Source organism: Rothia sp. BD8 (genome assembly GCF_044878465.1).
GTDB classification, from domain to species: Bacteria; Actinomycetota; Actinomycetes; order Actinomycetales; family Micrococcaceae; genus Rothia; species Rothia kristinae.
The window spans coordinates 285,193-342,863 of record NZ_JANJES010000001.1; the positions used below are offsets into that span (position 1 = coordinate 285,193).

Annotated in this window: 43 protein-coding genes and 1 tRNA gene (2 of these 44 only partly in view); 26 read left to right on the forward strand and 18 right to left on the reverse strand. The window is 72.7% G+C overall.

Annotation, left to right across the window (positions count from 1 at the left end):
- A protein-coding gene (locus NQ707_RS01310; RefSeq protein WP_064725210.1) for a type ISP restriction/modification enzyme crosses the window boundary here: on the forward strand, positions 1-1,892 show its 3' portion. Its footprint begins 1,420 nt before the window's first position; the window shows 1,892 of its 3,312 coding nt (coding positions 1,421-3,312); the start codon falls outside the window, past its left edge; the stop codon is at positions 1,890-1,892.
- Between the two features lie 3 nt (positions 1,893-1,895).
- Here NQ707_RS01310 and NQ707_RS01315 read toward each other — a convergent pair whose 3' ends face one another.
- From NQ707_RS01315 to NQ707_RS01330, 4 genes are all read right to left on the reverse strand, one after another.
- Complete coding sequence (locus NQ707_RS01315; protein ID WP_404434293.1) at positions 1,896-2,207, reverse strand: hypothetical protein; 312 nt, start codon at positions 2,205-2,207, stop codon at positions 1,896-1,898.
- 140 nt (positions 2,208-2,347) lie between these two features.
- On the reverse strand, positions 2,348-2,788 hold the full coding sequence (locus tag NQ707_RS01320; RefSeq protein ID WP_404434295.1) for a HEPN domain-containing protein: 441 nt from the start codon (positions 2,786-2,788) through the stop codon (positions 2,348-2,350).
- Positions 2,778-3,362: a hypothetical protein gene (locus NQ707_RS01325; RefSeq protein WP_404434297.1), complete on the reverse strand. Its 585-nt coding sequence runs from the start codon at positions 3,360-3,362 to the stop codon at positions 2,778-2,780. Before NQ707_RS01325 ends, NQ707_RS01320 begins: the two co-directional genes overlap by 11 nt.
- A gap of 67 nt (positions 3,363-3,429) precedes the next feature.
- Positions 3,430-4,152, reverse strand: coding sequence for a 3'-5' exonuclease (locus tag NQ707_RS01330; RefSeq protein WP_064725183.1), 723 nt, complete (start codon positions 4,150-4,152; stop codon positions 3,430-3,432).
- 141 nt (positions 4,153-4,293) lie between these two features.
- On the opposite strand from NQ707_RS01330, the gene NQ707_RS01335 reads away from it, so the two are divergent.
- A complete protein-coding gene (locus NQ707_RS01335) occupies positions 4,294-7,746 on the forward strand; it encodes an ATP-dependent helicase (RefSeq protein WP_404434303.1) in 3,453 nt (1,150 codons plus the stop codon).
- Positions 7,743-11,384 (forward strand): ATP-dependent helicase, encoded by a 3,642-nt coding sequence (locus NQ707_RS01340; RefSeq protein WP_404434307.1) that lies wholly within the window; start codon positions 7,743-7,745, stop codon positions 11,382-11,384. The genes NQ707_RS01335 and NQ707_RS01340 overlap by 4 nt, the downstream gene beginning before the upstream one ends.
- Before the next feature lie 114 nt (positions 11,385-11,498).
- Here NQ707_RS01340 and NQ707_RS01345 read toward each other — a convergent pair whose 3' ends face one another.
- Positions 11,499-12,446: a phosphotransferase gene (locus NQ707_RS01345; RefSeq protein ID WP_058731687.1), complete on the reverse strand. Its 948-nt coding sequence runs from the start codon at positions 12,444-12,446 to the stop codon at positions 11,499-11,501.
- Between the two features lie 71 nt (positions 12,447-12,517).
- Here NQ707_RS01345 and nudC point away from each other — a divergent pair, with 71 nt between their 5' ends.
- Together nudC and NQ707_RS01355 are read left to right on the forward strand one after the other, a co-directional pair.
- Entirely contained in the window at positions 12,518-13,639 is a 1,122-nt protein-coding gene (gene nudC, locus NQ707_RS01350) for an NAD(+) diphosphatase (RefSeq protein ID WP_404434310.1), read from the forward strand.
- Positions 13,636-15,444 (forward strand): ATP-dependent helicase, encoded by a 1,809-nt coding sequence (locus tag NQ707_RS01355; RefSeq protein ID WP_081275438.1) that lies wholly within the window; start codon positions 13,636-13,638, stop codon positions 15,442-15,444. The genes nudC and NQ707_RS01355 overlap by 4 nt, the downstream gene beginning before the upstream one ends.
- A gap of 117 nt (positions 15,445-15,561) precedes the next feature.
- Here the strand turns inward: NQ707_RS01355 and NQ707_RS01360 are convergent, their stop codons facing one another.
- Entirely contained in the window at positions 15,562-16,323 is a 762-nt protein-coding gene (locus NQ707_RS01360; RefSeq protein WP_058731686.1) for a hypothetical protein, read from the reverse strand.
- 174 nt (positions 16,324-16,497) lie between these two features.
- Here NQ707_RS01360 and NQ707_RS01365 point away from each other — a divergent pair, with 174 nt between their 5' ends.
- Entirely contained in the window at positions 16,498-17,169 is a 672-nt protein-coding gene (locus NQ707_RS01365; protein ID WP_081046319.1) for a M48 family metallopeptidase, read from the forward strand.
- Here the strand turns inward: NQ707_RS01365 and NQ707_RS01370 are convergent.
- Positions 17,076-18,497, reverse strand: a complete 1,422-nt coding sequence (locus NQ707_RS01370; protein ID WP_064725187.1) for a zinc-dependent metalloprotease — start codon at positions 18,495-18,497, stop codon at positions 17,076-17,078. The genes NQ707_RS01365 and NQ707_RS01370 overlap by 94 nt on opposite strands.
- 269 nt (positions 18,498-18,766) lie before the next feature.
- Here NQ707_RS01370 and NQ707_RS01375 point away from each other — a divergent pair, with 269 nt between their 5' ends.
- From NQ707_RS01375 to NQ707_RS01385, 3 genes are all read left to right on the forward strand, one after another.
- A complete protein-coding gene (locus NQ707_RS01375; RefSeq protein ID WP_064725188.1) occupies positions 18,767-19,909 on the forward strand; it encodes a PDZ domain-containing protein in 1,143 nt (380 codons plus the stop codon).
- Between the two features lie 230 nt (positions 19,910-20,139).
- Positions 20,140-23,226 (forward strand): UPF0182 family protein, encoded by a 3,087-nt coding sequence (locus NQ707_RS01380; protein ID WP_404434317.1) that lies wholly within the window; start codon positions 20,140-20,142, stop codon positions 23,224-23,226.
- Positions 23,227-23,388: 162 nt separating this feature from the next.
- Positions 23,389-23,462: transfer RNA gene (locus tag NQ707_RS01385), tRNA-Met, on the forward strand.
- Positions 23,463-23,651: 189 nt separating this feature from the next.
- On the opposite strand, the gene NQ707_RS01390 is transcribed toward NQ707_RS01385, so the two are convergent.
- From NQ707_RS01390 to NQ707_RS01410, 5 genes are all read right to left on the reverse strand, one after another.
- A complete protein-coding gene (locus NQ707_RS01390) occupies positions 23,652-24,563 on the reverse strand; it encodes an ABC transporter permease (RefSeq protein ID WP_081046320.1) in 912 nt (303 codons plus the stop codon).
- Positions 24,560-25,447 (reverse strand): ABC transporter permease, encoded by an 888-nt coding sequence (locus NQ707_RS01395; RefSeq protein ID WP_058731569.1) that lies wholly within the window; start codon positions 25,445-25,447, stop codon positions 24,560-24,562. The genes NQ707_RS01390 and NQ707_RS01395 overlap by 4 nt, the downstream gene beginning before the upstream one ends.
- Positions 25,444-26,391, reverse strand: a complete 948-nt coding sequence (locus tag NQ707_RS01400; protein WP_129357601.1) for an ABC transporter ATP-binding protein — start codon at positions 26,389-26,391, stop codon at positions 25,444-25,446. Before NQ707_RS01400 ends, NQ707_RS01395 begins: the two co-directional genes overlap by 4 nt.
- Positions 26,392-26,470: 79 nt before the next feature.
- Positions 26,471-27,187 carry a PspA/IM30 family protein gene (locus NQ707_RS01405; RefSeq protein ID WP_058731570.1) on the reverse strand — a complete coding sequence of 239 codons (717 nt, stop codon included), beginning with the start codon at positions 27,185-27,187 and terminating at the stop codon, positions 26,471-26,473.
- Positions 27,188-27,320: 133 nt separating this feature from the next.
- Positions 27,321-29,393: a TPM domain-containing protein gene (locus NQ707_RS01410; protein WP_404434323.1), complete on the reverse strand. Its 2,073-nt coding sequence runs from the start codon at positions 29,391-29,393 to the stop codon at positions 27,321-27,323.
- A gap of 219 nt (positions 29,394-29,612) precedes the next feature.
- Between NQ707_RS01410 and NQ707_RS01415 the strand changes: the two genes are divergently transcribed.
- Positions 29,613-31,271, forward strand: coding sequence for a S1C family serine protease (locus NQ707_RS01415; RefSeq protein ID WP_404434327.1), 1,659 nt, complete (start codon positions 29,613-29,615; stop codon positions 31,269-31,271).
- Between the two features lie 144 nt (positions 31,272-31,415).
- Here the strand turns inward: NQ707_RS01415 and NQ707_RS01420 are convergent, their stop codons facing one another.
- Positions 31,416-31,880: a tRNA (cytidine(34)-2'-O)-methyltransferase gene (locus NQ707_RS01420; RefSeq protein WP_404434332.1), complete on the reverse strand. Its 465-nt coding sequence runs from the start codon at positions 31,878-31,880 to the stop codon at positions 31,416-31,418.
- Between the two features lie 184 nt (positions 31,881-32,064).
- On the opposite strand from NQ707_RS01420, the gene NQ707_RS01425 reads away from it, so the two are divergent.
- The 10 genes from NQ707_RS01425 to secA all read left to right on the forward strand — a co-directional run bounded on the left by NQ707_RS01425 (position 32,065) and on the right by secA (position 45,173).
- Positions 32,065-33,270 carry a cysteine desulfurase family protein gene (locus NQ707_RS01425; RefSeq protein ID WP_404434336.1) on the forward strand — a complete coding sequence of 402 codons (1,206 nt, stop codon included), beginning with the start codon at positions 32,065-32,067 and terminating at the stop codon, positions 33,268-33,270.
- 58 nt (positions 33,271-33,328) lie between these two features.
- The gene (gene mnmA, locus NQ707_RS01430) at positions 33,329-34,516 is read left to right on the forward strand and encodes a tRNA 2-thiouridine(34) synthase MnmA (RefSeq protein ID WP_404434341.1); all 1,188 of its coding nucleotides are present in this window, start codon (positions 33,329-33,331) and stop codon (positions 34,514-34,516) included.
- A 10-nt stretch (positions 34,517-34,526) separates the two neighbouring features.
- Entirely contained in the window at positions 34,527-34,919 is a 393-nt protein-coding gene (locus tag NQ707_RS01435) for a chorismate mutase (RefSeq protein WP_058731379.1), read from the forward strand.
- Positions 34,912-35,982: a hypothetical protein gene (locus tag NQ707_RS01440; protein ID WP_404434343.1), complete on the forward strand. Its 1,071-nt coding sequence runs from the start codon at positions 34,912-34,914 to the stop codon at positions 35,980-35,982. Before NQ707_RS01435 ends, NQ707_RS01440 begins: the two co-directional genes overlap by 8 nt.
- 196 nt (positions 35,983-36,178) lie before the next feature.
- Positions 36,179-36,868 (forward strand): MtrAB system response regulator MtrA, encoded by a 690-nt coding sequence (gene mtrA, locus NQ707_RS01445; RefSeq protein WP_064725193.1) that lies wholly within the window; start codon positions 36,179-36,181, stop codon positions 36,866-36,868.
- Positions 36,869-36,882: 14 nt separating this feature from the next.
- Complete coding sequence (mtrB, locus tag NQ707_RS01450; protein WP_404434346.1) at positions 36,883-38,616, forward strand: MtrAB system histidine kinase MtrB; 1,734 nt, start codon at positions 36,883-36,885, stop codon at positions 38,614-38,616.
- Positions 38,613-40,319 carry an LpqB family beta-propeller domain-containing protein gene (locus NQ707_RS01455; protein WP_404434348.1) on the forward strand — a complete coding sequence of 569 codons (1,707 nt, stop codon included), beginning with the start codon at positions 38,613-38,615 and terminating at the stop codon, positions 40,317-40,319. The genes mtrB and NQ707_RS01455 overlap by 4 nt, the downstream gene beginning before the upstream one ends.
- Before the next feature lie 88 nt (positions 40,320-40,407).
- Positions 40,408-41,232, forward strand: a complete 825-nt coding sequence (locus NQ707_RS01460; protein WP_058731374.1) for a ComF family protein — start codon at positions 40,408-40,410, stop codon at positions 41,230-41,232.
- A 187-nt stretch (positions 41,233-41,419) separates the two neighbouring features.
- On the forward strand, positions 41,420-42,115 hold the full coding sequence (hpf, locus tag NQ707_RS01465; protein ID WP_404434350.1) for an HPF/RaiA family ribosome-associated protein: 696 nt from the start codon (positions 41,420-41,422) through the stop codon (positions 42,113-42,115).
- 259 nt (positions 42,116-42,374) lie between these two features.
- Positions 42,375-45,173, forward strand: a complete 2,799-nt coding sequence (gene secA, locus NQ707_RS01470; protein ID WP_404434352.1) for a preprotein translocase subunit SecA — start codon at positions 42,375-42,377, stop codon at positions 45,171-45,173.
- A 19-nt stretch (positions 45,174-45,192) separates the two neighbouring features.
- Here secA and NQ707_RS01475 read toward each other — a convergent pair whose 3' ends face one another.
- Together NQ707_RS01475 and NQ707_RS01480 are read right to left on the reverse strand one after the other, a co-directional pair.
- The gene (locus NQ707_RS01475; protein WP_058743630.1) at positions 45,193-45,747 is read right to left on the reverse strand and encodes an Rv3235 family protein; all 555 of its coding nucleotides are present in this window, start codon (positions 45,745-45,747) and stop codon (positions 45,193-45,195) included.
- A gap of 122 nt (positions 45,748-45,869) precedes the next feature.
- Positions 45,870-46,916, reverse strand: coding sequence for a hypothetical protein (locus NQ707_RS01480; protein WP_404434357.1), 1,047 nt, complete (start codon positions 46,914-46,916; stop codon positions 45,870-45,872).
- Between the two features lie 140 nt (positions 46,917-47,056).
- Between NQ707_RS01480 and NQ707_RS01485 the strand changes: the two genes are divergently transcribed.
- The gene (locus NQ707_RS01485; RefSeq protein WP_058731262.1) at positions 47,057-47,626 is read left to right on the forward strand and encodes a hypothetical protein; all 570 of its coding nucleotides are present in this window, start codon (positions 47,057-47,059) and stop codon (positions 47,624-47,626) included.
- 43 nt (positions 47,627-47,669) lie between these two features.
- On the opposite strand, the gene NQ707_RS01490 is transcribed toward NQ707_RS01485, so the two are convergent.
- Positions 47,670-47,891, reverse strand: coding sequence for a helix-turn-helix domain-containing protein (locus tag NQ707_RS01490; protein WP_058731263.1), 222 nt, complete (start codon positions 47,889-47,891; stop codon positions 47,670-47,672).
- Positions 47,892-48,170: 279 nt separating this feature from the next.
- On the opposite strand from NQ707_RS01490, the gene NQ707_RS01495 reads away from it, so the two are divergent.
- The 3 genes from NQ707_RS01495 (at position 48,171) to NQ707_RS01505 (ending at position 51,859) form a co-directional block, all read left to right on the forward strand.
- Positions 48,171-48,824, forward strand: coding sequence for an SAF domain-containing protein (locus NQ707_RS01495; RefSeq protein ID WP_058731264.1), 654 nt, complete (start codon positions 48,171-48,173; stop codon positions 48,822-48,824).
- Positions 48,821-50,215 carry a chromosome partitioning protein gene (locus NQ707_RS01500; RefSeq protein WP_363834337.1) on the forward strand — a complete coding sequence of 465 codons (1,395 nt, stop codon included), beginning with the start codon at positions 48,821-48,823 and terminating at the stop codon, positions 50,213-50,215. The genes NQ707_RS01495 and NQ707_RS01500 overlap by 4 nt, the downstream gene beginning before the upstream one ends.
- A 69-nt stretch (positions 50,216-50,284) precedes the next feature.
- Entirely contained in the window at positions 50,285-51,859 is a 1,575-nt protein-coding gene (locus NQ707_RS01505; RefSeq protein WP_058731266.1) for a sensor histidine kinase, read from the forward strand.
- Positions 51,860-51,954: 95 nt separating this feature from the next.
- Here the strand turns inward: NQ707_RS01505 and NQ707_RS01510 are convergent, their stop codons facing one another.
- Positions 51,955-52,203 (reverse strand): WhiB family transcriptional regulator, encoded by a 249-nt coding sequence (locus NQ707_RS01510; RefSeq protein ID WP_058731267.1) that lies wholly within the window; start codon positions 52,201-52,203, stop codon positions 51,955-51,957.
- A gap of 280 nt (positions 52,204-52,483) precedes the next feature.
- Here NQ707_RS01510 and NQ707_RS01515 point away from each other — a divergent pair, with 280 nt between their 5' ends.
- Positions 52,484-52,936 (forward strand): hypothetical protein, encoded by a 453-nt coding sequence (locus tag NQ707_RS01515; RefSeq protein WP_404434371.1) that lies wholly within the window; start codon positions 52,484-52,486, stop codon positions 52,934-52,936.
- Here NQ707_RS01515 and NQ707_RS01520 read toward each other — a convergent pair.
- A complete protein-coding gene (locus tag NQ707_RS01520; RefSeq protein WP_404434374.1) occupies positions 52,874-56,824 on the reverse strand; it encodes an FtsK/SpoIIIE domain-containing protein in 3,951 nt (1,316 codons plus the stop codon). The two genes, NQ707_RS01515 and NQ707_RS01520, sit on opposite strands and share 63 nt — an antisense overlap.
- A gap of 328 nt (positions 56,825-57,152) precedes the next feature.
- On the opposite strand from NQ707_RS01520, the gene glf reads away from it, so the two are divergent.
- Positions 57,153-57,671, forward strand: partial view of a UDP-galactopyranose mutase gene (gene glf / locus NQ707_RS01525; RefSeq protein WP_404434376.1) — the 5' end (the start) only. The gene runs 669 nt beyond the window's last position; 519 of the gene's 1,188 nt are visible here — the first part of the coding sequence; the start codon lies at positions 57,153-57,155; its stop codon lies beyond the right edge, outside the window.

Genomic DNA, 57,671 nt, shown 5'->3' on the forward strand with positions numbered 1-57,671 from the left:
GTCTGATCGCCCAGCAGCGGGTGGAAGCGAACCGGGTCAAGCGGGACGAGAACATTCAGGTCGTCATCGGCAATCCCCCCTATAAAGAACGTTCCAAAGGACTAGGGGGGTGGATCGAGAACGGAGTAGACCCGGCCACGGGCCGGGCGCCGCTGGACGAGTTCAGAGCACCCGGTGATGGAGCCCACGCCAAACACCTCAAGAACCTGTACGCCTACTTCTGGCGGTGGGCGACGTGGAAGGCGTTTGAGTCCACCGCGCACCGTGAGCTGGAGGGCACGGATCAGGGGGTGGTGTGTTTCGTGACGGCCACCGGGTATCTCACCGGTCCCGGGTTCGCGGGGATGCGCGAGTACCTGCGCCGGCAGTGCTCCGCCGGGTGGATCATCAACATCGCCCCGGAAGGAATCAACCCGCCCCCGGGTCATGGGGTGTTCGCTATCCAGACCCCGGTGGCCGTGGGCGTGTTCGTCCGCGGGCCGCACACCGACACGGACACTCCGGCGCCGATCTACTACCGGAACGTGTCCGGCACGAAGGCCCGGAAGTTCGAGCAGTTCCCCGACATTCACCTGGCCGGGGACGGGTGGCAGGAAGCCCCCACCGCGTGGCAGGCGCCGTTCACCCCGCGCTCGGGGGCCGCCTGGTCCTCGTTCCCGTCGGTGCGTGACCTGTACCCGTGGTACTCCCCGGGACTCAAGCCCAACCGCACCTGGGTGTACTCCCCGTCCCCGGACACGTTGCAGTACCGGTTGAACACCGTGGTTGCTGAGACCGACCCGGCGGAGAAGTCCGCGCTGTTCAAGGAGACCCGGGACGCGAACCTGCGCAAGACCAAGGCACCCTTTCCACCCTCGCGTTCCCGCGCGGGAGAGCCGGACACCTACCAGAACACCAGGGTGCCCTTCGAGACGGAGATGTTCATCCCGCACGCCTCCCTGGTGAGGGTTGGGTACCGGTCCTTCGACCGGCAGTGGGTGATCGCAGACTCGCGGCTCATCAACGACTGCCGGCCACCTCTGTGGGAAGGTCGCATCCCCGGGCAGGTGTACGTCACGGAGCAGCACTCATTCCACCCGAAACAAGGCCCCGGCCTGTCGTTCTCCGGGTTGCTGCCGGACATGCATCACTTCAACAACCGCGGCGGTCGCGTACTGCCGATGCTGAACCCGGACGGCACGGCGAATCTCCCCATCGGGCTGCTCGATACGCTCACAGGTCGCCTCGGAACCGAGGTCACCGGACCTGATGTGACGGCCTACGTCGCCGGCATCACCGGGCATCCCGGATACGTGGAGACCTTCGACGATGAGCTGCGCACCCCCGGTATCCGGGTGCCCATCACCGCAGACAGGAGGCTCTGGGACCGTGCGGTGGAGCTGGGTCGCAAGGTGCTGTGGTGCCACACCTACGCTCTGGCCGGTGATTGGGAAGGGCTGGGATCTGTCACCTCGCCGGTTTCTGGGCTGAAGTTGCCCCGGTACGAGAAGAGCATGGGGTCTACCCTGCCCTCGGCGGTGGACTACGACGAAGCCGCCTATCTCCTGCGCCTGGGCGCCGGGGTGTGGAGCCACGTCGCTCCGCAGGTGCGCGGGTACATGGTCGGCGGCACCAACGTGATCGACGCGTGGGCCGATAAGCGTTCGATCAGACCCGATGGGAAGAAGACCTCTCCGTTGGATCACATCGTCCCCGAGGAATGGGAGACGGGCTGGTCCATGGAGTTCACGGAGCTGCTGTGTGCCCTCACCCGCCTCGTGTCCTTGGAAGCTGAGCAGGAGGATCTGCTGGCTGCGGTGCTCGAGGGGCCGTTGCTCTCCAGGGACAATCTGTCGGGAGGCGGTGTCGCATGGCCGCCTCCGAACAGGTCCGTCAAGCCGTCTGGGGCGTGAGGATTATGTGCGCGGTTCCATCCGCGGCGCTTCCGCGCCATCGGTCGGTGGCTCCGTCGGGTCCTCATCGAGGATCAGGCTGATCTCCGGGCCCGAAGGGTGCTCCTGCGTGATGGAGGATGAAGTGCTCGGTGGCAATCCGTAGAGGGTGGACTGGGCGGTTGCCGCGTCGAAGACCGCCCGGAGCGGGGATTCCTCCGTGCTGCCCGCCCGCGAGAGTCTGCGTCGCCGCCAGGTGATCAGGGCCCGGAAGCACGCGATGGCGACCAGGGCGGGGATCAGCAGGCCCGCTGCCGTGTAGATCCAGTGCATCATCGTCATCACCTCGTGAGAGCTGCGTCCCACCAGCGTAGGCGGCGCCCCGTAGAGGGAGCCAGACTGTGTCCTCCGCGAGGGGTGCCCGGTGTGACTCCTCGTGAACCGATTCCGCTCTGGAAGGTGAGCAGGCCACGGACTCACCGTGTGCTGAGATACGTGCGGCACGCTGCGACGATGTCGGAAGCTGCTTCGATGGAGTCCTTCACGTCCTGCCGGGTCGCCGTCGGCCTGCCCTCATCGGGATATTCCGTCGCGTTGCGGACCTGGCGCATCCACTCGAACTCGCCCAGCGCGTCATCATCGACGAAGAGCGCTGCCGCGATGCCTGTGTTGCGGTGGGCACCGCCGACGGGACGGACCCGCAGGCCCTCGGTAGCGAGAACGCCGGCCAGGGCCTTCCGTGTGGCGTCGTAGGCGGCAGTGAATGCCATGGCATGATCATCGGTCTGGGCCAGTAACCGGGCCGTCTGAAGGTGCCGTGAAGCGGTCTCCAAGACGTTCGCCGCATGGCCGGGATTCGGGGAGACCCGCTCCAGCTGACGCTGGCGGATCATCTGCTCTATCCGCTCATCCACCATGGACCTCCTCCGAGATCTCCACGAGCGGCCGAGACCGGATGGTCTCGATGAACGGGGAGGGCGTCGGCGCCTCCCAGTCCTCCCGGGGGACCCGGGTGACGTTCACCGGCAGGCCCAGACGCTCCCCGGCCTGCTCAGCCCTGCGAGCCAGCTCCCGACGGGAGGCGTCCCCGATGACGAGCACGTCGATGTCCCGCGGGAAGGAGCCGGACTCTCCCGCGCGCCGGGCGGCCCAGGAACCGTAGATCATCAGCTTCTCCGCACCCTGGACGTCGCTGAACAGCTCACGGACCACGGGCATCGGGCCGTAGCTCGTCTCGATCACCTGCCGCATCGGCTCGAACAGAGCATGATCCGGATTCGCCCGCACCAGACGGTTGCGGCCCTGCCTCCGGTCCAGCAGCACCTCGGCATCCACCAGCCGGTCCACCTCACGGTGCACCGATGGTGTGCTCTGCCCGGTCAGCCGCCCCAGCTCCGTCAGAGAGAACTCCTCCTCCGGGTGGCCGTAGACCTCAGCCAGCAGCGCCCCCAGCGTATCCGAGCGGAGGAAGGGGGTCAGCGGTGAAGCCAACGTTTTCATCAACAGAAACATATGTTTCTGTCATGGGAAACGTCAAGGGGTGCGGCGGCGCCGTCGGCTACTGCTCCGCCCGTCCCGGGCGCACCGGCCACTCGCCGTTGACCGTGGTCTTCTTGCCGATCCGGTCGAAGTACGCCTGCAGATCCGCGGCCTGCTCCTTCGCCCACTGCACCTGCTGCTCATGCAGCTGCCCGGCCGGCATCGCCAGCTGCGGGAACTTCCGCGCCATCGCCGCTCCCAGCCGCTCGGTGGCCAGGCAGTCCGCGGCGGAGGTGTGCGCGTCCTTCAGCTCCACGCCGTACTCCTCGGTGAGCACGCCCAGGGTCCGCTTGCCCTTGTGGTACTTATCCGCCTGCTTGTTCAGCACCAGCGGATCCACCACCGGGAACGGCTCCAGCGGCGGCAGCTCGTGGCGCTCCAGCTCCCGGTCCAGCACCGTGAAGTCATAGGAGGCATTGAAGGCGAACACCGGCACCCCGTCGGCGAACAGCCCGCCCAGGGCCGAGGCCAGCTCGTAGGTCACCTGCCGCACCGGGGCGCCGTGCTCCCGGGCGTGCTCCGTGGTGATGCCGTGCACCGCCGCGGCCTCCTCCGGGATCGGCACCCCCGGATCCGCCAGCCACTCCCCGTGGCGCAGCACCTCGCCGTCCGGGGCCACCAGGATCAGCGAGGCGGTCACGATCCGCGCGGTCATGGGGTTGGGGCCGGTGGTCTCCAGGTCGAAGGTGGCCCGGGGTAGCTCGGTCCAGGGTCGCTGATCGGTCGCGCCGTCGGTGCTCATGGGAATCACCGTACCCGGTCAGCGCCACCGGGCCCGACGTCGCGGGGGTGCTTCGATCTGTCAGTCGCCCGTGGTCTCATGGAGAGCGGACAGACACCCCGACGACGGCGCCGGAGTGAGAGGCGAGACGAGGAGGAGCACATGGCGGGCACCGGAACCCTGCTGCTGGGGGCCCCCGGGACGGGGCGCTCCACCGCCCTGATCCGCCGCGCCCTGGACTTCGTGCGCGCCGGGAACGACGCCGCCTCGGTGCTCCTGCTGGCCCCCGGGCGCCTGGCCGCGGACCGGCTGCGCCAGGAGTTCTCCGAGCGCATCGGGGCCACCGTCTCCTCCCCGCCGGCCCGCGCTTGGCACTCCTACGCCTTCGACCTGCTGCGCCGGGCCCACGCGGCCGGGCAGCTGCCCGGGGTGGCCTTCGAACCGCGCCTGCTCTCCGGGCCGGAGCAGGACGTGCTCATCGGCCAGATGATCGAGACCCACCGGCGCGGCATCGGCCACCCGCCCGCCTGGCCGACGGATCTGGGTGAGGCCCTGCGCACCCGAGGCTTCCGCCGGGAGATCCGCGAGTTCCTGGACCGCTGCGCGGAGTTCGATCTCAGCCCCGATCAGGTGCGCGAGCTCGGCCGGTCCATGGCCCACCCCGAGTGGGTGGCCGCCGCGGACTTCCGGGTGGAGTACGAGCAGCTGCGCCGCCTGAGCATGCCCCACGCCTACGATCCCTCCGCCCTGATCCACGAGGCCGCGGCCTTCCTGGAAACCCACCCGGAGTTCGTGGAGCAGGAGCACAACCGCCTGCGCCTGATCCTCGCCGATGACCTGCAGGAGGCCAGCCCCGCCGTCGTGCGGCTGCTCGGCGCCCTGTATCCCGCGGGGCTGGCGGATCCGGCCGAGCTGGTGCTCACCGCGTGTCCGGACACCGTGGTGCAGGGCTTCCGCGGCGCCCGACCCGAGCTGCTCACCGGCCTGGAGCGCCGACTGCCCGCCCTGAGCGGCCTGCGCAGCGTCAGCCTCGCCACCAGCCACCGGATGCCCGCGGGCCTGGTCCCGGCCTTCGAGCGGATCGCCCATCGGATCCCCGTGGTCGCCGGGGCCCTGACCCAGCGCACTCCCGCGCAGCCCACCCAGCCCACCGAGGAGCAGACCGATGACGTGGCTCCGGCGGGTCCCGCGGCAGATCAGGGCGACGGCGCCCCCGAGGTGCTGCTCGTGGGCTCCGAGCAGGAGGAGCTGCGGCTGCTGTCCCAGCTGATCCTGGAGGAGCACGTGCTGGGCGGCCGGGGTCTGGAGGAGATGGCCGTGATCGTGCGCAACGGCTCCTCCCTGGCGCGGATCCAGCGGCACCTGGACGCCGACGGCATCGCCGCGACCGTGCCGGTGGCGGAGACCCCGCTGCGCGAGGAACCGGCCGTGCGGCCCTTCCTGGACGCCCTGTGGATCCTCACCGACCGGGAGGAGGAGGCCGGGGCGCGCGCCCTGGACCTGCTCACCTCCCGACTGGGCGGCACCAGCCCCTCCGGGCTGCGTCGGCTGCGTCAGACCCTGCGCGCCCGCGAGCTGCGGGCCGGGGGACGGCGCTCCGGGGACGAGCTGCTGCTGGCCGCCCTGCGCCAGATCGACGGGACTGAGGCCTCCGCCGACGGGGAGCAGGGACCCGATCTGGCCGGCAGCGGCCCCGGCACCGCCGGGCTGCGCAGGGTCGGCGCGGTGCTGGCCGCGGGCCGGGCCGCGATGGCCGAGCCGGACGTTTCGGCGGAGAACGTGCTGTGGGCCCTGTGGGAGGCCAGCGGCCTGGCGAAGACCTGGGAGGAGGCCTCCCGCGGCAGCGGCCCGGCGGCCCAGCGGGCTCACCGGGACCTGGACGCGATGGTCGAGCTGTTCAAATCCGCGGAGCGCTTCGCCGAGCAGCAGACCGGGGCCGGCGTCGAGCAGTTCCTGGACTACCTGGACAGCCAGGACCTGCCCATGGACACCCTCGCGCCGGTCGGCGGCCCCAGTGCGGCCGTGAGCCTGCTGACCCCGGCCTCCGCGGCCGGACGCGAATGGCCCGTCGTGATCGTTTCCGGCGTGCAGGACGGCGTCTGGCCCAACCTCACCGTGCGCGGCGGGCTGCTGGCCGCCCCGCAGCTGGCCGACGCCGTGTTCCTCGGTCCCGAGCAGGCCGCGCGCGTCACCCACGGGATGCGGGTGCGCGAGACCCGGGTGGATGAGCTGCGGATGTTCGCCGCCGCGATCTCCCGGGCCTCCCAGCGCCTGGTGGTCACCGCCGTCGCCGACGCCGAGACCGAGCCCAGCGAGCTGCTGGCCATGCTCGCCCCGGACCAGATGCAGCAGCCCGCTCTGACCCCCGTGCGCCGGCCGATGACCCTGCGCGGGCTGGTCGCCGAGCTGCGCCGGGCCGCCCAGGACCCGCAGGATCCGGAGCGGGCCCTGCGCGCCGCGGACTGCCTGGCCCGCCTCGCCCTGGACGACGGCGCCCCGGATGCTGACGCCCCGGGTGAGGGCGGTCCGGTCGACGACGTCGCGGGGACCGCCGCGGAGGGCGGCGCGCCGCGGGCCCCGCTGCCGCCGGTGCCCGGAGCTCACCCGGAGGACTGGTGGGGTCTGGCCCCGCTGTCCAGCACCGAGCCCGCCCTGCCGGCCGAGAAGCCCGTGCCGGTGACCCCCTCCCGGATGGAGGGGATCGTGCGCTCGCCGCTGGACTGGTTCGTCGCCGTCTCCGGCGGGCAGGCCGGCACGGACCTGTCCCGCTCCCTCGGCACCCTCATCCACGAGGTGGCCCAGGACCTGCCCGAAGCCGCCGGGCACGAGCTCGTCGGGGAGCTGCGCCGCCGCTTCGAGGCCCTGCGCCTGCCCGAGACCTGGGAGACCGAGCAGACCTGGCAGCGCGCGGAGACCATGATCCGCAAATTCGCCCAGTACGCCGTGGACTCCCGGCTGAAGGAGGGACGCCGGCTGGCCGGCATCGAAGGCTCCTTCCAGGTGCTGGTGCCCGGTCCCGCCCGCGACGCGCTGCTGACCGGCCGAGTGGATCGCCTCGAGGTGGACCAGCTCGGCCGGTACGTGGTGATCGACCTGAAGACGGGGCGCCACGCGCCCACCAAAGCCCAGATGGCCCACCACCCCCAGCTGGCCGGGTACCAGGTGGCCTTGGCCGCCGGGGCCGGTCAGGCCATGGCCGCCCAGGCTGCGCGGGACGGGGCGGAAGCCCGAGACGGGGCGGATGCCGGACCGTCGGACGCCGCCGACCCGGGGGACTCGCCCGATGCCGCCGCCTCGCAGCAGGCCTCCGGGCGGCGAGACGGCGACCCCGAGGTCCTCGAGCTGCGCGGAGCCCGCCTGACCGAGCTCTCCGGCGGGGCGGCCCTCGTGCAGCTGGGCACCGGCACCGCCTCCTACGGGAACCAGCAGCAGGAGGCCCTGGGCCCGGAGGATCAGTGGGCGGTGGAGCTCGTGCAGCGCTGCGCCGAGCTGATCGCCCACGAGCGCTTCCAAGCCCGGCACACCGAGCAGAACACCGGCGCCCACGGACTCGGCTGCGCCCTGCCCGAGATCTGTCCCCTGTGCGCCTCCGGAAGGCAGGTCACCCAACCATGAGCACCCCCCTCGCCGCCCAGGCGCGCCACACCCCGGAGGAGATCGCCCGCATCCTCGGGCGTCCCGCCCCCACCGCGGAGCAGTCGCGCATCATCAGCGCCGACCTCGCCCCGCGCCTGGTCGTGGCCGGGGCCGGGTCCGGGAAGACCGCGACCATGGTGGACCGGGTCGTGTGGCTCGTCGTCAACGGCTTCGCCCGCCCCGAGGAGATCCTCGGTGTCACCTTCACCACCAAGGCCGCCGCGGAGCTGCGCCAGCGCATGGTCTCCCGGCTCGCGACCCTGGCCGAGCACGGCCTGCGCCCCCCGGGAGAGGACCCGCAGGCCCCGGAGCTGGACCCGACCGTGTCCACCTACCACTCCTACGCCAAGGCGCTGGTCAGCGAGTACGGGCTGCGCATCGGCGTCGAGCGCGACGCCGCCCAGTTGGGCGCGGCCCAGAGCCACCAGCTGGCCGCTCAGCTCGTGGCCCACTGGGAGGGGCCTCTGCCCGAGCAGGTGCCGGCCGCCTCCACCCTGGTCACCGCCGTGCTGCAGCTCAGCGGGGAGTGCGCCGAGCACCTCGTGGACCCCGCCGATGTCGCGGCGACCTGCGAGACCGAGCTGGCGCGCCTGCGGGCCCTGCCCAACGACCACCCCCAGCAGCTGAAGAAGGCCGAAGCCGCCCGTAACGCCGCCGTGACCAAGCTGGAGCAGAAGCTGCTGGTCGCCCGCCTGGCGGTGCGCTACCAGCGGCTGAAGCAGACCATGCAGGTCATGGACTTCGGGGACCTCCTGCTCGATGCCGCCCGCCTGGCCCGCGAGGTGCCCGCCGTCGCCCGGGAGCAGCGGGAGCTGTACAAGGTGGTGCTGCTGGACGAGTTCCAGGACACCTCCCACGCCCAGATGGTGCTGTTCTCCACGCTGTTCGGGGACGGCCACAGCGTCATGGCGGTGGGGGATCCCAAGCAGTCCATCTACGGCTTCCGGGGCGCCTCCGAGGGTCAGCTGTTCGACTTCCCCGCCTACTTCCCGGCCGAGGACGCCGCACCGTCCTACCTGACCGCGGCCTGGCGCAACGGCACCCGCATCCTCGACGCCGCCAACGCCGTCGCCGCCCCCCTGGGACGGCCGGCACCCTGGGCGCCGGGGGAGCGGCGCTTCCCCGTCCCGGACCTCGTGCCCCGTCCCGAGCCCACCGCGGGCCAGGTGCTCACCGGCACCTGGGTCAGCGAGGAGGAGGAAGCCGCAGACCTGGTGCGCGGCATCCGGGAGCGGGCCGAGCAGGCGCGGGCCGAGGGCCGGGAGCCGGCCACCGCCGCGGTGCTGTGCCGGGCCCGGGCCCAGCTGGAGACCGTGCGGGCCGAATGCGAGCGGCAGGGGGTGCCCGCCGAGGTCCTGGGTCTGGGCGGGCTGCTGCAGACCCCGGAGGTCGTGGACATGGTCGCGACCCTGCGCGTGCTCTCCGACCCCTCCCGCGCCGATGCCCTGATGCGGCTGCTGGCCGGGGCCCGCTGGCGGATCGGCGCCCGGGACCTGATGGCCCTGAACGACTGGGCTCGCTTCCTCGCCCGACGCCGCCGCCGGGCGGTGGAGCGCGGGATCGCCGAGGACCTCACCACCCCCGAAGGTCAGGTTCCCGGAGAGGAGGGGCTGCGCGCCGGGCGGGGCGAGGCCCCGGATCCGGAGCAGGCCGAGGCCCAGGCCCGGGAAGCCGTGCAGGAGCTGCTGCGCACCGGCGGCGGGGACGAGACGGACGGGGCCAGCCTCATCGAGGGCATCGAGACCCTGCCCGGACCGGCCTGGACCTCCGCGACCGGGCGCGCCCTGAGTCCGGAGGCCCGGCAGCGGCTGGAACGGTGCGCGCGGGAGCTGGAGGAGCTGCGCGGCTACCTCGGCGAGGACCTCACCACGCTGCTGCACCACATCGAGCGGCTGAGCCTGCTGGACATCGAGCTGGCCTCCCACCCAGGGCGCTCCGCGCACGAGGCGCGGATGCACCTGGACGCCTTCCACCAGGCCGCCGCCCAGTACTGCGCCACCGCCCCGCGCATGGCGGCGACCCTGGACGCCGGGACCCACCCGGAGCTGTTCGCCCCGGCGGGCGCCGACTCGGACGCGGCGGAGCAGGCCACCCCGCAGGAGCACCGCTACACCGTGACGTCCTCCGCCGCCGGGGTCACCGCCTTCCTCGCCTGGCTGGAGACCGCCGCCCGGGAGGAGAGCGGCCTGCCGCTGCCCGCCGGACCCGCCGTCCCGGGGGCCGTGCAGCTGCTGACCGTGCACGGGTCCAAGGGGCTGGAATGGGATGAGGTGCACCTGTTCGGCATGGCCGAGGGGATCTTCCCCACGGATCAGCGCGAGCACTGGCTCAACAGCCTCGGCGCCCTGCCCTGGCCGTTGCGCGGGGACCGCGGGCACCTGCCCCAGTGGGACACGGACCAGACCGGCACCACGGGGCTGCAGGAGAGCTGGACGGCCTTCCTGGAGGACAACGACGAGCGGGTGGTCGCCGAGGAGCGGCGCCTGGCGTACGTGGCCATCACCCGCGCCCGGGAGCTGGTGAGCATCGGATCCAGCCGTTGGACCGGCACCCGCGCCAAGCCCCGGGTGCCCTCCCGGTTCCTGGCGGACCTGCCCGAGGAGTCGGTGCGGATCGTGCACGAGGCCGCGCCGCTGGAGGCCGGGGAACAGAACCCCCAGCGCAGCAGCGTCCTGGTGGCCCTGTGGCCCTTTGATCCCCTGACCCAGCCGGCGGTGACCCGATGGGAGGATCTCGAGACCCTGGACGGGCTCACCGGGACCGCGCAGGCCGACGCCGCGCTGGACCCCGGTCCGGTGCGCAGCCGCCGGGCCGAGGTGGAGCGGGCGGCCGCCCTGGTGCGCCAGCGGATCGCTCAGCGCACCGGCGGGCCTGCCGCCGACGCCGCAGCCCGAGCGGGTGAGGCGCCGGGGGAGAGCACTCCCGAGACCCTGGCCTGGGAGGAGGAGACCGAGCTGCTGCTGGCCCTGCGTCGGACCCGGGCCCGCGCCGCCCAGCGCACCGAGATCCCCCGCCACGTCAGCGCCTCCCTGGTGGTGGGCCTGGCCGAGGACCCGGAGGCGGTGCTGCGCGCCGTCCGTCGCCCCATGCCGCGGCGGCCCTCGGCCCAGGCGCGGGCCGGGACCCGCTTCCACGAGTGGCTCGAGCACCGCTACGGGGCCCCGGCCATGCTGGATCTGGGCGAGCGGCTGGCGGACCCAGAGGAGGAGACCCCGCAGGAGCTGAGCACCCTGCAGGAGAAGTTCCTGGCCTCCCGGTGGGCGGATCGTCAGCCGTGGGCCGTGGAGCTGCCCCTGGAGACCAGCCTCGGCGGGATCACGGTGCGCGGGCGGATCGACGCCGTGTTCCGCACCCCGGACCCGGCCCCGGGGGAACCGGAATGGGAGCTGGTGGACTGGAAGACCGGCCGGGTGCCCACCGGGAGGGAGCTGGCGGACCGGTCCGTGCAGCTGGCCGTGTACCGGCTGGCCTTCGCCCGCCTGCGGGATCTGGACCCGGCGACGGTGCGCGCCAGCTTCCACTACATCGCCCAGAACCGGGAGATCACCCCGGAGCACCTGCCGGGGGAGGAGGAGCTGAGCGCGCTGCTGGCCCGGCTGGGACACGCCCCGCGGTGAGCACAGGGCGCCCGGGGGTTGACGGCGGATCGGTCGGTTCGGCGCGCCCGAGGCGGACCGACCGAGTGGAGCTCGCCCGTCGTCGGGAGCGCGGTTCAGTCGAGGGAGCGGGCGTCAGTCGGCGGGTGCGTCGGCATCCCGGGGCTCGTCGAGGGCGCCGGATTCGCGCAGGTCCCGCTCCAGGGTGCGCAGCATCGCCTGGGCCTCGCTGACCGTGGCCTCGTCGCCCTGCTCGGTGCCGCGCACCAGCCACTGGGCCAGCGCGAACTCGGCGTGCAGGTAGGCCCGGCGCAGCAGGTGGGGATCCGGGGTGTGCGGCAGCTGCACCGTGTAGACCTCCACGATCGCGTCCGCGAAGTCCTGGTCCGGGCAGCTCATCAGCCACGCGAAATCCGCCGCGGGATCCGCGACCTGCATGTCGTGCCAGCCGCGCACCGCGGCCAGGCGGGTGCCGTCCAGCACCAGGTTCTCCTCGGAGAGGTCCCCGTGGATCACGGTCGGGCGGAAGCGCCACAGCCGGGGGTCCTCCAGGCGGGATTCCCACCGGCGCAGCAGCGGCGCCGGGACCTTGCCGGTCCCTGCCGCCCGGTCCAGCTCCGCCAGCATCCGGTCCCGGCAGCGCTGGGCCGTGTAGGTCGGCAGATCCCCTTCCCGCACGATCTCGATCGGCAGGGTGTGGATCGTGGCCAGGGCCTTGCCCAGCTGGGTGCTCAGCGGCTCCCGCTCCGGGGAGACCACGTGGGAGCGGCGCACCAGCTCCTCGATGTCCACCACCTCACCCGGGATCTCCGGGTACACGAACGTCCGCAGCCCGTCCCGGTCCGCCGAGCCGACGACGGTGGGCAGCTGGAAGGGCAGGCGAGCCCGCAGCCCCGGGGTGAAGGAATGCAGGATGACGTGCTCGGATTCCAGCCGGACGCTGGCCTCCTGGGTGCGCGGGCAGCGCACGATCCACCGCTGGCGCGCGGAGTCGAGGACCACCGCGCCGACGTACTCGGGGTTCTCGACTTCATACGCGTCGACGGCCACGGGGAAGAGCCCGGGCACCCCGGCCGAGGCCATAGCGGCTAACGTTAGCGGTGTGGAAGTCACCCCCACAGACTACAAGAGACCCCCGGGAGCACGCTGAGCGCATGAGCACCGCCGAGAACCCCGGGATCCTCCCGCCCCTGGGGGCGCTGCTGCTGGGGACCCACCCGCTGCGCCGCAACGACCTGGAAGCCGACACCTCCGCGCTGCTGCCCGCCGCGCTCCGGGACCCGCGCACCCGCGTGCTTACTCTGGACGCCGAGGGTCGGGCGCCCATCCGGTGCCTGCCGGATCCCGCCGACGCTGCGACGGCCGACGCCGCCCCCGCTCGCGACGCCGCCCCAGCGACCACCCGGGGTGGCGCCCGCGCCGAGATCGCCTGGGCCGGGACCGCACCGGTCGCAGGCCCCCTGGCCCACCTGGGGCTCGCCGCCGACGGCGCCCCCGTCCTGCTGGCCCTGCCCACCGCACAGACACCCGGCGAGGCCTCCACCGCCACCACGTCCGGAACCGCGGCCGGGGCACCATCGCGGCGGCTCGGGTTGCGCGAGGCCGCGGAGATGCTGGACCCGGAGCAGACCGGGTGGTTCACCGCCGGGCTGGCCCTGTACCGCTGGCACGAGCAGGCCCGGCACTGTCCCCGCTGCGGGGCCCCCACCGAACCCGCCCGGGCCGGCTGGGCCCGCACCTGCGCCGCCGAGGGCACCGAGCTGTTCCCCCGCACCGATCCGGCGATCATCGCCGCCGTCGTGCACACCGACGAGCACGGGGAGGAGCGGATCCTGTTGGGCCGCTCCGCCCGGTGGCCCGCGGATCGCTACTCCGCCTTCGCCGGCTTCGTGGAGGCCGGGGAGAGTCTGGAGGCCGCCGTCGCCCGGGAGGTCGGCGAGGAGGCGGGGGTCCGCGTGGTGCGCGCCGAATACCGCGGCTCCCAGCCCTGGCCCTTCCCGCGCTCGCTGATGCTCGGCTTCCGCGCCGTCGTCGCCGAACCGGGCGCGGCCCGCCCGGACGGCACGGAGATCGCCCGGGTCCGCTGGTTCACCCGCAGGGAGCTGGCGGGGGAGGTCCGCGCCGGACGGGTGCGCCTGCCCGGACCGGTCTCGATCGCCCACCACCTGATCGCCGACTGGTACGGTGGCACCCTGCCCGAGAAGGCGCCCCAGAACCCGCCCGAGAAGGCACCCGAGACCCTGCCCCAGAACCCGGAGGACGAGAGCACACGATGACCCCCGCCCGGAGCGGATCCGCCGCCGAAGCAGCGCGCCCGCAGGAGCCCGCCCCGAGCCCGGACCGGATCCTGGAGGGCCTGGACCCCGAGCAGCGGGAGGTCGCCACGAGCCTGACAGGGCCCGTGTGCGTGCTGGCCGGGGCGGGGACGGGCAAGACCCGCGCGATCACCCACCGCATCGCCTACGGCATCGCCGCGGGGGTCTACGTGCCCCAGCAGGTGCTGGCCCTGACCTTCACCGCGCGCGCGGCCAACGAGATGCGCGCCCGCCTGCACGGGCTCGGCGCGGCCGGGGTGCAGACCCGCACCTTCCACGCCGCGGCCCTGCGCCAGCTGCAGTACTTCTGGCCCCAGGCCGTCGGCGGGACCCCGCCGCAGCTGCTGTCGGGGAAGGCCCAGTACCTCGCCGAGGCCGCCTCCCGGCTGCGCTTCACCACGGACCGGGCGATCCTGCGGGACCTGGCCGCGATCATCGAGTGGTCCAAGGTCTCCATGCTCACCCCGGACACCCTCGAGGAGAACCTGGGGAACAAGGAGCTGCCCACCGGATTCACTCCCCAGGGCTTAGCGCGGGTGGCCCGGGCCTACGAGGACCTGAAGACCGAGCGCAACGCCATCGACTTCGAGGACGTGCTGCTGGCCACCGTCGCCATCCTGGAGGAGGACGACGCCGTCGCCGCGGCCGTGCGCCAGCAGTACCGGCACTTCGTGGTGGACGAGTACCAGGACGTCTCCCCGTTGCAGCAGCGCCTCCTGGACAACTGGCTGGGTGGACGCGAGGAGCTGTGCGTGGTGGGCGACGCCTCCCAGACCATCTACTCCTTCACCGGGGCGACCTCCCGGCACCTGCTGGAGTTCCCCTCCCGTCACCCGCAGGGCAAGGTCGTGCGGCTGGTGCGCGACTACCGCTCCACCCCGCAGGTGGTGGCCCTGGCCAACCGCCTGCTGGCCGCCCGCCGCCCCGCCAAGGACTCCACCCCCGGGGCCTGGGCCACACCCCTGGAGCTGCGCGCCCAGCGACCCAAGGGACCCGAGCCGGAGTGGTTCGAGTACGCCGATGACGAGCAGGAGGCCGCCGGCATCGCCGAGGACATCCGGGACCTGATCGACAAGGACGGGATGGACCCCGCGCAGATCGCCGTGCTGTTCCGCACCAACGGACAGTCCCAGGTCATCGAGCAGGCGCTGGCCGATGCCGGGATCGGGTACCGGCTGCGCGGGACGGAGCAGTTCTTCAACCGCCCCGAGGTCAAGAACGCCATCGCCCAGATCCGCGCGGCCGCCCGCGCCGACGCCGAGACCCCGGCCCCGCGCCTGGTGCGGGACCTGCTCTCCTCCCTCGGCTACCGTGACCGGCCCCCGGCCTCCACCGGGGCGGTGCGCGCGACGTGGGAGTCCCTGGCGGCCCTGGTCTCGCTCACGGATCGGCTGGCCGCGGCGCGGACCGAGGAGCAGGGGGAGCTGACCCTGCCGGATCTGGTGGAGGAGCTGGCCCGCCGGGTCGCCCATCAGGACGCGCCGGTCATGTCCGGGGTCACCCTGGCCTCGCTGCACTCGGCGAAGGGCCTGGAATGGGACGCGGTGTTCCTGTGCGGATTGTCCGAGGGGCTGATGCCCATCGGCTTCGCCGAGACCGGGGATGAGCTGGACGAGGAGCGGCGCCTGTTGTACGTGGGGATCACCCGGGCCCGGCAGCGGCTGTTCCTGTCCTGGTCCCTGGCCCGCACCCCGGGCGGGCGGGCCCACCGGCGCCGCTCCCGCTTCCTCGAGGGGCTCGCCCCGCGCTCGGCGCACCTGGGCTGAGCCCTGAGCCGAGCCCCCGACGTCGCCACCGCCCGGCCCCGCGGAACTCGCCGTCCCCGCGGGCGTGGAGCGTCCTGAGGGTCCCGCAGCTCGGGCTTGCGCCCGCCGCGTCCGGTCTCAGCCGGCGCGGATCTCGCGGATCTCCGGGTGCAGGGCGAGGCGGCACAGGCAGTCCGGGTCAGCCTCGACGCGGATCGCCGCCAGCTGGCAGTCCCGGCACCGCCGCGCCCACCACGGCACGGTCCTCTCCGCCCCCTCCACCGCGCGCAGGTCCCCGGCGACATCCAGGACCAGCTGCAGCACCGGGGTCCCGGGGGCCAGCGGAGGCTCCCAGTGCTCCTCCTCGTGTGCGTCCACGGTCTGCACCACCCGGTCGAAGCGGGCCACGAGGCCGGAAAGCCACCCGGGGTCCCGGGCGGTGCGCCGCGGGGCGCCCGGCGTCGTCGTCGGGTCCAGCTCCGCCGGAACCTGACCGGGCCAGAACGGCTGCCCGTCCCGGCCGAGCAGCTCGGTGATCACCTGCTCCCGGCGCCGCCGCTCACGGCACACCCGGTGCACCAGCTCCGACTCCGGGTGGCTGCCCTGCCCCAGCGGCAGCGCGCGCCCGGTGCGTCGGGCGATGTCCGCGCACAGGGCCCGATCCCGGGCCAGGCCGACGTCCTGCTTCCGGTACCCCCGCTGCTCGACATCCCGGGAGGTCACCGGGTGCCGGTCCAGCAGCCACGGCAGCTCGTCCCCGGTCCGCTCGGTCAGCCCGCGGCAGATCAGGGCGGCGGGACCGGCCAGCCCCAGGCACAGCACCCGGGCGCCGCGGGGGATGCCGGCGAGCACGTGCTCGACGGAGACGATGGGCGGGGCGACGGCGGAGGAGTGGTCCATGCCACCCACCCTGGCAGATGCGTGGGCGCGGATCCCCGCTCATCCACAGGCCCCTCGTCCCGGACGGTGCAGGCAGGTCCTCGACGCGAGCGACGGCGGGGAGGATCGTGCGGCGCGCTGGTTCGTGCGGCGGGCAGGCGCCCCGGCGCGGCGTCGTCGGGCTAGGATCCTCTCATGCCCCGTCCCGGCCCCGCCCCGTCCTTCCCCGATGAGCATCTGCGCGTCGAGGGGGATCGGCCCGCGCTGGTGATCCGCCGCTCGGCGCGTCGCCGCAAGACCGTCTCCGCCCGCTGGGACGGGGACCGGGTGCTGCTGCAGATCCCGGCGAGCATGGGCACGGATCGGGCGCTGCGCCACGCCGAGGAGCTCCTGCCGCGCCTGCTGCGGGCCCGGGCCCGCCAGGGGGCGGGGGAGGGGGACCCGACCTCCCGGCGCCGCTCGGATGGGTTCCTCGCCGAGCGGGCCCGACGCCTGGCCCGGGAGCTGCTGGGGGACCGGGTGCGGCCCGTCTCGATCCGCTGGGTCACCAACCAGCGCACCCGCTGGGGATCCACCACCCCCGCCCGCGGCAGCGTGCGGATCTCACACCAGCTGTGGGAGGTGCCGGACTACGTGCTGGACTACGTGATCCATCACGAGCTGTGCCACCTCATCGAGGCCTCCCACGGCCCCCGCTTCCGGCGCCTGGAGGCCCGCTACCCCCACGCCGAGACGGCCCGGGCGTACCTGGCCGGGTACGCCCACGGCAGGGGTCAGGACCCGGAGGAGCCGTTCGAGGACTCCCCGGAGGAATCCTCCCCGTCCTCCCCGGAGGACGGATCCTCCGAGTCCGCCCCGTCCTCGTAGCCGCCGGAGAGCAGCTTCTCCAGGGCGGCGTCCATCTCCTCATCCGTGGCGTGGAGCAGGTCGTGGGTGGACTCGAACTGCTCCGGGTGATCCAGGTCCTCGTCCGTGGGCAGGTTCTCCGGGGCCTCCCACAGGGCGTCCCTGGCCTCGGCCCCGTGCTGCTCGCCGTAGGCGCGCCAGAACTCGGAGGCCTCGCGCAGGCGCCGCGGCCGCAGCTCCAGGCCGATCAGCGACCCGAAGGTCTTCTCCGCAGGTCCGCCCGCGGCGCGACGACGCCGCAGGGTCTCGGTCAGCGCGGGTGCGGAAGGCAGGTTGCCGGCGGCCCGTGCGCAGACGTCGTCCACCCAGCCCTCCACCAGGGCCAGCAGGGTCTCCAGGCGCCGCAGGGTGACCTCCTGGTCCTCCGTCAGCTGCGGGGTGAACAGATCCCCGGACAGAATGGTGCGCATCGACTCGGGGTCGGTGGGATCCAGGCTGCGGGTGGCCTCCTCGATCCGGTCCATGTCCACGTGGATGCCGCGGGAGTAGCGGCGGATCAGCTCCAGGATGTCCTGACGCAGCCACGGGGTGGCGTGGAACAGCCGCTGGTGGGCGGCCTCGCGCAGGGCCAGGAACAGCATGATCTCCTGCTCCGGCAGGTCCAGGCCCTCACCGAAGGCGGCGATGTTGGTGGGTACCAGGGCGCAGCGCTCCGGGGCCAGGGGGATGCCGATGTCCGTGGAGGAGACGGCCTCGCGGGACAGCTGCCCGACGGCCTGACCCAGCTGCATCGCGAACATCATCCCGCTGATCCCGCTGAGCATGGACGCGCCCTGCCCCAGGATGGCCTGCAGCTCCTGCGGGATCTGCTGGGTCATCGCCTGGCCCATGGCCTCCGAGACCGACGCCGCCACGGGCTCGGCGATCTGGCGGAACGTGTCGAAGCAGTGGTCCACCCACTCCACGCGCACCCAGGCATCCTCCGGCACGGCCGGACGGGAGAACTGGGTCTGCGCGTCCAGCCACAGCCCGGCCAGCTGCATCGCATCGCGCACGGCGGCCTTGCGGCTGCCGGTCAGGGAGGGGTCGGATTCGGCGGCGGCCAGCTGGCGGGCGTGATCCCGGGCCGCCTCCCAGTTCACGGAGCCGTCCCGGCTCATCCCGGACATCATGGCCTGGATCTGGGAGAACAGCCCGGACATCATCGCCGGGTCCATGGGCACGGACATCCCCCGCAGGTCCTCGGGGTTCAGCCCCTGCCCGGAGGACAGGCGGCGGAACAGCTCCTCGAAGGGGTTGCCGTCCCCCTCGCCGTGGGACTCGCGGTCGTCGGGGTTCTGGGAGTTCATGGCACCTCGAAGGGTCGGTCGGAGGCGACGGTGCGATCCGCCGCGCGGGCTCAGCCCCCATTAAAGGCCAGCCCAGGCCCGCCCGTCAGCCCGTGTCCGCTCCTGGCACAGTCCCACCCGCCGGGCCGACGCCGGACCGACGCCGGATCCGCCCAGGCCGCTGTGGGCTAGGATGGGCCACGCCCGTGAGCCGTCCCGGCCCGGCTGCCCCCGCCCCCGCGCGTCGCCAGCAGCCCCGCGCGGGCCACGCCCGAGCAGGAAGCCCCAGGATGCCCGAGACCCCGCAGCAGCACGACCCCGACTCCGCGGGGCAGACCGGGTCCGCCCCGCGCACCCTCACGCTGCGGCCTCGCCGCGCCCAGCGGCGTCGGGCCCGCCTGACCGGCCTGTGCGGTGCGGCCACCGTCGGGATCCTGGCCGCCGGGGCGCTGCTGGCCCCGCCGTTCGTCACCGAGGCGCCCGGCCCCACCTTCAACACGATCGGCGAGTGGAACGGGCACCAGCTGATCCGCATCGACGGCGCGAAGACCTATCCCGTCAGCGGCAGCCTGGACATGACCACCGTCTCCGTCGCAGGCGGACCCAACTCCCAGACCAACCCGCTGGCCGTGCTCGGCGCGTTCCTGGACCCCGGGCGCACGGCGCTGCCCGCGGACGCCCTCTACGCCCCCGGCACCAGCTCGGCGCAGGTCGCCGCGCGCAACAGCGCGGACATGACCGACTCCCAGTCCGCCGCCCAGGCCGCGGCCGCCGAGCACCTGGGCATCGACTACTCCGTGACCCTGCGGGTCGCCGGGCGGGCCCCGCAGAGCGCGGCCGGTCCCCTGGCGGAGGGCGACGTGCTGGTGGCCGTGGGCGGCACCCGGCTGAAGACCTACCAGGACCTCACCGACGCCCTGCAGCGCACCGAGGGCAAGGCCGTCGACGTCGTCTACCGCCCCGGGGGCAAGGACGAGCAGCGCACCGTGCGGCTGACCCCGCGGCGCGACGACGCCTCGGGTCGGTGGGTGCTGGGGCTGTACCTGAAGCCGGACTACCACTTCCCGTTCACCGTGGACTACGGGCTGCAGGACGTCGGCGGGCCGAGCGCGGGCACGATGTTCGCCCTGGGGATCATCGACGAGCTGACCCCCGGCTCCCTGACCGGCGGCAGGCACGTGGCCGGCACCGGCACGATCGACGCCCAGGGGAAGGTCGGGGCCATCGGCGGGATCCGGCAGAAGATGATCGGGGCCCGGCAGGCCGGGGCCACCCTCTTCCTGGCCCCGGCGGACAACTGCGACGAGGTCACCGGGCACATCCCTGACGGGCTGTCGGTGGTCAAGGTCTCCACGCTGGACGAGGCCGTGGAGGCCGTGCGCGGTGTCGGCGAGGGCAAGGACCCCGCCTCCTACCCGCAGTGCGGCTCCTGAGGTCTCCGGGTCCGGGGGCCTCAGGCGCTTCGCATCCCTGACCGGAATGGTCCGCGGCACCCCTTTCCGGGCACAATGGGAGGCACGACGCCGGGCCGGGCTTGCTCGCGCGGCGTCCACGGCCCCTGACCCGCACCGGGAGCACCCGCGCAGCCGCCTCGGCAGCGCGGGCGAGCGACCCCGGGGCGGCGCGGGGCCCGCATCCACCGCCTGCGACCTCGAGGACATCCGTGAGCCAAGGACCCCACCAGCCCGATGCGGGAGGATCCTCCCGCCCCGACCGTGCCGCGCGCGGCCCCGCCTCCTCGCGGCGTCGTCCCCTGATCATCACCGCGATCATCGTCATCGCCCTGATCATCGCCTTCGTGGCCGCGACCCAGGTGTACACCGAGGTGCTCTGGTACGACCAGGTCGGCTACCTCACCGTGTTCCTGCGGGAGAACGGCATCAAGGTCGGGGTCTTCCTCGCCGCCGCGGTGCTCATGGCCTTCGTCGTGTGGCTGAGCATGCGCCTGGCCTGGCGCCACCGTCCCGCGCGTCCGGCCGCCGGGCGCTCGCGGGCCGGGCGCGACCCCGCCCGGGAGCAGGCCCGCCGGGAGGGGGCCGGACAGGATCCGATGGCGGATCTGCGCGCGGCCTTCGAACAGAACATGGCCCGCTACCAGCAGGCCCTGGAGCCGATGCGCCGGGTGCTGCTGATCGCGGTGCCCCTGGTCATCGGGCTGTTCGGCGCGGCCACGTTCCTCACCCGCTGGGACACCGTCGTGCTGTTCTTCGCCCAGGAGCCCGCCGGGCGCACCGATCCGCAGTTCGGCCTGGATCTGTCCTTCTTCATGTTCACCCTGCCGTTCCTGCGCCTGGTCACCGGCTTCGTGCTGACCACCCTGATCTTCGCGGGCCTGGCCGCGCTGGTCGTGCACTACCTGTACGGCGGGATCTCGGTGGGGGAGCGGGGCCTGCGGGTCTCGCGCGCCTTCACCGTGCAGATGGGCATCACAGCCGCCGCGATCCTCCTGGTCGTGGGCGCGAACTTCTGGCTGGGCCGCTACGCGACGCTGCAGAACGACTCCGGGGACTGGACCGGAGCGATGTACACCGACGTCAACGCCGTGATCCCCACCAAGGCGATCCTGGCCATCGCGGCCGTGCTGGTCGCGGTGATGTGCATCGTAGGCGCGGTGGTGGGCCGGTGGCGCCTGCCGATGATCGGCACCGCGATGCTGCTGGTGGTCTCCCTCGTGGCCGGCGGGCTGTACCCGTGGATCGTGCAGCGGTTCCAGGTCCAGCCCACCGAGCAGTCCATGGAGAACCCGTACATCCAGCGCAACATCGACATGACCCGGGACGCCTACGGGCTCTCGGACCTGGAATCCACCAACTACGACGCCACGGTGGACTCCGCGAAGGGCGCGCTGCGCAACGACTCGCAGTCCATCTCCAACATCCGCCTGCTGGACCCGAACGTGGTCTCCTCCGCCTTCGCCCAGCTGCAGCAGTTCCGTCCCTACTACCAGTTCGGCAAGACCCTGTCCGTGGACCGCTACGACATCGACGGCACCACCCAGGACACCGTGATCTCCGCGCGCGAGCTGAACCCGGGGCAGAACCAGGACCAGGGCTGGTACAACCAGCACGTGGTCTACACCCACGGCTACGGCGTCGTCGCCGCCTACGGCAACCAGGTGGAGGCCGACGGCAAGCCCAAGTTCATGCAGTCCGGCATCAACGCCACCGGCGAGATCTCGGAGAACTACGAGCCGCGGATCTACTTCGGCCAGTCCTCCCCCGAGTACTCGATCGTCGGCGGCTCGGAAGGCGACGAGCACCTGGAGCTGGACCGCCCGCAGACCACGGACGACTCCGACTCCAACGACGCCAAGACCACCTTCAGCGGGAACGGCGGGCCCAACGTCGGCAACTGGTTCAACCGCCTGGCCTACTCCATCAAGTACCAGTCCTCCGACCTGCTGCTCTCCGACGGGGTGCGCCCGGAGTCCCAGATCCTCTACGACCGGGACCCGGCCGAGCGGGTGCGCAAGGTCGCCCCGTACCTGACGGTGGACGGCAACCCGTACCCGGCGATCATCGACGGCAAGGTGCAGTGGATCGTGGACGCGTACACGACGTCGTCCTCCTACCCGTACTCCGCGCCCACCTCCCTGGGCAGCGCCACGCAGGACTCGCGCACCCAGAACGGGCAGGCCCAGGCCCTGCCGGATGAGAAGGTCAACTACATCCGCAACTCGGTCAAGGCCACCGTGAACGCCTACGACGGCTCGGTGCAGCTGTACGCGTGGGACGAGGACGACCCGGTGCTGAAGTCCTGGCAGAAGGTCTTCCCGAACACCGTGAAGTCCTACAAGGACATGTCCGCGGCCCTGATGGCGCACGTGCGCTACCCGGAGGACCTGTTCAAGGTGCAGCGGGAGCTGCTGAACCGCTACCACGTGACGGATGCCAACAGCTTCTACGCCGGGGACGACGTCTGGAAGGTCCCGAACGACCCCACGACGGATTCGGACACGGAGCTGCCCCCGTACTACCTCTCCCTGCAGATGCCGGGGGAGGACAAGGCCTCCTTCTCCCTGACCAGCTCCTTCATCCCGCAGCAGTCGGACAGCTCGACCCGCAACGTGATGTACGGGTATCTGGCGGCCAACGGGGATGCCGGCACCGGCAAGGACGGGGAGCGCTCTCCGGACTACGGGAAGCTGCGGCTGCTGGAGCTGCCGCGCTCCTCCGTGGTGCCCGGTCCCGGTCAGGCGCAGAACAACTTCAACTCGGACACCGAGGTCTCCTCCGAGCTGAACCTGCTCAGCCAGGGCGGCTCCCGGGTGGTCAAGGGCAACCTGCTGACCCTGCCCGTCGGTGACGGCATCCTCTACGTCCAGCCCGTCTACGTGCAGTCCAGCGGGGATTCCGCCTACCCGACCCTGCGCCGCGTGCTCGTGGGCTTCGGCGAGAAGGTCGGCTACGCCCCGACCCTCGACGAGGCGCTGAACCAGGTGTTCGGCGGCGATTCCGGAGCGCAGACCACCCAGGACGCCGGGGTGGACGCCCAGGAGGCCGACGCCCAGGACGGCGAGAGCGGCCAGCAGGGCTCCGGGAGCAGCGCCTCCGGGGATCTGGGCTCCGCGCTGGAGAAGGCCAGCCAGGCCATGAAGGACGCCGACCAGGCCCGCAAGGACGGCGACTGGGCCAAGTACGGCGAGGCCCAGGACCGCCTGCAGAAGGCCCTGGACGAGGCCATGGAAGCCGAGGGCGCGACGGCTTTGGCCAGCCCGTCGCCGTCCGCCAGCGCCTCGGCGGACCGGTGAGCCGGCCAGGGCGCTGATCGTCCGGGCCGCGTGATTGGCCGACGCCGCGGACGCACCCTCCCTCGCGGAGGGGCGGCCGCGGCGTCATTCTATGTTCTGCGCCACAGATGCCCGATCGGAGTTGCGCAGGGTGGGGCGGGTCCGTATAGTTGAACAGGTCGCCGCGGGGTGGAGCAGTTCGGTAGCTCGCCGGGCTCATAACCCGGAGGTCGCAAGTTCAAATCTTGCCCCCGCAACGAGAAGCACGAGGCCCGGTTCCTGGATCACCAGGAACCGGGCCTCGTCGCATGTGCGGCCTCGCCCCGCCCCCCGGCCGGTTTGGGAGGGGTTTCGGCGTTTGGGAGCCCCGAAGACACACCCACACACCGAAACCCCTCCCAAAGCCGGCCGTGCCGCGGCTGGCCGCGGCCGAGGGACGGGCCGGGTCAGCGCAGGAACAGGGCACTCAGCCGCCGGGTCACCAGCACGATGCCGACGCCGGCCAGCACCGCGAAGTAGCCGACGTGCACCGCGAAGACCGGGGTGAGCAGCCCGGTGCTGAGCATCCGCACCATCTCCACCGCATGCCACAGCGGGAACGCCATGATGACCCACTGCAGGGCCGGCGGGTACACCGTGATCGGGAAGAAGGTCGCGGAAAGCAGGAACATCGGCAGCAGCACCACCATGATCCAGTCCATGTGCACGAAGGTGCGACAGTACGAGGTCACGGCCATGCCCAGGGCCGCAAAGCCGAAGGCGATCAGCAGGCACGCCGGGATCGCCAGCACCGCCGTCCAGGCCAGGCTGTAGCCCAGCACGCTCATCAGCGCCATGAAGGCGCAGGAGTAGAGCATCCCGCGGAACAGGGCCGAGGAGATCTCGCCCAGGGCCACGTCCAGCGGCCCCAGCGGCGTGGCCAGCATGGACTGGTACACCTTGGAGAAGCGCAGCTTGAAGAACACGTTCCACGTGGAGTCGTAGATCGCCCCGTTCATCGCGGAGGTGGCCAGCAGGGCCGGGGCGATGTACGCCGGGTACGGCAGGTCCTGCCCCTGGTACTGCACCGCCCCCACCAGGGCGCCGACGCCGATGCCCATGGACAGCAGGTACAGCATCGGCTCGAGCACGCCGGAGACCATGATCAGCCAGTTGGACCCGTAGGAGGTGGCCAGCCCGTGCTCGAAGACCGAGCGGGCGTTGCCGGAGTAGACGGTCTGGGCGAAGGGCGCCGGGCGCCGGTGGGCCAGCAGCGTCTGAGCTCCCGCTGCGGGCCGGGCGGGGGCCGACGTCGCACCGTGGGAGCGGGAACCGGCGCGGGAGCGTATGCCGGGGATGTGGGCGGGCGGGCGGCTCATCGGTCCTCCAGCTTCCGGGTCAGGGACCGGCGCAGCCACAGGATCCCCAGGACCGACAGTCCGAGGAGCACCAGCAGGTGCGCGGCCACCAGCCACGCCGGCTCGGCATGGCCGAAGGCCAGTCCGCGGGAGAGCTCGGCGGCGTGCCACACGGGGGAGATCCATCCGATCCACTGGATGCCCCACGGCAGCACGCTCAGCGGGTAGTACACCCCGGAGAACAGCACCAGCGGCATCAGCACGAAGCGGCGCACCATGGTGGATCTGCCGCCCTCCCGGTCCAGACCGGCGAAGTACCCGGCCACCGGCGCCCCGAAGGCCAGGGCCCCGAGCATCGCGACCAGCGGGATCGCCAGCCCCGTGCCCGGCTGCGGGAGCACCCCGAAGACGAGCATCGCGATCCAGTACAGCCCCGCCACCGCGGCGACCCTCACCTGGATCGCCAGCAGCACCCCGAGGGTCAGCTGCCCGGGGGAGACGGCGGCCTGGTAGATCGTGTAGTAGGTCTTGGCGTCCCACTGCGTGCCGCCGAGCACCTGGTAGGTGGATTCCTCCACGCCCACCATCACGGCCGCCGAGACCAGCAAGGCCGGGGCGACGAACACCACGTAGGACACCCCGTAGGTGTCCGCCCCCGTGCCGTGGCTGATCAGGGCGCCCAGTCCCAGCCCCATGCCCAGCAGGTACAGGACCGGCTCACCCAGCGCGGAGGTCAGCAGGGTCAGCCGGTAGCGCCAGTACACCCACAGCATGTGCTCGGTCACCCCCCAGAAGGCGGTGCGGCGGCGTCGGGCCGCGACCTGCGGATCGTCCAGGCCGGCTCGTCGGGCCGCCGGGGAGTACGACTGCGCGGTGGGCTGCGGATCCGCGACGGCGTCCTTCATTCGATCAGGCTCCGTCCGGTCAGGGTCAGGAACACATCCTCCAGGGAGGCGCGCCGGACCAGGCTGGAGCGTACGGGGACCCCGAGGTCGTGGCTGCGGGTCAGGGCCGCATCGGCGTCCTCGGCGTGGATCAGCAGCCGGTCCGGCAGCCGCTCGACCCGCCGGAACCCGCCGCGCTCGCGCAGCAGCGCGGCCTGCTCGTCCAGGACCATTCGATCCAGGCGCAGCTCCAGCACCTCCCGGCTCACGTGCTCCCGGATCAGGGCGGCGGGGGAGCCTTCGGCCATGATCCGGCCGTGGTCGATCACCACGATCCGATCGCACAGCTGCTCGGCCTCGTCCATGTAGTGCGTGGTCAGCAGCAGGGTGGTCCCGCTCTCGCGCAGTCGGAACAGCTTCTCCCACAGCAGGTGCCGGGCCTGCGGATCCAGGCCCGTGGTCGGCTCATCCAGCATCAGCAGCCGGGGCTCGTTGACCAGCGCCCGGGCGATGGTCAGGCGCCGCTTCATCCCGCCGGAGAGGTCATCCGCGCGCACGTCGCGCTTGTCGGTCAGCTGCGCGAAGTCCAGCAGCTCGGGGATCTTCTCCCGCAGGTACCACCGGGGCAGACCGAAGTACCGGCCGTACACGGCCATGTTCTTGGCCACCGTCAGGTCCAGGTCCAGCCGGTCCTCCTGCGGGACGACGCCGATGCGCGCCCGGATGCTGGGCCCCTGAACGTCCGGGTCCGCGCCGAGCACCTCCAGGTGCCCGCCCGTGCGCCGGGAGGTGGCCCCGAGCATCTTCATGGTCGTGGACTTGCCCGCCCCGTTGGGGCCCAGCAGCCCGAAGGCCTCCCCGGCCTCGATCCGGAAGTCGATGCCGTCCACCGCCGTGAACCGCCCGAAGGCCTTGGTCAGACCGGAGGCGACGGCGGCAGGGGCGGGGGCGGGCATGATCCACATCATAGCCGACCATGATCCCGGCGTCACCCGCCCGGAGGCACGCGCCGGAGGCCGTCGGCCGCGACGCCGGCCCCGCCGCTCAGCCCTGGGACTTCTTCAGCGCGGCCAGGCGCGCCTCCACCTCGGACTCCCGGGACAGATCCTCCAGGGACTCGAACTGCGCGTCCAGGGAGGAAGCGGACAGCTCCTGCGCCCCGCGCACCCGGGCCTCCTCCCGGCGCACCTTCTCCTCGAAGCGGCTGACCTCGCTGGTCGGGTCCATGACGTCGAAGGCCTTGAGGGCGTCGTTGACCTGGTTCTGCGCGGCCGCGGACTTCTGCCGGGCCGAGAGCTCATCCCTCTTGCGGGTCAGCTCATCCAGCTTGGAGCGCATCCGGTTCAGCCCGTCCTTGAGCTTGTCCACCGCCTCCGTCTGCGCGGCGATCTGCGGCTCGGCGGCCTGAGCCTCCTGCTCCGCGGCCAGCTGGCGCTGCAGCGCGATCTTCGCCAGGCCGTCGAACTTGTCCGCGCTCGCGGCATCGCCCTGCTCCCGGTGCCGGTCCGCCGTCTGGGAGGCGGCCAGGGCCTTGCGGCCCCACTCCTGGGCCTCCTTCAGGTCCTCGGCGTGGTCCTCCTCCAGCAGGCGCAGGTTGCCGATGGTCTGGGCCACCGCCTGCTCCGCCTCGGCGATGTTGTTCCGGTAGTCCCGGACCATCTGGTCCAGCATCTTCTGTGGGTCCTCGGCCGCGTCGATCATCGCGTTCACGTTGGCCTTCGCCAGCTGCGCGATCCGGCCGAAGATGGACTGCTTCACCATGGGATGTTCCTCCTGGTCGTGGTGGGTGGCTGTGTTCTGTGTGCTGGTCTGTGGGGCGGAACCCCGGTGCTTTCCGCGGCGGGTCCTCGGTCGAGAGTCCCTTCGGGTCCGGAGCTCGGCTCAGGAGCTGGTGTCAGAAGTTTCCTCCGGCCCCGCCGGAGCCGAAGCCGCCCCCGCCGCCGCCGAAGCTGCCGCCGCCGAAGCCCCCCGAGCCACCGCCGCCGAAGCCGCCGTGGTTCCCGCCGCCGAGCAGGGTGCCCAGCAGCAGCCCGCCCAGCAGGGCGGAGTTCCGGTTCGATCCGCCGGCCCCGGGGCCGGTGCGGAAGCTGCGCACGTCCGCATCAGCCCCGGACTGGGCCTGCTGGGCCCGCAGCAGCGCCTGGTTGGCCTCGGTGAGGGCCGCGGTGGGTTCGGCGTCGCGCAGCCGCTGCGCTTCGGCCAGGTGCCGCTGCGCCTCGTGCAGGGCGGTGCGGGCCTGCTGGCCGACGCCGCCGCGGCGGGCCGCCACGTAGTCGGTGGCCGCAGCGACGGCCGTCTGCGCGGAGATCAGGGTGTGGGCGAGGGTCTGGCGGGCCGAGCGATCCCGGGCGTGGGCATCGCGCACGCTGGCCAGGCCCTCATCCAGCTGCACGCGGGCCTCGCGCAGGCGCCGGGCCTGGGCCTGCGGATCCACGGGGCCTGCGGCCAGCTCAGCGCGGATCGCGGAGACCGCCTGGCGCACGCGGGCCGCCGCCCCGCTCAGATCCGCGTAGCCGCCCCGGCCCAGCAGGGCCTGCGCCTCGGCGACGTCGGCCTCGGCCTGCTCCAGCGCCTCCTCCAGGGAGGCCCGGGCCTGCTCCAGCTCGCCGGCCGATCGCTCGGCCGCGGCGATCACGGAGCGGACCTGCCCGGTGGCCTCCTCCGCGCCGCGCACCGCGAGCGCGGCGGCGGAGACCTCCCCGGCCTCCAGGTGGGTGCGGGCCTGACCCACGGACTCCGCGGCCAGCTCCAGCCGCCGCTCGGCCTCGTCCAGGGAGTCCAGGATCGGCTCCACCGCGCCGACGGCGAACCGTCCGGTCAGCTCGCGGATCCTCGGGCGGGTGCGCTCCAGCCGGGCGCGCTCCTGCTCGACGCCGCTCCCGGCCGCGGAGATCGCCTCGGCGGGGGAGTCCTCCAGTCGGCGCAGCCGGGCGAACTCCTCCTGCTTGGCCGTCAGGCTCGCCTGGGCGGCGCGGCACCCGCGGATGATCTCGGTGAGCCAGGAGCGCTGCTGCTGCTCTGTGTCGGGGATGTCGTCGTCCAGCTGCTGCTGCAGCTGGAAGCTGCGGGTCAGGCTCTCCCGGGCCTGGGCGAGGGCGGTCTCGAAGGGTCGCACAGCCTCGTCGCCGTACTGGGCGCGGGCGAACTCCAGCTCCTCGGCGCTGCGGGCGACGGCGTCGTCCGCGGCCACCAGCAGGGGTCCGGCCTCGGCGCGCAGCTGCGCGAGGTCCATCGCGTCCAGCGGATCCGCGGGGGCAGCGCCCGGGACCCGGGCGGCACCGGGGGCACCCGCGGCCTGAGACGGCGTGCCGGGGGTGCCGGCGCTCGTTCCGTTGGCGCGCCGACGCCGCCACCGCCACGTCCACACACCCACGGCCCCCGCGCCGCCGGCGGCCAGCAGCCAGCCGCCGCTGATCAGTCCCTGGCTGCCGCCGCCCCCGCCGCTGGAGGCGCGCGAGGACTGCGCGGCTTCGCGCATCCCGTCCACCGCGGCTTCGGCGGCACCCGTCCAGTTGGTGTCGCGCAGCTTCGGGAAGATCCGATCCTGGTAGATCCGCTGCTGCTGCTCCTGGGTGATCGGGCCCGAGGAGCTGGCCTCGAACTTGGCCTGGCGGGCCTGGGTGGCGATGACCAGCACGGCGTCGGTGGCGCCGAGGTCGTTCAGCTCGGAGAAGCGGCTCACCCAGGCATCGGCACCGGAGGGGTCGGTGAACTCATCCACCGTGATGACGTAGAGGGTCAGGTGCTGGTCCTCGGCCAGCCGGTCGATCGATGAATCCAGCGTCTGGGTCGAGCCCAGGACCCCGGCTTCGTCGACCACGCGCTGTCCGGGGGAGACATCCATCGGGGCCTGCGCCAGAGCGGGCGCGGCGCCGAGCGCGGTGCTCGCGCCGACGGCGGCCAGCACCAGCAGGGCGGACCGGTGGCGTCCTCGGCTCTCGGCGGTGGGGCGGGTTGGATGCTCCATGGCACCAGACTAGGCCACGGCGGCGCGGGGATCACGGGTTGTCCACCGTCGGCGCAGACGAGGCCGACGCGGCAAGGTGACGATCAGGAAACGTCCAGAATCCGCACACAGGGGGCACAGCCGAGCGGAGCACAGTGGAAGCGAGCATCGGGGCGCCGTGCGCACCGGCGCGGTCGCACCGCCCCCCCATCAGCAGGACCCGGCATGAAAGGCTCGAGGATGACCACCCCGCCCCAGGACCCCCACCAGCCCGACGGTCACGAGGACCGGACCCGGCCCCACCCGTGGGCCGAACAGGAGCCGTCCACCCGCCCGATCGGCGCCGACGCCGGCGCCCAGCGCATCCAGGGCACCCGCCCCGCAGGCACCGCACAGGAAGGCACCCGCCCGGCAGGCTCCGGGCAGGAGGGCACTGCGCAGGAGAGCACCGCGGCCTACCCCACCTGGGCCGGGCAGGCCTCCGGGGCGAGGACCCAGGAGCAGGCGGCCGCCACCGCCGAGCAGCCCACCCAGGCCACCCAGACCGCGGCCCAGCCCGCGGCCTACGGATACGGCTACGGCGAGGGCGGATACGGCGGCGGCGACGGCGGCTGGGGCACCGCGGGCCAGCCCATCTACCAGCCCGCCTCACCGCGGCGGGATCGCCGCCGGTTCGGCGCCGGCACCCTGATCGCCGGGATGGCGGTGGCCGCGCTGATCGGCGGGGGTGCTGCCGCAGGGACCACGGGGCTGATCGAGGCGAACTCCGCCTCCACGAGCTCCTCCTCCGGCAGCGGCGGCACGACCATCGTCAACGACCACAGCTCGGTCAACGAGGTCACCGCCGCGGCGCAGAAGGCCTCGCCCTCCGTGGTGACCATCGCCGTCACCGGCAGCGGGGAGTCCGGCACCGGCTCCGGGGTGATCCTGGACAAACAGGGCCACATCCTCACCAACACCCACGTGGCCACCCTGGACGGGGCCACCGCGAACGCGACCGCCGAGGTGCAGCTGTCCGACGGCTCCGTGCGCTCCGCGCAGGTGGTGGGCACGGATCCCACCTCGGATCTGGCCGTGCTGAAGATCGACGCGAACGGCCTGGACCTCACCCCGGCCACCCTGGGCGACTCCAGCAAGCTCAACGTCGGGGACACGGCCGTGGCCATCGGCTCCCCGCTGGGCCTGAGCGGCACCGTCACGGACGGCATCGTCTCCAACCTCAACCGCACGATCTCCGTGGCCTCCTCCGCGGCCCCTGAGGGCGGCGACACCGAGGACTCATCCCAGGGCTCGCCCTTCCAGTTCCAGTTCCCGGATAAGAACGGGCGCACCCAGACGACCCAGTCCAACTCCACGATCTCTCTGGCGGTGCTGCAGACCGACGCCGCGATCAACCCCGGCAACTCCGGCGGGGCCCTGGTCAACAAGGACGGCGAGGTCATCGGCATCAACGTCGCGATCGCCTCGGCCGGGTCCAGCAGCGGCTCCGAATCCAGCGGCTCCACCGGCAACATCGGCGTCGGCTTCTCCATCCCCGTGGACTACGCCAAGCGGGTGGCCCAGGAGATCATCGACGACGGGCACGCGACCCACGGGCTGCTGGGGGCCTCGGTGGCCTCCAGCCCCGCGGATGGGGACAAGTCCCAGACCTTCAGCGACGGCGCCGTCATCAAGCGGCTGAGCTCCGACGGCCCGGCCCAGCAGGCGGGGCTGTCCACCGGCGACGTCATCACCGAGCTGGACGGGCGCCAGATCACCGACGCCGAATCCCTGACCGCCAGCGTGCGCGAGGCCGCGGCCGGGCAGAAGGTCACCGTGAAGTACCAGCGCAACGGCAGCGAGAAGACCGCGGAGGTCACCCTGGGCAGCGCCTCGGACAGCTCCTCCTCCGGTCGCTGAGGCGGCTGAACCGCGTCGACGACGCCGCGCCGACCCCGATCCTTCCGGGGTCGGCGCGGCGTCGTCTCGCGTGCGCGGCCGAACCCTGCGCGGGCGACCCCGTGTGAAGCCACCCCGAGGGGTGCGGGACCGCGGGGCTGGGCGCTAGAGGACCCCTCCGAAGCCGTGCTGGCGCCAGGCCTCGTACACCGCGATGGACGCGGAGTTGGCCAGGTTCAGGGAGCGGCGCCCCGGCAGCATGGGGATGCGCACCCGCTCGGTGACGTGCGGATCCTCCTGCACCTGCCGCGGCAGGCCCACGGACTCCCGACCGAACATCAGCACATCCCCCTCCTCATAGGCGATGTCCGCGTAGCTGACCCGGGCCGTGGTGGAGAAGGCGAAGATCCGGCGCCCGGACAGCGCCGCCCAGGCGGAATCCAGGTCCGGGTGCACCGTCATCACCGCGAGGTCGTGGTAGTCCAGGCCGGCGCGGCGCAGGTGCGCATCCGAGAGGTCGAAGCCCAGCGGCTCCACCAGGTGCAGGTGCGCCCCGGTCACCGCGGCCAGGCGGATCGCGTTGCCGGTGTTGCCGGGGATCTCCGGGGTGTGGAAGAGGATGTCGAACACGGTCCCACAGTCTAGGCCCCCGCCCGGTGACGCAGGGCTCTTGCCCGGGACGCGCACGGCGCGCGTAGCATGGGGTGTCCGCCGCGGCGCCCCCGGCGTCGCCGAAGCATCCGTCGCATCCACCGCACCAGCCGCATCCACGGCACCCGCCGCACACGCCGCATCCGCCGGGAAGGAGCCCGCCATGGTCCGGGAGGCCTACCTCGACCACGCCGCCACCACGCCCGTGGATCCGCGCGCCCTGGAGGCCATGCTCGCCCAGCTGCGCGCCGGCGGCAACGCCTCCGCCCTGCACGGGGCCGGGCGATCGGCCCGCTCCGCCGTGGAGACCGCGCGGGAGCAGATCGCCGCCAGCCTCGGGGCGGATCCGGCCGAGGTCATCCTCACCGGCGGCGGCACGGAGGCCGACAACCTCGCCGTCAAGGGCATGTACTGGGCCCGGCGCGAGCAGGACCCCCGCCGCACCCGCATCGCGGTCTCCGCGGTGGAGCACCAGGCGGTGCGCGAGACCGTGGAATGGCTGGCCGAGCACCAGGGTGCCGCACTGGACTGGCTGGAGGTCGAGGCCGAGGGTCGGGTCCACCCGCAGACCCTGCGCGAGGCCCTGGCCGCCCACCCGGGACAGCACGCGCTGGTCGCGGTGATGTGGGCCAACAGCGAGGTCGGCACCATCCAGCCGGTCGCCGAGCTCGCGCAGATCGCCGCCGCGGCGCAGGTGCCCTTCCACACCGACGCCGTGCAGGCCTACGGCAGCCTGCCCGTGGACTTCCGCGCTGTGGGCGCGACCACCATGGCGGTGTCCGGGCACAAGATCGGCGCGCCCTTCGGCGTCGGCGCCCTGGTGGCCGTGCGCACCGCCCCCCTGCAGGCACTGATCCACGGCGGCGGGCAGGAGCGCGGGGTGCGCTCGGGGACGGTGGATGCCCCCGGTGCCGCGGGCTTCGGGGCCGCCGCGGCCGGGCTGGCGGATCTGGAGGCCGAGGCCGCGAGGATCCGCGGCCTGCGCGATCGCCTGGTGGCCGGGGTGCGCGAGCGCGTCCCGCAGGCCGTGCTGCGCGGACCCGCGGACCTCGGGGCGGACTCCCGCCTGCCCGGCAACGCCCTGTTCACCTTCCCCGGCTGCGAGGGGGACTCCCTGCTGTTCCTGCTGGACATGGCCGGGGTGCGCACCTCCACGGGCTCCGCGTGCAACGCCGGGGTCCCCCGCCCCTCCGAGGTCCTGCTGGCCATGGGCCTGACGGAGGCCGAGGCGCGCGGGGCCCAGCGGTTCACCCTGGGCCGCACCAGCACCGAGCAGGACGTGCGGGCCCTCCTGGAGGCCCTGCCCCAGGCGTATCGGCAGGCCAGTGCCGCCGGGATGGCCGATCATGTCCCGGGTGGCGCCTGGTGAGGCCGGGTCTGAGAGATAGGCAGCGGAACTGACGGACGAGCATGAGGAGGAGCGGAGCATGAAGGTCCTGGCGGCGATGAGCGGGGGAGTGGACTCCGCGGTGGCGGCCGCGCGCGCGGTGGATGCCGGGCACGACGTCGTCGGGGTGCACCTGGCCCTGTCCCGGATGCCCGGGACCTTGCGCACCGGCTCGCGCGGGTGCTGCACCATCGAGGACTCGATGGACGCCCGGCGCATCTGCGACAAGCTCGGCATCCCCTTCTATGTCTGGGACTTCTCCGAGCGGTTCAAGCAGGATGTGGTGGATGACTTCATCGGCGAGTACGCCGCCGGACGCACCCCCAACCCCTGCATGCGCTGCAACGAGAAGATCAAGTTCGCGGCCCTGCTGGAGAAGGCTCTCGCGCTGGGATTCGACGCCGTGTGCACCGGGCACTACGCCAGGATCGTGCGCGATCCCGACGGACGCCCCGAGCTGCACCGGGCCGCGGACTGGGCCAAGGACCAGTCCTACGTGCTCGGCGTGCTCACCGAGGCCCAGCTGGAGCACGCGATGTTCCCCCTGGCCGAGACCCCCACCAAGGCCGAGGTGCGCGCCGAGGCCGCCGAGCGCGGCTTCGCGATCGCGAAGAAGCCCGATTCCCACGACATCTGCTTCATCCCCGACGGGGACACCCGCGGCTGGCTCGAGGAGCGCATCGACCTGCAGGAAGGGCCGATCAAGGACACCTCCGGGCAGGTGCTGGGCACCCACCGTGGGGCGCGGGCCTTCACCGTGGGCCAGCGCAAGGGCCTGGCGATCGGGCGGCCCGCCCCGGACGGGAAGCCCCGCTTCGTCCTGGAGATCCACCCGAAGACCAACGAGGTCGTCGTCGGGCCGAAGGAGATGCTGGCCGTGGAGGAGATCCTCGGGATCCGGCAGAGCTGGGCCGGATGCCCCGTGCCCGAGGCGCAGGCCTTCCTGCAGGCCCGTGCGCGCGGGGAGGCCCCGGAGGCCTCCGAGGCCTTCGAGGTCATGGCGCAGGTGCGCGCCCACGCGGATCCGGTGCCGGCCACGGCCCGGCTGCGCGAGGCCGAGGTGGACGGGCGCACGGCCGTGCAGCTGGTGGTGCGCCTGCGCGGCCCGCTGCGCGGGGTGGCCCCCGGGCAGACCCTGGTGATCTACCAGGGCACCCGGGTGCTGGGTCAGGCGACGATCCACCGCGCCTACTCCCTGGACCGGCCCGACGTGGTTCCGGCCCCGTAGACTGCCCTGCATGAACGCGCACCACACCGAGGACGAGACTCCCGCAGCCCCCGCCTTCGACGAGCGGGCCAGCTCCCTGAGCGACATCGATCCCGAGGTCTTCGAGGAGCTGCTGGCCATGCGCGGCACGATCGACAACATCGACGCCGCCCTGATCCACCTGCTCGCCGAGCGCTTCCGCGCGACCCAGCGGGTGGGGCATCTGAAGGCCGAGCATCGCCTGCCTCCGGGGGACCCGGACCGGGAGGCCGCCCAGATCCGGCGCCTGCGGGCCCTGGCCGAGGACTCCCACCTGGACCCGGCCTTCGCCGAGAAGTTCCTGAGCTTCATCGTCAGCGAGGTGATCCGCCACCACGAGCGCATCGCGGAGCAGCACGAGAAGGAGCGCGCCCGGAATGACTGAACCCGGTCCGACCGAGACCGACCCGCTGCCTCGGCTGGGCGCGGCGCGGCTGAGCGCGGGCACCCGGGGATCCCTGCCGGGCACCGACATGCCCGAGTCCCTGCGGATGCTGCGCGGGGAGCTGGGTGACCCGCACCAGGGGGCGCTGCCCGTGCTGCCGGAGGCCGGCTGGGCCGGAACCCGCCTGGCGCGCACGGTGGCCACCCTGGGCGGCCTGTCCGCTGACCTGCAGGCTGCCGGGTGGCGGCTGCGGGAGAGCCCGGGCCGGGAGGCCCGCACCGCCGCTGCGCGGCTGAGCTCGGATGTGCAGGCACTGGCCGACGCGATCGGCGCGGAATCCGCCGGGCACCGCGGCACCACCGTGGTGGACCTCATCGGGCCGCTGAGCCTGGCCGCGGAGCTGCACCTCGGGGAGGGGCGGGCCGTCCTGGCCGATCACGGGGCGCGCCGGGATCTGCGGGAGGCCCAGCGGGCCGGTCTGGCCGAATACGTCCGGGCCCTGCGCACCGCGGTGGAGGGGGAGGACCTGGTCCTGCGGGTGCGCGAGCTCCGCGCCGAGCAGGTGCTGGCGGGCCGGGTGCCCACCGCCTCCGGTCTGCGCACCCTGCGCGCCGTGCCCCGCGGGGAGGCCCGCGCGGCCCTGAGCGAGCTGGCCCTGGCGGCCCGGTCGCTGGGCCTGGGCACGATCCTCGATCAGGGCGGGCCCGTACCCGATCCGGACCTGCGGGCGGAATTCGATGCGGTGGCCGTGCGTCCGGCGAGCACCGACCCGCGGGACTGGGAAGCCGCGGCCGCCGCGCACGATACCGGTCTCGGTCTGCGCCTGGGGGTGCTCACCGGTCCGGACACCCGGGGACGGCTGCCGGACCCGGGGCGCGAGGCCGCAGCCCTGTGGCGCACCTGGCGCAGCCTGGGCCTGGGGCAGGAGCACCTGCGGGGGATCGCGCTGGAGGAGCGGGCGGATCTGGATCCCGTGGCCCCGGAACGGGTCGCGTCGCTGCTGGGCGTGGGGGCGCGCACCGCGCAGATCCTGGCGGAGCTGGCCGCCGAGGACGCCGCGTAGGCCCTCCGCAGCCAGCGGTTCTCGCGTCGCTATCGCATGCCGTCATCTGAGCGCCGTCGCCGCAGCGGCCTCGGCACGGCATCGTACCGAGTCAGCCCTGCGGATCACGTAGGGTTGGAGTGCTCCCGTGCGCCGCGGAACCGGGCCAGGCCGCGGCCGGGAGGCGACAGCGGCATCGAGCGGGAAAGGGGCGCGAGTGAAAGCGCGGATTCTGGTGGTCGACGACGACGAGGCTCTGGCCGAGATGGTCGGGATCGTGCTGTCCAACGAGGGCTTCGAGCCGACCTTCTGCGAGACCGGGGACCGCGCCGTCTCCGCCTTCGAAAGCTACGACCCGGACCTGATCCTGCTGGATCTCATGCTGCCCGGGATGACCGGGATCCAGGTGTGCGAGAAGATCCGGGAGACCTCGGATGTGCCGATCATCATGCTCACCGCCAAGTCCGACACCGAGGACGTGGTGCGGGGGCTGGAGGCAGGCGCCGATGACTACATCGCCAAGCCCTTCAAACCGGCCGAGCTGCTGGCCCGCATCCGCACCCGGCTGCGCATCGGGGAAACCCGGTCCGCGGACCGCCTGGAGATCGGGGACCTGCACGTGGACCTGGCCGGACGCGCCGTGACCCGCGAGGGGCAGACCGTGCGCCTGACCCCCCTGGAGTTCGACCTGCTGGTCAACCTCGCCCAGGAGCCCGGGCAGGTGCTCTCCCGGGACACGCTCCTGGATCGGATCTGGGGCATGGACTCCGATGCCGACCGCCGCCTGGTCAATGTCCACATCCAGCGTCTGCGCGCCAAGATCGAGAAGGACCCGGAGAATCCGGAGCTGATCCAGACCGTGCGCGGGGTGGGCTACAAAGCCAACGCCCACCAGGTCCGCCGCTAGCCGCCGCCCGCCCCATGGCCCGTCACCTCACCCGCCCGCTGCGCCGCGTCCTCGGCGTCGTGCCCGCACTCTGGCGCGCCCTGCGCCAGCGCTGGCGCACCTCCCTGCAGTTCTCCGCGGTCGTGGTGGCCACCTCCCTGTCCCTGCTCGCCTTCCTGTTCGCCGGCTCCTTCCTGTCCACGCAGATCGCCAGCAGCCTGTTCCGGGAGTCGCAGAGCCAGGCGCTGGAGGAGTCCTCCAAGGGCTTCTCCGATGTGCAGGGCATCCTCAACAGCTCGGACGCTTCCAGCCAGGCGGAGATCCAGAAGCTCATCCAGAGCTCCCTGACCATCCTCGAGACCCACGGGGCCGACGCCAAGCGCCAGTGGATCCTCATCCCCGTCGGCGCAGGCTCGGATCAGGCCGGTGTGGGCGCCCAGGCGCAGAACCGGTGGATGAGCCCCTCCAGCGTGCCGCAGGACCTGCAGGAGGAGGTCACCGGAGGCGACGGGGTGTTCTGGAAGTCCGCCTCGCTGCCGGTGGATGAGCACGGCACCCCGGTGCCGGTGCTGATCGTCGGGTCCACGGTGCACCTGAACCAGGGGGATCGGTATGCGCTGTACCTGGTCTACGACCTCTCCTCCTCCCAGCAGACCCTGGACTACATCCAGTTCGTCATCACCGTGGGCTTCGCGATCCTGCTGGTCTTCGTCGCCACGATCGTCTGGTGGGTGACCCGCTCCGTGATCCGCCCCATCTCCCAGACCGCGGCGGCCGCCGAGCGTCTGGCCGACGGGGACCTGGACGATCGCGTCGTCATCCGCGGGGAGAACGAGGCGGCCGTGCTCGGCGCGTCGTTCAACGAGATGGCCGACTCCATCCAGCACCAGATCGAGCAGCTGGAGACCCTGTCCAAGATGCAGCAGCGCTTCGTCTCCGACGTCTCCCACGAGCTGCGCACCCCGCTGACGACCGTGAAGATGGCCGCGGAGCTGCTCTACGACGGGCGCGAGCGGATGGAGCCGTCCTTCCAGCGCTCCACCGAGCTGATGTACCACCAGGTGGACCGCTTCGAATCCCTCCTGGCTGATCTGCTGGAGATCTCCCGCTTCGACGCAGGCTCCGCGACCCTGGACGTGTCCACGGTGGACCTGGCCGATCTCGTGGAGGACACCATCGAATCCGTGCGCCCGCACCTGGACCGCGCCGGTCTGACGGTGCGCCTGCACGGGGAGCAGCTGCGCTGCGCGGTGCAGATGGATCCCCGGCGGATCGAGCGGGTGCTGCGCAACCTCCTGGTCAACGCGATCGAGCACTCCGAGGGCCGGCCCCTGGACATCTGGCTGGCCGCCGGGACCCACGACGCCGCCGTGGCGGTGCGCGACCACGGCATCGGAATGACCGCGGAGCAGTCCCAGCGGGTCTTCGACCGCTTCTGGCGGGCCGACCCCTCGCGCAAGCGCACGCTGGGCGGCACCGGACTGGGGCTGTCCATCGCGGCCGAGGACGTGCGCCTGCACGGCGGCCGGCTGGAAGCCTGGGGAGAGCCGGGTCAGGGCGCCTGCTTCCGCCTCACCCTGCCGCTGCACCAGGGCGAGACGGCCGGCGACCCCCCGCTGGGCCTGCCCCCGGATGGGATCCCGGACCCTGCGCCGTCGGCTACGGCGGACCCAGCAGATGCGCAGGCCGACGCCGCGAGCGGGGCCGCTCACGATCCCAGCCCCGTCGACTCCAGCCCCGTCGACCCCGGAACGGAGGACCGAGCATGATCACCGCCCGCCCGATCCCGACAGGACGCCGTCCGCGTGTCCGGAGGATCCTGCTGGCCCTGCTGGCCCTGATCCTGGGACTGACCGCCTGCGGCCGCATCCCCACGGACGGGCAGGTCTACCACTACGCGGAAGGCGAGACCTCCAGCGCCACCCCGACCCCGGCCTACAGTCCCGCCGGGCCCCGAGAGGGAGACGATCCGGAGCAGATCCTGCGCGGCTTCTTCGAAGCAGGCACCGGCGTGGAGGACGACTACGCCGTAGCACGCTCCTTCCTGACCCGGGACCTGGCGGCCAGCTGGTCCCCGGAGGACGAGACCTGGGTGTATCGGGACGGGATCACCGTGGAGGGCGACGGCGGTCAGGACCGGCTCCGAGCCGAGATCCCGGTGGCCACCCATGTGGATGACCGCGGCATCGCGACCTCCTATGACGAGCCGGACACCCGCACCCTGCACGTGGGCTTCACCCGGGTGGACGGGCAGTGGCGGATCAGCAGCATCCCGAACGGCACGGCCCTGACGCGCACGCAGTTCGAGCGGCTGTTCCGCTCCTTCTCCCTCTACTTCTACGACCCCACCTACACCTACGCGGTGCCCGACATCCGCTGGTTCGTCAGCCGGCCCACCGTGGCGACCTCCCTGGTGCGGGTTCTGCTGCAGGGTCCCGCCCCCTACCTGACCGGGGCCGTGGTCTCCCCGATCCCGGCGGGGACCTCCCTGCAGCGAGCCTCGGTGCCGGTCGATGGGGGTGTGGCCCAGGTGGGGCTGACCGGAGGTGAGATCTCGAAGGCCGGGCAGCTGACCCTGGAGCGGATGCACTCCCAGCTGCGCCAGACCCTCTCCGGGATCACGGCGATCTCGGACGCGGCGATCAGCATCGACGACAAGAAGATCGACGTCGGCCAGGTCTCCGACTACCGCGAGCCCCAGACGGATCCCCAGGTCGGCGAGCAGCAGGTGGGAGTGCGCGAGGACGAGCTGGTCTCCTACGCGCCGGACCAGGTCCGCGCCATCTCCGACCTGCAGGCGCCGCTGAGCGCACCGCGCCAGCCGGGGACGGATCCGAGCCGCTCGGTCTACGCCTACCTGGATGAGGACCGCGGCCACCTCGGGGTGCGCGCCAAGAACGGCACTGCCCTGGACCTGGACCTGCCGGGGCGGCTGACCCGCCCCAGCATCGACTTCCGACGGTGGGTCTGGACCGCCTCCGCCGACGGCACCGTGCACGCGGTGCTGGGGGATCGGGATGGGCAGCAGCCGCGCACCGTCACCGCCGACTGGCTGCGGGGTCAGAGCGTCTCCTCCCTGCGGATCTCCCGGGACGGCACCCGGGCCCTGGTGGTCACAGGGGAGGGTTCTGCCGCCCGGCTGTGGGTGGCCGGCGTCGTGCGAGAGGAGAATGGGGCGCCCACCCGCCTGCTCGATCCGCTGCGGGTCTCCACGACGGTGCACCCCGCCCAAGCCCGGTGGATCTCGGATTCGGCCGCGGTCATCGCCGACACGGCCGGAGACGGGGTGGAGGTCATGCACCTGACCGGCCGCTCGGATCAGCTGGACGGGCTGTCCGGGATCGAGGCGATCAGCGGCGGGGACGGGGTGCAGAGCGTCTACGCCCAGACCTCCTCCGACGTCTATCGTCTCTCCGGCGCCTCGTGGTCCCGCGTCGAGACGGCGGTGCGAGACCTGGCCTACCCCGGCTGAGCCCGCCCCCGGTGGGATCCGCGGGGTCATCCACAGGCGAGCCGGCAGGGCTTGTCCGGGGTGCGTCGATGCGGCACAGTCTCGGTGCATGGACGATGACGCTGCGGTCTCGCGCCGCCTGGATGCCTGGGCCCTGCGGGCGGGGGACTGGGTCGGGCAGACGCTGGAGGCGCTGCTGCCCCGCTCCTGCGCCTGCTGCGGCGTGGGGATCCGGGGACTGTGTCCGGTGTGCTCGGCGCTGTTCCACCGGTTCACGGCCCGTCCGTGCGATGCCGCGGCCTGGGCCCCGCGGTGGCCGGATGCGCTGCCCTGTGCGGCCGCCGGGGCCTACCGCCACGAGGCCGCACGGCTGCTGCTGGCGTGGAAGAACGGCGGGCGCACGGACGCCCAGCCGGTGCTCGCCCGGGCCCTGGCCCGGGCGCTGGCCGCGACCCTGGCCGAGGCCCTGGCGGATGCGCCGGGAACGCGCGAGGTCCTGATCGTGCCCGTGCCCTCCTCCGCCGCGGCGTTCCGCCGCCGCGGCTTCGTCCCGGCACAGGCCCTCGCGCGGGGTGCGCTGGCCGAGCTGCGGCGCGGCGGCGGTCCCGACGGGGTGCGCCTGCGACTGGTCCCGTGCCTGCGCCGTCGGGGGCGGCTCCCGGGGAAGCTCGCATGGGGTGCCGCCCGCGGCGGGCAGAAGGGTCTGGGGGCCGGGCAGCGTCGGGCCCGGGTCCATCACTCCATGGTCGCCGCCGTCAGCCCGCCGTGGTCCTGGTGCGGCTTCTCGGTGCGGCTGGACGGTGCCCGCTGCGTGCTGGTCGACGACGTGCTGACCACCGGGGCCAGCCTGGAGGAAGCCCGCCGGGCGATCCTCGAGGCCGGGGGCGTGGTGCTCGGGGCGGCCGTCGTCGCGGCGGTCCGTCTGCCCGATTGAGGCGCCTCCTGCGGCTCGGGGCGGTGGATCTCGCGGCGTCATGGTGTGACCTGCCCGACGTCGCCCGGGTAGGGTGGGGACAGGGAGTCGGTCAGATCCGCTCCTCGTGCGGCGGCCCTTGTCGGGTCCGGCGTGACGGCCCCTGGCAGGCCGACCGCACCCCGCCTCTTCCCTCAGGGAGGTCATCGTGGAACTCACCGTCTACGGCCGCAACGTCAAGGTCCCCGAGCGCATGCGCGAATACGTCGAGGAGAAGGTCGAGAAGTTCGAGAAGCTCAACGACCGGGTGGAATCCATCGACGTGAAGGTCGCGAAGGTCGGCAGCGGGCCCCAGTCCATCACCGTCGAGATCACCGTGCACGGGCCCGGCCCGGTGCTGCGGGCCGAGGCCACCGGCGCGGACAAGTTCGCCGTGTTCGACGATGCCTACGGCAAGCTGCTGGAGCGCCTGCGCCGCGCCCGTGACCGGCGCAAGATCCGCCGCGGGCATGCCCGCCCCCAGTCGGTCTCCGAGGCCACCGGCGCCCTGCCCGTGATCGAGGCGGGGCAGCAGCAGGCCCGCATCGAGCTGCCCGCGGAGGAGGCTTCCGCCGAGGAGGTCCCCGTGGAGGAGGCGGCCTTCGACCAGGACTACCCGCTGACCGCGGAGATCTCCCCGGTGCAGATCCGGCGCAAGACCTTCCCGGCGGAGCAGCTGAGCGTGGACCAGGCCGTGGACCGGATGGAGCTGGTCGGCCACGACTTCTACCTGTTCATCGACGAGGAGCTGGGCCGCCCGGCCGCCGTCTACCGTCGCAAGGGCTGGACCTATGGGGTCATCACCCTCGGGGAGGACACGCCCGAGGAGGGCACCACCGAGACTCGGGTCTACCAGGCCTCCTGAGGACCCGTCACCGTGTTGGCGGGGCCCGGGGTGCGGCTGGCGCCTCCCCGGGCCCCGTTCGCGCGCTCCCAGCGGATTCCCATGCGCGAGAACCGGACGCGGTGCGGCGCATCGCGTAGACTGCGCTGATGGGTCCGCCCGGCACACCCGCCCCGCGGCGGCCGACGCCGCGCACGGACCCGGGACTGCGGGCGAGCGCCCGCCGCACGGGTGCCTCCCGGCGCCCTCATCCGCCGTCGTGACTAGGAGTTCATCGCTCGTGGCATCCTTCCTGGAAAAGATCCTTCGCACCGGAGACAAGCGGCTGCTCAAGAAGCTGCGGGTCTACGCCGAGGCGATCAACTCCCTCGAAGAGGATTTCAAGGCCTACACGGACGCCGAGCTGCGTGCCGAGACCGACGCGTTCAAGGCCCGTCTGGAGGACGGCGAGCAGCTGGATCGACTGCTGCCCGAGGCCTTCGCCGCGGTGCGCGAGGCCTCCGCCCGCACCCTCGGCCAGCGCCACTACGACGTGCAGCTGATGGGCGGGGCCGCCCTGCACCTGGGCAACATCGCCGAGATGAAGACCGGCGAGGGCAAGACCCTGGTGGCCACGTTGCCGGCCTATCTCAACGCCCTGACCGGCAAGGGCGTGCACGTGGTCACCGTCAACGACTACCTCGCCGAATACCAGGCCAACCTGATGGGGCGGGTGTACCGCTTCCTGGGCATGGAGCCGGGGGTCATCCTCTCCCAGCAGACCCCCGAGCAGCGACGCAAGCAGTACGCCGCGGACATCACCTACGGCACCAACAACGAGTTCGGCTTCGACTACCTGCGCGACAACATGGCCTGGTCCGTGGACGAGCGGGTGCAGCGCGGACACCACTTCGCCATCGTCGACGAGGTCGACTCGATCCTCATCGATGAGGCCCGGACCCCGCTGATCATCTCCGGTCCTGCCGCGGGGGAGGCCAACCGCTGGTACGGGGAGTTCGCCCGGGTCGCCCGCGACCTGGTGCGCGACCGCGACTACGAGGTCGATGAGAAGAAGAAGACCGTGGGCGTGCTGGAGCCCGGCATCGAGAAGGTCGAGGACCACCTCGGCATCGACAACCTCTACGAGTCGGAGAACACCCCCCTGATCGGGTTCCTCAACAACGCGATCAAGGCCAAGGAGCTGTTCGCGAACAACAAGGACTACGTGGTGCTCAAGGGCGAGGTGCTCATCGTCGACGAGCACACCGGGCGCATCCTGCCCGGGCGCCGCTACAACGAGGGCGTGCATCAGTCCATCGAGGCCAAGGAGAAGGTGGAGGTCAAGGCGGAGAACCAGACCATGGCCACCGTGACCCTGCAGAACTACTTCCGCCTCTACGACAAGCTCTCCGGGATGACCGGCACCGCCGAGACCGAGGCGGCCGAGTTCGTGAACACCTACGACCTCGGCATCGCCGTGATCGACCCGAACAAGCCGCTGCAGCGGATCGACCAGCCGGACCTGGTCTACAAGAACGAGGTCGCCAAGTTCGCCGCAGTGGTCAAGGACATCGCGAAGCGCCACGAGAAGGGCCAGCCCGTGCTGGTGGGCACCACCTCCGTGGAGAAGTCCGAGTACCTCTCCAAGCTGCTGGCCAAGCAGGGCGTGCGCCACGAGGTGCTCAACGCCAAGAACCACGCCCGGGAGGCCGCCATCGTCGCCCAGGCCGGGCGCAAGGGCGCGGTGACCGTGGCGACCAACATGGCCGGGCGCGGCACCGACATCATGCTCGGCGGCAACGCCGAGTTCGACGCCGTGGAGAGGATGGCCGAGCTCGGTCTGGATCCGGCCGAGAAGCCCGAGGAGTACGAGGCGAAGTGGCCCGAGGTCCTGGCCGCCTGCGAGGAGGCCACGAAGAAGGAGCACGAGGAGGTCAAGGAGCTCGGGGGGCTGTACGTGCTGGGCACGGAGCGGCACGAGTCCCGGCGCATCGACAACCAGCTGCGCGGACGCTCCGGGCGCCAGGGGGACCCGGGGGAATCCCGGTTCTACCTGTCCCTCTCGGATGACCTGATGCGCCTGTTCAACGGCGCGGCGGCGGCCCGACTGATGGCGGGTGCCCCGGACGACACCGCCCTGGAGCACCGGATCGTCTCCCGGGTGATCGCATCGGCGCAGAACCAGGTGGAGGCGCGCAACGCCGAACAGCGCAAGAACATCCTCAAGTACGACGACGTCCTGAACCGCCAGCGCGAGGCCATGTACGCCGATCGGGCCCGGATCCTCGAGGACGACGACATCGCGGAGAACATCCAGAAGTTCGTCACCGAGGTGCTGACCTCCGCGATCGAGGACAAGACCTCCCATGGCCACGCCGAGGACTGGGATCTGGAGCAGCTGTGGGAGCTGCTGGCCGGGATCTACCCGATCAGCATCACCGTCGCGGACCTCGAGGAGGCCGCCGGTGGGCGCGGGAAGATCACCCAGCAGATGATCATCGACGAGGTGCTCTCCGATGCCCGCGTGATCTACGAGCAGCGCGAGGAGCAGGTCGGCTCGGAGGCGATGCGCACCATCGAGCGGCGCGTCGTGCTCTCGGTGATCGGGCGGCACTGGCCCGAGCACCTGTACGAGATGGACTACCTCAAGGAGGGCATCGGGCTGCGGGCGATGGCCCAGCGCGACCCCCTGGTGGAGTACCAGCGCGAGGGCTACGCGATGTTCCAGGAGATGATGGGCGCGATCCGCGAGGAGACCGTCGCCTACCTGTTCAAGCTGGACCTGTCCAAGCAGCGCACGCGCATGTCCTCACAGGCCTTGGAGGTGCCGCAGCAGCCGAAGTTCCTGCGCTTCACCGCCCCGGGGGAGTCCGGGGAGCAGCTCAGCCGCGTCGAGGCGACCGGCGAGAGCTCTGCCGAGGAGCAGGCGGGCAAGGTTGCGGGTGCCGACCGCGCCGCGTCGGAGGGCGCCGGTGCCGGGGCGGATGCCTCCGGGTCTGCCGGATCCGCCGACGGGGAGGCCAGCGAGGGCCAGCCGACCGGCAACCGCGCGGCCCGCCGGGCCCGCCGCGGTTCGGCACGCTCCACACGACGCCGGTGAGTGCCGGAGGCCCCGCGCCTCAGCCGATCTCCGCGGCCACGATCTGCCACTGACCGCGGACTCGGTGGATGCGCAGGGCCAGGGCCCGGCAGCGATCCTCCACCCGCACGACCACGGCGGCCTCGTACTCGTCGGGGGCCGCGCACACTGCCCGGACCCGTTGGGGACGGGCGGGGGAGGCGAAGCGGGACCCGCGCGGGGCCTGCTCCAGCGCCACGATCGTGGGGCTGGGGGCCACCGGGGTCCCAGCCTCCAGGTCGCGCCGTTCCCTGATCCGATGCATGATCATGGGATGCACCCAGCGGGAGAGCTGGTGCAGCTGGCGCCGCCCGGCGACGACCTCCGCGATGGCGGCCCCGACCGCGCCGGCGATCGCGTGCACGCGACGCAGCTCCTCCTCGGGATCCACGGTCCGACGCCGCCACTGGTAGTACGGGGGCGGCCCGGCAGGATGTGCCCCGGGAGTCCCGGGCACGGAGCGGATGGACAGGACCGTGCCGGTGCGCGGCACCCCCGGCATCGGGGCGGTGGTGCGCGGGCTGATGGTCGGGGCGGGCAGCTGGGTGGCGGACATGGCGGGAGTCCTTTCGATGGGTGGTCGTCGTCGGGGTGGGGAGCCCGACCGGATCCGTCACGGCGGCGGTCGGCTCCGCTGAGCATTCGGTCGGGAGCGGGGAGGCGGGGGCGTTCGGCGGTTCAGCTGGCGACCTCCGGTGGAATCGTGAGGACCAGGCCGGGCAGCAGGAAGTCGGGTCCGTCCCGGAGGATGTGCTCGTTGGCGGCGTAGATCCGCTGCACGGCGCGGGCCGTGCGGGCATCGTCCTGGTCTCCGGTGCAGGTCGCGGCGATCTGCCAGAGCGTGTGTCCGCGCAGCACCACCCACGTGGACGCGTCACCGGAGACCGAGGAGTCGGAGACTGTAAGAGCCTCGTCGGCGGCTTCGGCCGCCGTCCGGTCCGGTGAGCTCGGGGGCGGCTGGTCCGCAGGGGATTCGACGTCGGTGCTGCTGGACTGTGTATCGGCGCGGGCGGCGCCGAATAGGGGCGTGAGCTCGGCGGCCTCGCGTACGGCGACGGGGGAGGCCGTGCTCGGGGCCGCGAGCCGTTCGGCCTGAGCCGCCGGCAGGATCGCGGCGGTGGCCGGGAACAGCGGGCTCAGCTGCGTCTCCGGGCCCTCGGACGGGGTCGAGGCGGGCGCATCCGCGGCGGTCTGCGCGGCGGCATCGGCGGAGGTGCTCGGAGCGGAGGTCTCGCCGTCGGGGGTCTCGACCGGGTCCGCCGACGCGGAGGTCTCCGCGGCCCCGGAGGGCTGCGGGGTCGGTGAGGGGCTCGCCTCGTTCTGCTGGGCGTGGGCCGCCGGCAGCAGCGCGGCGTTGATCCCCAGGGCTAGCAGCACGACCCGGTACACCGGCCCCGGCAGGGCGACGGGGCGCGGGAGGCGGTGGTGGGCCGGGCGCAGCCGCGGGCTTCCCGGATCCCGGGCGAGCAGGCTGCGCACCGCCAGGACCGCAGCGCCGCAGGACCACCACAGCACCAGGCCCAGCGCCGCCAGGAGCAGGAATCGCACCAGAAGGCGCTCCGGATCCGCGGCGGGGGAGGTCAGCTCGGCCCAGGAGAGGCTTCCCAGCAGGCTCACCAGCCCGGCCGAGGACGCGACTGCTATGGCCCCGAACAGGCACAGCAGCGTCCCGACGCGCCAGAACCCACGGGGCCCAGAACCCTGAAGTCGTTCCATGATGATCACCGATGCTTCCATTTGATGACGTTTGGTGATGTTTGGAAGTCTCTCCCGGGGTCGAGAGGCTGTCAAGGGGTCGGCTGTCCCGATTCCGTCGTCGGGTCTCGAGGCGGCCCGGACGGGGCGGAGGGCCCTAGGATCGGTGCATGAGATGGCAGCGCCTGTTCGAGGACTTCGAGAGCCGATGGGCCGCGCAGCGCCAGCGCGGCATCGAGGAGGATGCGGCGGAGGAATCCCGGCTCATCGCCGCGCGCACCACCATGACGGAGCTGCTGGGCGCCCATCAGGGTGCGGCGCTGCGGCTCATGACTGCCTCCGGCCGCACGGTCGCGGGGGCGCTGGAGAGCGTCGGGGCGGACTGGGTGCTGGTCCTGCAGCGCGGGGAGGAGCATCTGGTCCCGATCCGCGCGATCACCTGGTGGGAGCCCGCCTCACCGCCCCGGCGCGGCGCCTCGGGTGGCACGCTGCGCTTCACGACGGCGCTGCGGGCGCTGGCCGCGCACCGGGAGCCGGTGCGGCTGCTGAGCCTGCGCGGGGCCGAGGAGGTCGAATGCGAGGGCGTGATCGAGCGGGTCGGCGCCGATCACCTGATCCTCAGGCTCAGCGCCGAGCACGCTGGCGCGACCCGGTCAGGTCGGGGTCGGCGGGTCTATCCCTTCCGCGCGATCGCTGCGCTCGCGGTGCCCGCTCGCGGCACCGAGGCCGATGGGCGCTGAGCCCGGCAGAGGAGATGCCGAGCCGGCGGCGTCGTCTGCCGCGTCAGCCCTGCGTGTCCTGGTGTTCGCGGATGCTCGCCGCGGTGCGACGGTAGGCCTGCTCGATGTAATCCTCCAGCACGGACTTCTCCACCCGCCACTGACCGCGCCCGCCCACCTGGATCGCGGGCAGCTCTCCGGAGCGCACCATCGCGCGGGCCTGGGACATCGAGATGTTCAGGGTCTCCGCGACGTCGGTCAGCGTCAGGAAGCGAGGAGCGCTCACGGCTGGCAGTCCTTTCTCACCGGTCTCCGGTCGGGCCCGGGTTGGGCCCCATCATCGCACGGCTCCCCAGTCTAGTCGCCGTCCATCCACAGCCCGGGCGCTGGACTGGGCCGGACCGGAAGGACCGGAGGCGCCAGGAGCGGACCGACCCAGCCTGTGGACGAAAACGGTGTCCGGTCTCACATACCCGCTAGGATGCCGGGCAAGGGGACACACCCCGCGCCGCCCGGGTGAGTCCGGGCGCCCCTGTCCGGCACCGACCGAGCGAAGGACCATCCCGTGCCCGATCACCCGACTCCCACCGCCGCCCTCTCCCCGCGCCTGCAGCGACCCACCTGGCGGGATCCCCGCCTCCTCGTGGGCATCCTGCTCGTGCTCGTCTCCGTCATCGCGGTCGTCGGCATCGTGCGGGCCGGGGATCGGACCGAAGCCTATCTGGCCGCCGCGCACGACATCCGGGTCGGTGAGACCGTCAAACCGGAGGATCTGCGCACCGTGGACGTCAGCCTCGCCGACGCCGGCGAGGGCTATCTGCCCCGGGATGCCCAGCTGGCCGAGGGGGCGGTGGCCACGCAGCCGATCTTCACCGGCCAGCTCATCCCGCGCAGCAGCATCGGTGCCGCCGACGCCCTGCACCGCAAACCCATGTCCCTGACGCTGCCCCGGGACCAGACCGGCGGTCTGGAGGTCGGGCAGAGCGTGGATGTGTGGGTGACCGATCAGGCGCAGGCCGGCCAGGACACCCCCGATCCCGCCCGGGCGGTCACCGGATCGGAGATCGCGCGCATCACCCGAGATGACACCGCGATCGGCGGATCCGACCAGGTCACCGTGCAGGTCCTGGTCGAGGAGGAGGACCTGCCCTCGCTGATCCGGGCCTCCGCCTCGGATGCCCGGGTGACCCTCGTGCCCACGTACCGGAGCCTGCCGTGAGCGCCCGATGGTCGGTGGTCCTGCTCGGTGACGACGAGGGCGAGGTGCTCGCGCGCATCGAGGACAGCCGCTCCGGGCTGACCGTGGTGCGCAGCTGCTTCGAGCTCTCGGAGGTCCTGGCCACGGTCTCCGGCGGCCTGGCCGATGCCGTGCTGATCGTGGGCCCCACCCCGGATCTGACCCTCTCCCTGGTCCAGACCCTGCGCTCTGCCGGGGCCGCCGTCGTGCTCATGGGAGCCGACGCCGGGGAAGGGGACTGGGGGCTGGTCACGATCCCCGCCTCCGCCTCCGCCGAAGTGATCCGCCAAGCCCTGGAGACCCCGGTGCCGGAGATCGCCTCGGCCACGGCCGAGCCCGCGGTGCCCGAGGACCTCGGCTCCGAGGATCTTCTCCCGTCCGAGCCGGCCGCGGCGAGCTCCTCGACCGAGATGCCCGCGGCGGAGCGGGAGAGCCCTGCCCGGGGCGAGAGCACCGTGGTGTGGGGGCCGCTCGGGGCCCCGGGCACGACGACGGCGGCCGTCGGGATCGCGGCCGAGCTGGCCGCGGCCGGGCACCGCACCCTGCTCGTGGACGCGGACACCTTCGGCGCCGGCATCGCGGCCTTCCTCGGCCTGCTCGAGGAGAGCTCCGGACTCTCCCGGGCCTGCCGGGCCGCCGAACGCGACGTGCTGGACGCGGGGAGCCTGACCGAATGCGTCGACGTCGTGCGGATCGGCCGACGTCGGCTGGAGGTGCTCACCGGGATCACCCGGCCCGAACGCTGGATCGAGGTGCGCCGGGCACCCCTGCTGAAGGTGCTGCGCCTGGCCCGGCAGGAGTACGACGCGGTGATCGTCGACGTCGGCTACAGCCTGGAGCAGGAGGAGTCCTGGGTCCTGGACCCCGGGGCGCCGCAGCGCAGCACCGCGACGCTGACTGCTTTGGCCGATGCGGATCGCATCCTGGCCGTCGGGCAGGCGGATCCGATCGGCCTGCCCCGGCTGGTGCGCGGCGTCGAGGACCTGCAGCGGCTGCGCGAGCTCGAGCCGAGCATGCCGTCCCCGACCGTCGTGGTCAACAAGCTGCGCGCCGAGGCCGCCGGTGCCGGGGAGGAGCGCGCCGCGGAGGAGATCGGCCGGGCCTGGGCGCGCTTCGGACCGGGGGAGCCGATCGCTGCGTTCCTGCGGTGGGACCCTCCGGCCTGTGACCGGGCCCTGATGCGCGGCAGGACCCTCACGGAGGAGGCCCCGCGCTCGCCGCTGACGGCGGACCTGCGCGATCTGGCGGCCCTGGTCCGCCCGCTGCCGGAGGGTACCGGTGGCCAGACCCCATCCGAGGCCGCCGAGCAGTCGAGGGCTTCCGGGGGTCGTCGCGGCGCCGGGCAACGCAGGCCGCGGCGGCATCGGCGCTGAGCGCACCGGCCGTGCCTACGATGGGAGGGCCCACCCCATCGCCACGAGACCACCGTCAGCGAGGCTCCCATGACGCTTGCAGAACCGCTTCTGAAGACCGGCGAATTCGGCCCCGGGGACTCCGAGTGGCTGCATCTGCTGGTCGGGGACTGGCAGCTGGTGGCCGATCTGGCACGCGGGGACCTGGTGCTGTGGTTCCCGGAGGACTTCGTCTCGGTGGACCTGTCGGGTCATGCCCAGGGCGGGCCGGCTCCGTTGAGCGGATTCCAGGGCTTGGCCCACGTGCGGCCCTCCAGCGCCCAGACCGTCTTCGACCGGGACATGGTGGGCCGACCCATGGACCCGCAGATCGGCGAGGCGGCGCTGCGGTGCTGGTTCGACCAGACCGTGCAGTCCCTGGAGGAGATCCAATGGGGCGGGGAGTTCCTGCAGAAGGTCGTGGTGTATCCGCTGGTGCGCCACGGGCGCACGATCGCCGTGCTGACCCTGCACAGCGGAGATTTCGCCTCCCGCATGTACGGACGGCTGGATTCGGTGTTCCGGGAGACCGCGCGGGAGCTGCTGAGCATGGTCTCGCGCGGAGCCTGGCCAGAATTCGCAGCGCCCGTGGGCGCCACGCACGGCAACCCGCGGGTCTCCGACGGCGTCATCCGCCTGGACGCCGAGGGGCGGGTGACCTTCGCCAGCCCCAACGCCGTGTCCGTGTACCGCCGCTTGGGATACTCCGGCCCGCTGATCGGGGCCGCGCTGGCGGAGATGACCCGGGGGCTGCTGCCGGAGACCGACAAAGCCGATGAGGTCATGCCTCTGGTGCTGACCGGGCGGATGCCGTGGCGCAGCGAGCTGGCCACGGCCAAGGTCAGCATCACCTTCCGCTCGATCCCGCTGAAAAGGCAGACCCGCCGCGGGGAGGAGCGCTTCGGAGCGCTGCTGCTGTGCCGGGACGTCACGGAGATCCGGCGTCGCGAGCTGGAGCTGATGACCAAGGACGCGACGATCCGCGAGATCCACCACCGGGTCAAGAACAATCTGCAGACGGTCTCCGCGCTGCTGCGCCTGCAGGCGCGGCGGATGACCTCCACGGAAGCCCGGGAGGGCCTCGAGCAGGCCATGCGGCGGGTCGCCACGATCGCCATGGTGCACGAGGTGCTCTCCCAGGGGCTGAGCCAGGATGTGGACTTCGACGAACTGATCGCCCGACAGTTCCGCCTGGCCGCGGAGGTGGCCTCCCCGGGGCAGAGCGTGACGACGCGCAAGGAGGGCCGCTTCGGCCAGCTGCCCAGCGAGCTGGCGACGCCGTTGGCGCTGATCATCAACGAGATCGTGGCCAATGCGGTGGAGCACGGTCTGGACGGGGAGTCCGGCACCGTCACCCTGAACGGCCGACGTCGGGAGCTCCCCGGGGAGGAGGCCGAGCTGGTGGTGACCGTCAGCGACGACGGCGTGGGAATGGGCGAGGCGCCCATCGAGGAATCCGGGGTCTCGGCCTACCGCCCGCCGCAGCGCGGGGAGGGGCTGGGGATGCAGATCGTGCGCACCCTGGTGGCCAGCGAGCTGCGCGGGTCGATCCGCTGGCAGCCGCGTCCCGGGGGCGGCACGACGGTGACCATCACGGCGCAGGTGCCGGGGGAGGCTGGGACCTGAGCCGCCCGGGCAGGGCCCGGACGGACGCGAAGGGCCGCCGACGGTTGCGGTGACCGTCGGCGGCCCTCAGACTGCCCGATGCAGGTGGGCGGATCTCAGGAGGCGCGGCGGGCGCGGGCTGCGCGGCGCTTGAGGGCGCGGCGCTCGTCTTCGCTCATCCCGCCCCACACCCCGGAGTCCTGGCCGGTCTCCAGAGCCCACTGCAGGCAGGTGTCCATGACGGTGCAGCTGCGGCAGACGGTCTTGGCCTCTTCGATCTGCAGGAGGGCGGGTCCGGTGTTGCCCACCGGGAAGAACAGCTCGGGATCCTTGTCGAGGCAGGCTGCGCGACTGCGCCAATCCATATGAACGCTCCTTGTGTGAAGACGCCGTCCCGACGGAGGCGATGCGCGGCGGGAGGGCAGACAGAAGTGCCCCCAAGCCAGGTCGGGGGCCTCGTGCGGTGACTCGTTACAGGTTCGCACGTAAACAGTGCGTGAACAAGGGGTGTGCCCAGGGTCGGGCGATGCGCTCGGATGTTTTATCTCACATCGGTTTTTCCTTGACAGCACAAGCAAAGCGGCGCCGAGGCTCGTCGGAGCGGGGGGTCGTCGGCGGTCGGGGCGGGCTGATTAGGCTGGATCCATGAACACCTCGCCCCCGACCGCCTCAGCCGCCGATGCCCCCCGGGTCCGACCGCCGCGGACCGTGCTGCTGCTGTGCGCGCTGGTGGCCCTGGAGTCGGCGGCGCTGATCGTCGTCGGGCTGGTGCAGGCGGCGCAGGCCTTCCTCTCCCCGCACGTGATGCCCGCCGGGGCCATCGTGCTGATGGGGCTGCTCTACCTGGGCTACGGGGTGTGGCTGATGGCGGCCGCGCGCGGTCTGCGGGCTGGCCGGCTGTGGTCCCGCGCGCTGATCCTGCTCACCCAGGTCTTCCTGATCCTCGTGTCCATCCAGCTGATCTTCCCGTCCTCCCGCCTCCTGGCGGTGCTCCTCGGGGTGCTGGGGGCGGTAATCCTCATGCTGCTGTTCTCCTCACCGGTCCAGCGCCACCTGCTGGCCGGCATCGGCGGCGACGCCGAGGCCGAGCGCGACTGATCCTGCCCCCGCGGGCTCCCGCTCCGCGGGCACCGGCTGGGCCAGGCGCAGGCGCACGACCCCGTCGGGTCGCAGCAGCAGCCCCGTCAGCGCCGGGGGTGTGCCAGGGTGCGGCGGACAGACCTCGGCGCGGAAGTCCGCCTCCAAGCCGCTGCGCGGGCCGAGCACGACGCCGCAGGGCGCCGCCCGCAGCCGGGCAGCCCACGGGGTGCGCGAGGCCGAGAAGCGCCCCGGATCGAACAGCAGCACCGCGGCGTCGGCCGCGTCCACCGTCTCCTCCAGCGCCGGCCACAGCGAGCTCGGCCACAGGTGGGCATCGCACACGACGGCGATCTCCGGCCTGTGCGGGTCGGGGGAGGCCGATGGGCGGGAGCGTGGGCCGCGGGGCGCTGCCGTCGGATCACCCGGGCCCGGGGGCCGGTGCACACGGAAGCCCAGGTGGGGGTTGAAGGAGAGCAGGGCGGCCAGCGCCGCCTCGGACTCGGCCGCGGAGCGCGAGGAGATCCCCATGACGTCGCCCGGGCGCATCTCGAGTCCAGCCTCGGCCCCCGAGGGGGCCTGCACGCCCAGCACCGCGAACCAGCGGTCGCGCCGGGTCAGCACGTGGCGCGAGGGCCGGATCTGGCGCTGATGCCCATCCGCGGCCTCGCCGACCGGCCACTGCAGCCGTGACGGCAGATCGACGAATCGCGGCAGGCCGTCGACCGGGCGCCGGCGCCGTGCGGCTCCTGGGGAGGGCAGAGCCGAGCCCGGTCGCGGAAGGTCCGACGTCGATCGATCGGGGCCGACTCCCGGGGGCAGCAGTCCGGCGGGTTCGCTGCCCGGGGCCAGCGGGCCCTCCACGATCGCCAGTCCGCCGACCAGGTCTCTGGCCCGACGGGGATGGGACAGCAGGAACTCGGCGCGGGGACCGTCGCCCAGGTGCACCCGATTGGGGCACAGCCCCTGCAGGGTGCGCGGAGGAGCCTTGGCGCCGAGCAGGCAGAGGTGCCAGGATCGACCCGCCAGGGCCAGCAGCTCCTCCACCGCCGCCTCCGGGGCCGCCCCCGAGCGGGCCAGGTCCTCGACGATCTTCTCCGTGCCCTGCACGATCAGCAGGGCCGGGGGCAGGGGCCCGGCCTCCTGCTGGTTCCGACGCAGCACGGCCAGCAGCCCGGTGATCAGCTCGGCGCTGAACTCCCGATGCGGGGCACCGGCCAGCCCGCGCAGATCCAGGCCCTGCGCTTGAGCCCGCACGAGATCCTCGAGCGCCGAGCGATCCGCGACCAGCGCGTAGACCGGGAGGCCGCTGGCCCGCGCCTCATCCACGAGGTGCTGGATCCACCGACGCTGCTCCGGCAGGCCGGCGCGCACGTCGATCGGTCCGTGGCGCTCGGGCCGCCAGGACAGATGGCCCTGCCACCCGAGGGAGGGCACCTCGGCCGGGCCCAGGGCCAGCCCGCCGTCGGGATCCGGGGGCAGCTGGATCTCGCCCAGCGCGGGAGGCACCACCGGGGGTGTGCCGGGATGCAGCCGGCGCAGCCGCCGGATGTCCTCGCGCAGACCCGTCCCCGGCTCTCCGCGGCCCGGGGACTCCGGCTGCGCCGGCTCGAGGATCTGCTCGGGCAGGATCCGCAGGCCGGTGTCCAGACGGCGCCGCGGGAAGGCATCGACGAACAGGCTGGTGAAGGCGGAGAGCGCGCCGTCGGCGCGCAGGAATCCGGCACCCGGCCGGGTGCTCGGGATGCGCGCGGCCTCCCCGGAGCCGATGACGTTCATCGAATCCGCCTCCGAGGCCACGCGCAGGCACACGTCGATGCCGACGTTGGCGCGGATGTCCGCGGAGATCGCCCCCTGCGGGCGCTGGGTGGACATGACCAGATGCACCCCCAGGGAGCGACCCACGGTCGCGATGCGCAGCAGCTGCTGCATCGCCTCCGGCAGGGATTCCACGAGCATGCGGAACTCGTCCACGCAGATCAGCAGCTCCGGCAGCGGCTCGCTCAGATCCCGGTGCGCGGGACCGCGCACGAACTCCATCCAGGACCCGACCCCGAGTTCCCGGAACAGCTGCTCGCGGCGGCGCAGCTCCGCGCGCAGGTAGGTCAGGTCCCGGGTCACGGTGGCCTCCTCCAGATCGGTCAGCAGGCCGTGCACGTGGGGCAGGCGGGCCAGCTCCCCGAAGCTGGCCCCGCCCTTGAAGTCGATGAGGACCATGCTCAGCCGCTCGGGGCTGTAGCGCAGGGCGAGACCGGCCAGCAGGGCCCGGAAGAACTCGGATTTCCCGGAGCCGGTGGTGCCGGCGATCACGCAGTGCGGGCCGTGCTCGTTCAGATCCACCCGCAGGGCAGGATCATCCCCGGGCGCCGCATCGGTGCGTCGGCCCAGCTCGGCCACCAGTGCCCAGCTGTCCAGGTTCCTCTGCCACCGGTCGGCGGTGGCCTCCAGGCACAGGTCCTCCCGCGCGGACAGCAGCGCCGAGCCTTCGGATCCCGCCAGTCCTCGCCCGCGGGCTCGCCGGATCAGCTCGGCTCGGGCGCTGCGGGCCAGGCCATCGGGGCGGGTACACAGGACGGGGTGCTCCCCGAGCAGCCCGGGCAGGCTCTCCGCCGCGGCCTCGGGTCCGCTCAGTCGCAGCCCGGCCTCCTCCTGGCGCACGGTGATGGCCTCGGGCTCCGGAGGCAGCCTGACCCCGCGGGCCGGGTCGGCGATGCGCACGCGCGGCAGCGCCGTGCTCGGGGCCGGGGCCGCCTCCAGGAGGACCAGGACCGTCCGGGGGCTCGACGGCTCGGGGGCCTCGGCGTGGACCACCGCGACGCCGGGGTGCGCGCTCCACCGCAGCAGCGGGTGGGAGGAGGGCATCGGGTGGCGCGTGCGGATCTGGATCTCCCAGCCGGCCAGCAGGATCTGCGCGATCAGGGCGTCCTGCACCGCCGGCGGGCCCAGCAGCACGTGAGGTCGGTCCAGGCGGGAGAGGATGGGCACGGCCTCCATCAGGGGCACCTGCTGGTGGCGCTGTCCCTCGGGGCGCAGGTGCGCGGCGCGGCGCCCGCGACCCCAGCGCACCCAGGGAGGACCCTCCTCGGGCGGCTGTGCCGGGACGCCCGGCAGCAGGCGGGCGCCCCACGGCGGGGCGGCCGCGGCGCAGTCGCCGAGGTCCCGTGCGCACGTCCGCTCCAACAGACGTCGGTTCTTCGCCGTCGAGCTGCCCCGGCTCAGCCAGTGCGCCGCGGCCATGGCGGAGCTCATCACGCAGAAGATCAGGATTATCCACAGGTCCAGCAGCCACGCCATGAGACCCCCGATCAGCAGGGGGAGGGCCATCGTCACGGCGAGGGTGCGCCATCCGGAGCCGGGCGGGTGTAGCTCGACCGGGCGCACCGGCATCGGGCCGCGGCGGGTGCGCTGGGGAGCGGGCGCGCGGGGATCCGTCAGCGTGAGGCGGGAGCGGCCGATCGGGCACGAGTCCTGCGGGGTCAGGACGCGGCGTCGGCCGTCGGCGTCCTCCCAGGCCACACCGTCCGGATCCACTCGCAGCCTGCCCTCCACGGGACGCAGCGAGGGGTCCTCGAGGCACAGCCGGGCGGCGTCCTTGCCGATCTCCAGGACGCCGCGGCTCAGCGTCGCGTGGGCCCCCGTGGCCGGGCCCTCCGTGACCACCGCCAGCAGTCCGTCCCCCGGGAGGGTCTCGGCCGGGCCGCGGGTCACCACGGCCCCGTCCACCAGCGGCTCCGTCCCCATCTGCAGGTGCCGCAGCATCCGTCCGTCGGCCGACCAGTCCCCGGTCGTGCCGAAATGGGCGTCGAGGGCCTCGGCCAGCGCGGCGCCCGAGCAGGCGGGCGGGGCCTGCACCCGCAGGCGCACCGAGCGGGCGGAGACGGGATCGAAGGTCGTCAGATGCAGCTGCATGGGACCAGGGGAGCACACCGCGCGGCCCCGAGAGGCAGGCTGTCGGTGGGCGCCCGGGCCCGGTGTGGATGACCCGTGCTGACAGGTGTCCTCCTCCACCGGCTGCGATGACGCCCGGCATCCGGGATGGGAGATGACTGCGGGGCGCAGGCGCCCGGGAAGACCCACGCGGCCCGGTCCATTAGAGTCGTGTAGGAGTGCTGTCCTGCTCCGCGCCCCGGTGCGCGGTCGGACGGGACAGGGACGGAAGACACCGGCCTCCGGCGGGTTCCCACCTCTTCGCGGGCGGGGGACGTGCCCGGAGCAGCCAGAGCGACAGGAGTTTCGCGTGAACGCAGATCTAGTGGTCGTGGGGTCCGGCCTGTTCGGCCTGACCATCGCCGAGCAGGCCGCCTCCGAACTGGGGCTGAAGGTGGTCATCCTCGACCGCCGCTCCCACATCGGGGGCAACGCCTACAGCGAGAAGGAGGAGCGCACCGGCATCGAGGTGCACCGCTACGGCGCGCACCTGTTCCACACCTCCAACGAGCGGGTCTGGGAGTACGTCAACCGCTTCACCAAGTTCACCGACTACGTGCACCGGGTCTACACCCGCCACAACGATGAGGTCTTCCCGATGCCCATCAACCTGGGCACCATCAACCAGTTCTTCCGCGCGGCCTACGGGCCCGCCGAGGCACGCGCCCTGATCCAGGAGCAGGCCGGGGAGCTAGCGGGCACGGACCCGCAGAACCTCAACGACAAGGGCATCCAGCTGATCGGGCGCCCCCTGTACGAGGCCTTCATCAAGCACTACACCGGCAAGCAGTGGCAGACCGACCCCAAGGATCTGCCGGCCTCGATCATC

Bases quoted from the DNA above. Each gene is read 5' to 3' on its own strand.
- NQ707_RS01440 (WP_404434343.1), top strand. From the start codon at position 34,912: ATGACTGAACCCGGTCCGACCGAGACCGACCCGCTGCCTCGGCTGGGC.
- NQ707_RS01485 (WP_058731262.1), top strand. From the start codon at position 47,057: ATGAGATGGCAGCGCCTGTTCGAGGACTTCGAGAGCCGATGGGCCGCG.
- NQ707_RS01425 (WP_404434336.1), top strand. From the start codon at position 32,065: ATGGTCCGGGAGGCCTACCTCGACCACGCCGCCACCACGCCCGTGGAT.
- NQ707_RS01375 (WP_064725188.1), top strand. From the start codon at position 18,767: ATGCCCGAGACCCCGCAGCAGCACGACCCCGACTCCGCGGGGCAGACC.
- NQ707_RS01520 (WP_404434374.1), bottom strand. From the start codon at position 56,824: ATGCAGCTGCATCTGACGACCTTCGATCCCGTCTCCGCCCGCTCGGTG.
- NQ707_RS01355 (WP_081275438.1), top strand. From the start codon at position 13,636: ATGACCCCCGCCCGGAGCGGATCCGCCGCCGAAGCAGCGCGCCCGCAG.
- NQ707_RS01435 (WP_058731379.1), top strand. From the start codon at position 34,527: ATGAACGCGCACCACACCGAGGACGAGACTCCCGCAGCCCCCGCCTTC.
- NQ707_RS01320 (WP_404434295.1), bottom strand. From the start codon at position 2,788: ATGGTGGATGAGCGGATAGAGCAGATGATCCGCCAGCGTCAGCTGGAG.
- mtrB (WP_404434346.1), top strand. From the start codon at position 36,883: ATGGCCCGTCACCTCACCCGCCCGCTGCGCCGCGTCCTCGGCGTCGTG.
- NQ707_RS01365 (WP_081046319.1), top strand. From the start codon at position 16,498: ATGCCCCGTCCCGGCCCCGCCCCGTCCTTCCCCGATGAGCATCTGCGC.
- NQ707_RS01460 (WP_058731374.1), top strand. From the start codon at position 40,408: ATGGACGATGACGCTGCGGTCTCGCGCCGCCTGGATGCCTGGGCCCTG.
- NQ707_RS01370 (WP_064725187.1), bottom strand. From the start codon at position 18,497: ATGAACTCCCAGAACCCCGACGACCGCGAGTCCCACGGCGAGGGGGAC.
- NQ707_RS01505 (WP_058731266.1), top strand. From the start codon at position 50,285: ATGACGCTTGCAGAACCGCTTCTGAAGACCGGCGAATTCGGCCCCGGG.
- NQ707_RS01455 (WP_404434348.1), top strand. From the start codon at position 38,613: ATGATCACCGCCCGCCCGATCCCGACAGGACGCCGTCCGCGTGTCCGG.
- NQ707_RS01340 (WP_404434307.1), top strand. From the start codon at position 7,743: ATGAGCACCCCCCTCGCCGCCCAGGCGCGCCACACCCCGGAGGAGATC.
- NQ707_RS01395 (WP_058731569.1), bottom strand. From the start codon at position 25,447: ATGAAGGACGCCGTCGCGGATCCGCAGCCCACCGCGCAGTCGTACTCC.
- NQ707_RS01360 (WP_058731686.1), bottom strand. From the start codon at position 16,323: ATGGACCACTCCTCCGCCGTCGCCCCGCCCATCGTCTCCGTCGAGCAC.
- NQ707_RS01335 (WP_404434303.1), top strand. From the start codon at position 4,294: ATGGCGGGCACCGGAACCCTGCTGCTGGGGGCCCCCGGGACGGGGCGC.
- NQ707_RS01400 (WP_129357601.1), bottom strand. From the start codon at position 26,391: ATGTGGATCATGCCCGCCCCCGCCCCTGCCGCCGTCGCCTCCGGTCTG.
- NQ707_RS01315 (WP_404434293.1), bottom strand. From the start codon at position 2,207: ATGATGCACTGGATCTACACGGCAGCGGGCCTGCTGATCCCCGCCCTG.
- NQ707_RS01390 (WP_081046320.1), bottom strand. From the start codon at position 24,563: ATGAGCCGCCCGCCCGCCCACATCCCCGGCATACGCTCCCGCGCCGGT.
- NQ707_RS01330 (WP_064725183.1), bottom strand. From the start codon at position 4,152: ATGAGCACCGACGGCGCGACCGATCAGCGACCCTGGACCGAGCTACCC.
- NQ707_RS01415 (WP_404434327.1), top strand. From the start codon at position 29,613: ATGACCACCCCGCCCCAGGACCCCCACCAGCCCGACGGTCACGAGGAC.
- NQ707_RS01475 (WP_058743630.1), bottom strand. From the start codon at position 45,747: ATGTCCGCCACCCAGCTGCCCGCCCCGACCATCAGCCCGCGCACCACC.
- NQ707_RS01510 (WP_058731267.1), bottom strand. From the start codon at position 52,203: ATGGATTGGCGCAGTCGCGCAGCCTGCCTCGACAAGGATCCCGAGCTG.
- nudC (WP_404434310.1), top strand. From the start codon at position 12,518: ATGAGCACCGCCGAGAACCCCGGGATCCTCCCGCCCCTGGGGGCGCTG.
- NQ707_RS01345 (WP_058731687.1), bottom strand. From the start codon at position 12,446: ATGGCCTCGGCCGGGGTGCCCGGGCTCTTCCCCGTGGCCGTCGACGCG.
- mnmA (WP_404434341.1), top strand. From the start codon at position 33,329: ATGAAGGTCCTGGCGGCGATGAGCGGGGGAGTGGACTCCGCGGTGGCG.
- NQ707_RS01515 (WP_404434371.1), top strand. From the start codon at position 52,484: ATGAACACCTCGCCCCCGACCGCCTCAGCCGCCGATGCCCCCCGGGTC.
- NQ707_RS01410 (WP_404434323.1), bottom strand. From the start codon at position 29,393: ATGGAGCATCCAACCCGCCCCACCGCCGAGAGCCGAGGACGCCACCGG.
- NQ707_RS01405 (WP_058731570.1), bottom strand. From the start codon at position 27,187: ATGGTGAAGCAGTCCATCTTCGGCCGGATCGCGCAGCTGGCGAAGGCC.